General features: G+C 64.9%; 54 protein-coding genes and 2 pseudogenes (1 of these 56 running past the window's edge). 25 read left to right on the top strand and 31 right to left on the bottom strand.

Annotated features, from left to right (window positions below):
• The 4 genes in view from IIB36_11220 to IIB36_11205 are tightly spaced (at most 34 nt apart) and all read right to left on the bottom strand, a layout consistent with a single transcriptional unit that may run on beyond the window.
• Positions 1 to 303 carry the 5' portion of an insulinase family protein gene (locus IIB36_11220; GenBank protein MCH7532310.1) on the bottom strand. It extends 1,059 nt beyond the left edge of the window, so the window shows 303 of its 1,362 coding nt (coding positions 1-303); the start codon lies at positions 301 to 303; the stop codon falls past the left edge of the window.
• On the bottom strand, positions 300 to 1,577 hold the full coding sequence (locus IIB36_11215; GenBank protein MCH7532309.1) for an insulinase family protein: 1,278 nt from the start codon (positions 1,575 to 1,577) through the stop codon (positions 300 to 302). Before IIB36_11215 ends, IIB36_11220 begins: the two co-directional genes overlap by 4 nt.
• Positions 1,578 to 1,611: 34 nt before the next feature.
• A complete protein-coding gene (locus IIB36_11210; protein ID MCH7532308.1) occupies positions 1,612 to 2,451 on the bottom strand; it encodes a hypothetical protein in 840 nt (279 codons plus the stop codon).
• The gene (locus IIB36_11205) at positions 2,451 to 4,004 is read right to left on the bottom strand and encodes a 2,3-bisphosphoglycerate-independent phosphoglycerate mutase (GenBank protein ID MCH7532307.1); all 1,554 of its coding nucleotides are present in this window, start codon (positions 4,002 to 4,004) and stop codon (positions 2,451 to 2,453) included. The genes IIB36_11210 and IIB36_11205 overlap by 1 nt, the downstream gene beginning before the upstream one ends.
• A 117-nt stretch (positions 4,005 to 4,121) precedes the next feature.
• On the opposite strand from IIB36_11205, the gene IIB36_11200 reads away from it, so the two are divergent.
• The 6 genes from IIB36_11200 to IIB36_11175 all read left to right on the top strand — a co-directional run bounded on the left by IIB36_11200 (position 4,122) and on the right by IIB36_11175 (position 8,676).
• Entirely contained in the window at positions 4,122 to 5,240 is a 1,119-nt protein-coding gene (locus IIB36_11200) for an aminotransferase class I/II-fold pyridoxal phosphate-dependent enzyme (GenBank protein MCH7532306.1), read from the top strand.
• Positions 5,241 to 5,302: 62 nt separating this feature from the next.
• On the top strand, positions 5,303 to 5,554 hold the full coding sequence (locus IIB36_11195) for an antitoxin (protein MCH7532305.1): 252 nt from the start codon (positions 5,303 to 5,305) through the stop codon (positions 5,552 to 5,554).
• Positions 5,551 to 5,946, top strand: a complete 396-nt coding sequence (locus IIB36_11190) for a type II toxin-antitoxin system VapC family toxin (GenBank protein ID MCH7532304.1) — start codon at positions 5,551 to 5,553, stop codon at positions 5,944 to 5,946. Before IIB36_11195 ends, IIB36_11190 begins: the two co-directional genes overlap by 4 nt.
• 615 nt (positions 5,947 to 6,561) lie before the next feature.
• Positions 6,562 to 6,738 carry a DUF3387 domain-containing protein gene (locus tag IIB36_11185; GenBank protein ID MCH7532303.1) on the top strand — a complete coding sequence of 59 codons (177 nt, stop codon included), beginning with the start codon at positions 6,562 to 6,564 and terminating at the stop codon, positions 6,736 to 6,738.
• Positions 6,739 to 7,030: 292 nt separating this feature from the next.
• On the top strand, positions 7,031 to 8,419 hold the full coding sequence (locus IIB36_11180) for a DUF222 domain-containing protein (GenBank protein MCH7532302.1): 1,389 nt from the start codon (positions 7,031 to 7,033) through the stop codon (positions 8,417 to 8,419).
• Between the two features lie 38 nt (positions 8,420 to 8,457).
• Positions 8,458 to 8,676: an addiction module antitoxin gene (locus tag IIB36_11175; protein ID MCH7532301.1), complete on the top strand. Its 219-nt coding sequence runs from the start codon at positions 8,458 to 8,460 to the stop codon at positions 8,674 to 8,676.
• Between the two features lie 158 nt (positions 8,677 to 8,834).
• Here IIB36_11175 and IIB36_11170 read toward each other — a convergent pair whose 3' ends face one another.
• From IIB36_11170 to IIB36_11160, 3 genes are read right to left on the bottom strand one after another with little or no spacing between them, the layout of a single operon-like run.
• On the bottom strand, positions 8,835 to 11,264 hold the full coding sequence (locus IIB36_11170; protein MCH7532300.1) for an ABC transporter permease: 2,430 nt from the start codon (positions 11,262 to 11,264) through the stop codon (positions 8,835 to 8,837).
• A gap of 35 nt (positions 11,265 to 11,299) precedes the next feature.
• Positions 11,300 to 11,536 carry a hypothetical protein gene (locus IIB36_11165; protein MCH7532299.1) on the bottom strand — a complete coding sequence of 79 codons (237 nt, stop codon included), beginning with the start codon at positions 11,534 to 11,536 and terminating at the stop codon, positions 11,300 to 11,302.
• 2 nt (positions 11,537 to 11,538) lie between these two features.
• Positions 11,539 to 11,865, bottom strand: coding sequence for a helix-turn-helix transcriptional regulator (locus IIB36_11160; protein MCH7532298.1), 327 nt, complete (start codon positions 11,863 to 11,865; stop codon positions 11,539 to 11,541).
• Positions 11,866 to 12,015: 150 nt separating this feature from the next.
• On the opposite strand from IIB36_11160, the gene IIB36_11155 reads away from it, so the two are divergent.
• The 3 genes from IIB36_11155 to IIB36_11145 are packed head-to-tail and all read left to right on the top strand — an operon-like array spanning position 12,016 to position 14,433.
• Positions 12,016 to 13,140 (top strand): amidohydrolase family protein, encoded by a 1,125-nt coding sequence (locus IIB36_11155; protein ID MCH7532297.1) that lies wholly within the window; start codon positions 12,016 to 12,018, stop codon positions 13,138 to 13,140.
• On the top strand, positions 13,125 to 13,643 hold the full coding sequence (locus IIB36_11150) for an amidohydrolase family protein (protein ID MCH7532296.1): 519 nt from the start codon (positions 13,125 to 13,127) through the stop codon (positions 13,641 to 13,643). Before IIB36_11155 ends, IIB36_11150 begins: the two co-directional genes overlap by 16 nt.
• A gap of 4 nt (positions 13,644 to 13,647) precedes the next feature.
• A complete protein-coding gene (locus tag IIB36_11145) occupies positions 13,648 to 14,433 on the top strand; it encodes a hypothetical protein (protein MCH7532295.1) in 786 nt (261 codons plus the stop codon).
• A 43-nt stretch (positions 14,434 to 14,476) separates the two neighbouring features.
• On the opposite strand, the gene IIB36_11140 is transcribed toward IIB36_11145, so the two are convergent.
• From IIB36_11140 to IIB36_11130, 3 genes are read right to left on the bottom strand one after another with little or no spacing between them, the layout of a single operon-like run.
• On the bottom strand, positions 14,477 to 15,136 hold the full coding sequence (locus IIB36_11140; protein MCH7532294.1) for an SOS response-associated peptidase: 660 nt from the start codon (positions 15,134 to 15,136) through the stop codon (positions 14,477 to 14,479).
• A gap of 32 nt (positions 15,137 to 15,168) precedes the next feature.
• Positions 15,169 to 15,840, bottom strand: coding sequence for a nitroreductase family protein (locus IIB36_11135; protein ID MCH7532293.1), 672 nt, complete (start codon positions 15,838 to 15,840; stop codon positions 15,169 to 15,171).
• Between the two features lie 15 nt (positions 15,841 to 15,855).
• Positions 15,856 to 16,395: a hypothetical protein gene (locus IIB36_11130; GenBank protein MCH7532292.1), complete on the bottom strand. Its 540-nt coding sequence runs from the start codon at positions 16,393 to 16,395 to the stop codon at positions 15,856 to 15,858.
• 216 nt (positions 16,396 to 16,611) lie between these two features.
• Here IIB36_11130 and IIB36_11125 point away from each other — a divergent pair, with 216 nt between their 5' ends.
• Positions 16,612 to 16,908, top strand: a complete 297-nt coding sequence (locus tag IIB36_11125) for a hypothetical protein (protein MCH7532291.1) — start codon at positions 16,612 to 16,614, stop codon at positions 16,906 to 16,908.
• 41 nt (positions 16,909 to 16,949) lie between these two features.
• Here IIB36_11125 and IIB36_11120 read toward each other — a convergent pair whose 3' ends face one another.
• From IIB36_11120 to IIB36_11100, 5 genes are read right to left on the bottom strand one after another with little or no spacing between them, the layout of a single operon-like run.
• On the bottom strand, positions 16,950 to 18,023 hold the full coding sequence (locus IIB36_11120; GenBank protein ID MCH7532290.1) for a hypothetical protein: 1,074 nt from the start codon (positions 18,021 to 18,023) through the stop codon (positions 16,950 to 16,952).
• 23 nt (positions 18,024 to 18,046) lie between these two features.
• Positions 18,047 to 19,564, bottom strand: a complete 1,518-nt coding sequence (locus IIB36_11115) for a M28 family peptidase (protein ID MCH7532289.1) — start codon at positions 19,562 to 19,564, stop codon at positions 18,047 to 18,049.
• A 40-nt stretch (positions 19,565 to 19,604) separates the two neighbouring features.
• Positions 19,605 to 20,768: a zf-HC2 domain-containing protein gene (locus IIB36_11110; protein MCH7532288.1), complete on the bottom strand. Its 1,164-nt coding sequence runs from the start codon at positions 20,766 to 20,768 to the stop codon at positions 19,605 to 19,607.
• Entirely contained in the window at positions 20,755 to 21,261 is a 507-nt protein-coding gene (locus tag IIB36_11105) for a sigma-70 family RNA polymerase sigma factor (protein ID MCH7532287.1), read from the bottom strand. The genes IIB36_11110 and IIB36_11105 overlap by 14 nt, the downstream gene beginning before the upstream one ends.
• On the bottom strand, positions 21,258 to 23,519 hold the full coding sequence (locus IIB36_11100) for a VWA domain-containing protein (protein ID MCH7532286.1): 2,262 nt from the start codon (positions 23,517 to 23,519) through the stop codon (positions 21,258 to 21,260). Before IIB36_11100 ends, IIB36_11105 begins: the two co-directional genes overlap by 4 nt.
• Before the next feature lie 413 nt (positions 23,520 to 23,932).
• On the opposite strand from IIB36_11100, the gene IIB36_11095 reads away from it, so the two are divergent.
• Positions 23,933 to 25,132 (top strand): saccharopine dehydrogenase NADP-binding domain-containing protein, encoded by a 1,200-nt coding sequence (locus tag IIB36_11095; protein MCH7532285.1) that lies wholly within the window; start codon positions 23,933 to 23,935, stop codon positions 25,130 to 25,132.
• 18 nt (positions 25,133 to 25,150) lie between these two features.
• On the opposite strand, the gene IIB36_11090 is transcribed toward IIB36_11095, so the two are convergent.
• Positions 25,151 to 26,737: a M14 family metallopeptidase gene (locus tag IIB36_11090; protein MCH7532284.1), complete on the bottom strand. Its 1,587-nt coding sequence runs from the start codon at positions 26,735 to 26,737 to the stop codon at positions 25,151 to 25,153.
• A gap of 457 nt (positions 26,738 to 27,194) precedes the next feature.
• Between IIB36_11090 and IIB36_11085 the strand changes: the two genes are divergently transcribed.
• On the top strand, positions 27,195 to 28,799 hold the full coding sequence (locus IIB36_11085; GenBank protein MCH7532283.1) for a hypothetical protein: 1,605 nt from the start codon (positions 27,195 to 27,197) through the stop codon (positions 28,797 to 28,799).
• A 221-nt stretch (positions 28,800 to 29,020) separates the two neighbouring features.
• Complete coding sequence (locus IIB36_11080; protein ID MCH7532282.1) at positions 29,021 to 29,563, top strand: hypothetical protein; 543 nt, start codon at positions 29,021 to 29,023, stop codon at positions 29,561 to 29,563.
• Positions 29,564 to 29,957: 394 nt separating this feature from the next.
• On the opposite strand, the gene IIB36_11075 is transcribed toward IIB36_11080, so the two are convergent.
• From IIB36_11075 to IIB36_11050, 6 genes are all read right to left on the bottom strand, one after another.
• Positions 29,958 to 30,269, bottom strand: coding sequence for a HigA family addiction module antidote protein (locus IIB36_11075; GenBank protein ID MCH7532281.1), 312 nt, complete (start codon positions 30,267 to 30,269; stop codon positions 29,958 to 29,960).
• A gap of 59 nt (positions 30,270 to 30,328) precedes the next feature.
• Positions 30,329 to 30,625 (bottom strand): type II toxin-antitoxin system RelE/ParE family toxin, encoded by a 297-nt coding sequence (locus IIB36_11070; protein ID MCH7532280.1) that lies wholly within the window; start codon positions 30,623 to 30,625, stop codon positions 30,329 to 30,331.
• Between the two features lie 332 nt (positions 30,626 to 30,957).
• Positions 30,958 to 31,662 carry an ABC transporter ATP-binding protein gene (locus IIB36_11065; protein ID MCH7532279.1) on the bottom strand — a complete coding sequence of 235 codons (705 nt, stop codon included), beginning with the start codon at positions 31,660 to 31,662 and terminating at the stop codon, positions 30,958 to 30,960.
• Between the two features lie 218 nt (positions 31,663 to 31,880).
• Positions 31,881 to 32,360, bottom strand: a complete 480-nt coding sequence (locus IIB36_11060) for a MarR family transcriptional regulator (protein ID MCH7532278.1) — start codon at positions 32,358 to 32,360, stop codon at positions 31,881 to 31,883.
• A gap of 167 nt (positions 32,361 to 32,527) precedes the next feature.
• A complete protein-coding gene (locus tag IIB36_11055) occupies positions 32,528 to 34,966 on the bottom strand; it encodes an ABC transporter permease (protein ID MCH7532277.1) in 2,439 nt (812 codons plus the stop codon).
• A complete protein-coding gene (locus IIB36_11050; GenBank protein ID MCH7532276.1) occupies positions 34,966 to 37,419 on the bottom strand; it encodes an ABC transporter permease in 2,454 nt (817 codons plus the stop codon). Before IIB36_11050 ends, IIB36_11055 begins: the two co-directional genes overlap by 1 nt.
• A gap of 146 nt (positions 37,420 to 37,565) precedes the next feature.
• Between IIB36_11050 and IIB36_11045 the strand changes: the two genes are divergently transcribed.
• A complete protein-coding gene (locus IIB36_11045) occupies positions 37,566 to 38,324 on the top strand; it encodes a TerC family protein (GenBank protein MCH7532275.1) in 759 nt (252 codons plus the stop codon).
• Positions 38,325 to 38,359: 35 nt separating this feature from the next.
• Here IIB36_11045 and IIB36_11040 read toward each other — a convergent pair whose 3' ends face one another.
• The 3 genes and pseudogenes from IIB36_11040 to IIB36_11030 form a co-directional block, all read right to left on the bottom strand.
• A complete protein-coding gene (locus IIB36_11040; protein ID MCH7532274.1) occupies positions 38,360 to 38,956 on the bottom strand; it encodes a hypothetical protein in 597 nt (198 codons plus the stop codon).
• A 419-nt stretch (positions 38,957 to 39,375) separates the two neighbouring features.
• Positions 39,376 to 40,661 (bottom strand): annotated as a pseudogene (locus tag IIB36_11035) (amidohydrolase family protein).
• A 68-nt stretch (positions 40,662 to 40,729) separates the two neighbouring features.
• Positions 40,730 to 41,215, bottom strand: coding sequence for a DinB family protein (locus IIB36_11030; GenBank protein ID MCH7532273.1), 486 nt, complete (start codon positions 41,213 to 41,215; stop codon positions 40,730 to 40,732).
• Between the two features lie 22 nt (positions 41,216 to 41,237).
• On the opposite strand from IIB36_11030, the gene IIB36_11025 reads away from it, so the two are divergent.
• Positions 41,238 to 42,170 carry a creatininase family protein gene (locus IIB36_11025; GenBank protein MCH7532272.1) on the top strand — a complete coding sequence of 311 codons (933 nt, stop codon included), beginning with the start codon at positions 41,238 to 41,240 and terminating at the stop codon, positions 42,168 to 42,170.
• 24 nt (positions 42,171 to 42,194) lie between these two features.
• Here the strand turns inward: IIB36_11025 and IIB36_11020 are convergent, their stop codons facing one another.
• On the bottom strand, positions 42,195 to 42,686 hold the full coding sequence (locus IIB36_11020; protein ID MCH7532271.1) for a DUF456 domain-containing protein: 492 nt from the start codon (positions 42,684 to 42,686) through the stop codon (positions 42,195 to 42,197).
• Between the two features lie 158 nt (positions 42,687 to 42,844).
• Here IIB36_11020 and IIB36_11015 point away from each other — a divergent pair, with 158 nt between their 5' ends.
• From IIB36_11015 to IIB36_10995, 5 genes and pseudogenes are all read left to right on the top strand, one after another.
• Positions 42,845 to 43,951 (top strand): serine hydrolase, encoded by a 1,107-nt coding sequence (locus IIB36_11015; GenBank protein ID MCH7532270.1) that lies wholly within the window; start codon positions 42,845 to 42,847, stop codon positions 43,949 to 43,951.
• 40 nt (positions 43,952 to 43,991) lie between these two features.
• On the top strand, positions 43,992 to 44,837 hold the full coding sequence (locus tag IIB36_11010) for a TauD/TfdA family dioxygenase (protein MCH7532269.1): 846 nt from the start codon (positions 43,992 to 43,994) through the stop codon (positions 44,835 to 44,837).
• Between the two features lie 19 nt (positions 44,838 to 44,856).
• The gene (locus tag IIB36_11005) at positions 44,857 to 46,056 is read left to right on the top strand and encodes an FAD-dependent oxidoreductase (protein MCH7532268.1); all 1,200 of its coding nucleotides are present in this window, start codon (positions 44,857 to 44,859) and stop codon (positions 46,054 to 46,056) included.
• Between the two features lie 14 nt (positions 46,057 to 46,070).
• Complete coding sequence (locus IIB36_11000) at positions 46,071 to 46,262, top strand: DUF2061 domain-containing protein (protein MCH7532267.1); 192 nt, start codon at positions 46,071 to 46,073, stop codon at positions 46,260 to 46,262.
• Between the two features lie 21 nt (positions 46,263 to 46,283).
• Positions 46,284 to 46,484, top strand: a pseudogene (locus IIB36_10995) (transposase).
• Here the strand turns inward: IIB36_10995 and IIB36_10990 are convergent.
• Positions 46,401 to 47,645, bottom strand: coding sequence for a nucleotidyltransferase family protein (locus IIB36_10990; GenBank protein ID MCH7532266.1), 1,245 nt, complete (start codon positions 47,643 to 47,645; stop codon positions 46,401 to 46,403). The pseudogene IIB36_10995 and the gene IIB36_10990 sit on opposite strands and share 84 nt — an antisense overlap.
• Position 47,646: 1 nt before the next feature.
• On the bottom strand, positions 47,647 to 48,621 hold the full coding sequence (locus tag IIB36_10985; GenBank protein MCH7532265.1) for a hypothetical protein: 975 nt from the start codon (positions 48,619 to 48,621) through the stop codon (positions 47,647 to 47,649).
• Between the two features lie 271 nt (positions 48,622 to 48,892).
• Here IIB36_10985 and IIB36_10980 point away from each other — a divergent pair, with 271 nt between their 5' ends.
• On the top strand, positions 48,893 to 49,705 hold the full coding sequence (locus IIB36_10980; protein MCH7532264.1) for a hypothetical protein: 813 nt from the start codon (positions 48,893 to 48,895) through the stop codon (positions 49,703 to 49,705).
• A gap of 13 nt (positions 49,706 to 49,718) precedes the next feature.
• Here IIB36_10980 and IIB36_10975 read toward each other — a convergent pair whose 3' ends face one another.
• The 3 genes from IIB36_10975 to IIB36_10965 all read right to left on the bottom strand — a co-directional run bounded on the left by IIB36_10975 (position 49,719) and on the right by IIB36_10965 (position 51,980).
• On the bottom strand, positions 49,719 to 50,111 hold the full coding sequence (locus IIB36_10975) for a PqqD family protein (protein MCH7532263.1): 393 nt from the start codon (positions 50,109 to 50,111) through the stop codon (positions 49,719 to 49,721).
• A 412-nt stretch (positions 50,112 to 50,523) separates the two neighbouring features.
• Positions 50,524 to 51,327, bottom strand: coding sequence for an iron export ABC transporter permease subunit FetB (gene fetB, locus IIB36_10970; protein ID MCH7532262.1), 804 nt, complete (start codon positions 51,325 to 51,327; stop codon positions 50,524 to 50,526).
• Positions 51,324 to 51,980, bottom strand: a complete 657-nt coding sequence (locus tag IIB36_10965; protein MCH7532261.1) for an ATP-binding cassette domain-containing protein — start codon at positions 51,978 to 51,980, stop codon at positions 51,324 to 51,326. Before IIB36_10965 ends, fetB begins: the two co-directional genes overlap by 4 nt.
• Before the next feature lie 115 nt (positions 51,981 to 52,095).
• Between IIB36_10965 and IIB36_10960 the strand changes: the two genes are divergently transcribed.
• From IIB36_10960 to IIB36_10945, 4 genes are all read left to right on the top strand, one after another.
• On the top strand, positions 52,096 to 54,351 hold the full coding sequence (locus IIB36_10960; protein MCH7532260.1) for a carbohydrate binding family 9 domain-containing protein: 2,256 nt from the start codon (positions 52,096 to 52,098) through the stop codon (positions 54,349 to 54,351).
• A gap of 611 nt (positions 54,352 to 54,962) precedes the next feature.
• Positions 54,963 to 56,570, top strand: a complete 1,608-nt coding sequence (locus tag IIB36_10955) for an IS21 family transposase (GenBank protein MCH7532259.1) — start codon at positions 54,963 to 54,965, stop codon at positions 56,568 to 56,570.
• Positions 56,567 to 57,343, top strand: coding sequence for an ATP-binding protein (locus IIB36_10950; GenBank protein MCH7532258.1), 777 nt, complete (start codon positions 56,567 to 56,569; stop codon positions 57,341 to 57,343). Before IIB36_10955 ends, IIB36_10950 begins: the two co-directional genes overlap by 4 nt.
• 118 nt (positions 57,344 to 57,461) lie before the next feature.
• On the top strand, positions 57,462 to 57,671 hold a 210-nt coding region (locus IIB36_10945), incomplete at its 3' end, for a hypothetical protein (GenBank protein ID MCH7532257.1).

Genomic DNA, 57,671 nt, shown 5'->3' with positions numbered 1-57,671 from the left:
CCCGGTCGAAACGCCGAGTCGAGCGCCGATCCGCTCCAGCGCCTCCGCGAGCTCTGTGCCGCTGCGCTTTCGGGTCCCACCCTCGAGCGCATCGCCAGTCAGAACAGCGAGGCCCGCACGCGACTCCACGAGCTGACCTTCACCGGCTCGGAAGAAGAGGTTGGTACTCACGACCGGCAGGCGAGACAGCTTACACACCCTGAGGTCGAGCCCGTTCGACAGCGTGCAGCGCTCGACGTCGGGGAAGTCGAAGTTGCGGATCGAGCCGCTCGTCGGTGGCCGGGTACGATCGAGCGCGCTCATGCCGGCGCCTTCGGCTCATAGGTCAGCACCGCGCGGTTGTCGGGGCCGAGTCGCTCTTTCGCAAACGCTCGGATCTCGTCCACGGTGACGGCGCGCAGTCTGTCCAACTCCCGGTTGAGCCGGTCCGGGTCGTCGAAGTACAGCTCGAACATCGAGAGCAAGTCGGCGCGCTCGCTCACGCGTTCGAGCCCACGCACGAGATCGGTCTCGGTCAACGCGATCGCGCGCTCAACCTCGTGATCCTCGGCTTCGGCGAGTCCCTCGATCTCCTCAGCCAGCGCCGCCTCCAACTCTTCGGGGGAAGCCCCCGGGTATCCGGTCGCCCACGCGAGCAGCATCGACGCACCGGTGAGCAGCGGGAACGCGAAGGTCACCACACTCTTCGCGACGCGCCGCTCGCGCACCAGCCGCCTGTACAGTCGGGACGCGCGTCCCATGCCGAGCAGCCCTCTCGACACCTCCGCCACGGCGAAGTCGGCGGAGGAGTACGGCGGGATCCGGAACGCCATGATCACGCGCGGAAGCGGCACGTCGGCCAGAACGTGCTCGCGGACCGTTTCGCCGATCAGCGGATCGATGAGCGGGTCGCCGGGCAGGGGTGGAATCGGCTCCCCGGGCTCGATTTCGCCGAAATACCCGTTCAGGAGCTCGAGCACGCCATTGCGGTCGAAGTCGCCCGCGATCGTGATCACGGCGTTGTTCGGCACGTAGAACGTCCGAAAAAATGAAGCCACGTCGTCGAGCGTCGCGGCGTCGATGTCCTCCATCGACCCGATGACCGGGTGGTGATAAGGGTGCGACTCGGGGTACACCAACGCCTGCAGCCGCTCGTCCCAATCGCCGTACGGCTGATTGTCGTAGCGCTGGCGCTTCTCGTTCTTCACCACGTCGCGCTGGTTGTCGAGCTTCTCCTGATCCATGGCCTGGACCATCCAGCCCATGCGATCCGACTCGAGCCAGAGCGCGAGCTCCAGGTCGTGCGACGGCACGGTCTCGAAGTAGTTCGTGCGGTCGAACCACGTCGAAGCATTCAGGGTGCCCCCGGCGCGCTCGATCAACTCGAAGTGCTTGTTCTTGGGCACGTGGGCCGAGCCCTGGAACATCATGTGCTCGAAGAGGTGGGCGAAGCCGGTCTTGCCCGTTGTTTCGTTCCGGGAACCGACCCCGTACCAAAGGTTTACGGCGACGACCGGCACGGTGCGATCCTGCGAAAGCACGATCTTGAGGCCGTTGTCCAAGTTGTGGCGTTCGACCGGAATCGTGAGTCTGCTCACGGACGGACTCCTTTGCGGCGCTCGATTGGCACCATTAGGGACGCTCCTTCAGACGTACACGGAGTGCTTCGCTTTGCATGTCGTCCTCGAGGAAGCTCGCGGCAGCTTCCGGACCGGCGTCGATCTGCTGCTCGGCCGAGTCCACCAGCTCGGCGTCACCCTCCACGGCGTGCACGCGACCCCGCTCCAGCATCTCGTACGCGATCCCGTCCAATCCAGTTGCACCAGCGGCCAATGCGGCCAGCAGTTGCCCTTCGACATCCTCTGGTCTGAGTCGGGCACCCTCCAGCAACTCGCCGGCCGCCTCGTCGAGTCGGTCGTCCTCGAGCAATACCAGTCCGTACACGACCCTCGTCCATCCGTCGAGGGGGTCGAGCCGCACGGCTTCGCCGAGTGAGTCGGCGGCTCGGCCCATCTGCCCGGCGAGCGCGAACGCGACGCCGAGCTCATACGCGATCTGGGAATCGGTCGGGTCGAGTCGACGCGCTGCCTCGAGCTGCTCGAGCGCCCAATCGTGGAACCCCTCCCTGGCCAAATACGCGCCATACAGCATTCGAGTGAGTGGCAGGTCCGGAGCCAACACGGCCGCACTCTTCAACGCCTCCAGCGCGGCCGGATCGTCGAACGCGGCGACACCGTTGCCTGCAGTGGCGAGCACCGCCGGATCCTCCGGCTGGAGCCCCAGAGCCTTCTTGAAGCACTCGTACGCGATGCCGTCGTTACCCAACTCGCGCTCGGCGACGCCGAGTGCGCAGTGCACGGACGCCTCGTCCGCAAAGTCGGCGAGCTGTTCGCGCAGTACCTCGGCCGCCCTCACCCAATCGCCGTCGTCGGCCAGGGAGAGGGCACGCTCCATGAGCGTTTCGAGATCCATCAGCCGGTATCCTCCCCGCCCCGTTCGGCGACCAGGCTGACTCCCGTCATCTCCGCCGGCGCGGCGATGCCCATCAGATCCAGGACGGTCGGCGCCACGTCCGCCAGCCTTCCCGGTCCACCGATATGGCGGCCGGAACTCCGCGGATCGACAATGACGAAGTCGACGGGCTCTGTCGTGTGGGCGGTGTGCACGTTGCCCTCCTCGTCCAGCATCATCTCACAGTTGCCGTGGTCCGCCGTGACGAGCGCCACCCACTCCGGGCTCTCGTGGATCGCGTCGAGCAGATCCCCGAGGCAAGCATCCACCGCCTCCACCGCGGCCGAGGCCGCGCGGATCCGGCCCGTATGACCGACCATGTCGGGGTTGGCGAAGTTCACGAGGATGAAGTCGTACGTGCATGCTCGCATGCCTTCGAGCACGGCGTCTGCGACGCCGCGGGCGCTCATTTCCGGCTGGAGGTCGTACGTCGCGACCTTGGGCGAGGGAATGAGCGTGCGGTATTCGCCGTCGAACGGTGCCTCTTCCCCGCCGTTGAAGAAGTAGGTGACGTGCGCGTACTTCTCGGTCTCCGCGACCTTGAGCTGAGGACGGCCCGCGTCGGCTAACACCTCTGCTAGACACAGCTTCACGTGCTCGCGTGGAAACGCGACCGCCACGGGCAATGCCGCTTCATACTCGGTCAAAGTCACGACATCGACGGGCCGACCGCGGGCCCGCTCGAAGGCGTCGAAGTCGGGGCGCGTGAGCGCAGCGGTGAGCTGCCGCATGCGATCCCCTCGGAAATTGAGAAGCAGCACGGCGTCGCGTTCCTCGACCCCCATCTCTGCCACGCCCCGGATCCCGGTCGGCTCGACGAACTCGTCCGTGACACCGGCCTCGTAGCTCAGTCGCAATAACTCGAAGCCGTCGGCCCACGCGTCCGCCTGGCCTCCCACGATGAGATCGAACGCCCGTCGAGTCCGTTCCCAGCGCTTGTCCCGGTCCATCGCCCAGTATCTCCCGATCACCGAAGCGATCGCCCACTCGTCGCTGCGGGCGCAAAGCCGATCGATCCGTCCTACGAACTCGATGCCCCCGGTCGGCGACGTGTCGCGGCCGTCCGTGATGCAGTGCACGCGCACCGGAAGATCCTCCGGCAGCAACTCCATGACCGCAGCGAAGTGCCGCAGGTGACTGTGCACACCACCGTCCGAGACGAGCCCCGCGATGTGGAGGGCACCCCCTCGTTCGCGGAGCCCGGCGACGAGGGCGTCGAGCCCCAATCGCTCCTTCAGAGAGCCGTCTTCGATCGCGCGATCGACCCGCGCGATGGCCTGATACACGATGCGGCCCGCGCCGAGGTTGAGATGTCCGACCTCGCTGTTGCCCATCTGGCCGGCGGGCAAGCCGACGTCCTCGCCGGAGCAGGTGAGCCTGGTGCGCGGACGGCACTCGTACATCGAACGAAACCGCGGAACACCAGCGAGCTCGATCGCGTTGCCCTCGCTCGCAGCGCCTTCGAAGTCGGAATGGCCCCAGCCGTCGAGAATAACCAAGAGCACTTTTCTCATGCGGGAATCTAAGCGCAGGTAGCCTCTCAGTGACCCGCCAGCGCCTGCCCGTTTACCCCGCGCCTTGTCATGAATAGTCTGGTATCTGCTCGCGACCCCAGTCAGGAGAAATCTGCCGTGCGCTACACCCCCTTCCGCATGGAGCGGTACCAATCGACGTACGAGCACCGAGTCCGCTACAACCTTTCCGAGAGCGGCGTGCACCCGCTGACGGTCGGCGAGCTGCTCGAGATCGCCGGGAGCGACGTCTCGGTCGCCGACATCCGTCTAGGGTACGGCCAGTCCAACGGGTCGGACGGCTTGCGTGAGCTCATCGCCAATCAGTATCAGGGCGCGACCGCGGCATCCGTGCTCGTCACAGTCGGGGGAGCCGAGGCGAACTTCACGTGCTTCTGGCACCTCTTCGAGACCGAAGGCAGCGCAGCGATCGTCCTGCCCACGTACGGTCAGGTCCCCGGGCTACTGGAGTCCTTCGGAAGCCGGCTGTCGGCGGTCAACCTTGTCGAGGAGAAGGGCTGGCAGCCCGACCTCGACGCCCTCGAGCACGCGCTGGCGGACGGAGCACGCTTCGTACTGGTGACGAACCCGAACAACCCGACCGGCGTTGCGTTGACGCGTGAGTCGATGGACGCGATCGCCGCGCTGACTCTGAAGCACGGCGCGTGGATCATGGCCGACGAGGTATACGCAGGTGCCGAGACCGGCGACGAGGAGACCCCCTCGTTCTGGGGATGCCACGACCGCGTCTTGATCACCAACTCGCTTTCGAAGGCGTACGGGCTTCCGGGGCTCAGGCTCGGCTGGATCGTCGGCCCCCCGGACCAGATCGGCGAGCTGTGGGGCCGGACCGACTACACCACGATCGCGCCGGCCAATGTCTCCGATGCCCTCGCGTGCGTCGCGCTCGAGCCACGCACGCGGGCTCGCATCCTGGAGAGGACGCGCGGAATCGTGCGAGCCAACCTGGGCCTGCTGGAGTCTTGGATGGCGGAGCAGAACGGGCGCTTCAGCTACCAACCGCCCGATGCGGGCGCGATCTGCTACACGCGCTACGATGCGCCGATCAACTCCACGGACTTCGCCGAAAAACTGCGCACCGAGAAAGACGTGCTCGTCGTGCCGGGTGACCACTTCGGTATGGACCACTACCTGCGCATCGGTTTCGGTAACCCGGAGCACGAGCTGCTCGAGGCGCTCGGTCTGGTGCGTGAGGCCTTCGACGAGGTCAGCGCCTGATCTTCAGGCCAGGTGATGCCGAAGCACATTGCCTCATCCGATGAGTGATCTATACTGATGGCATGAGTAAAAGACTACAGGTGATCCTGGACGACGCCGAATACCGCGAGGTGAGTCTGGCTGCCCGGCAGAAGGGACTGAGTTTGTCGGAATGGGTGCGCCGCTCTCTTCGCGACACCCGGTCAGCGGAGCCGGCATCGGACCGGGGCAAGAAGCTGGCGGTGGTCCGGGCGGCGACACGGCACGACTTCCCCACGGCCGATATCGCTCAGATGCTCCGTGAGATCGAGCAGGGCTACGTGACCGAGTCGTGATCTTTATCGATTCGAACGTTCCCATGTACCTCGTCGGGGCCGCTCACCCCCACAAGACCGACGCCCAGCACCTGCTTGAACGGGCCATCGCGGCAAACGAGCGCCTGGTCACGAGCGCGCAGGTCCTCCAGGAGATCCTCCATCGGTACGTCGCGATCGAGCGCAGGGACGCCATCCAGCCGGCCTTCGACGCACTTCTCGGCGTGGTCGACGAGGTGTACCCCATCGAGCAGACGGACGTGGAGCGGGCGCGCATCGTGCTGGACGGGGGCATCGCGACTTCGCCCCGCAACGCCCTCCACGTGGCCGTCATGGAGCACCACGGCGTTGCCCGCATCCTGAGTTTCGATCGGGGCTTCGACGCGCTTCCGGGGGTAGACCGGGTGAGTTGAAGGATAAGGATAAGGTCTGATCTGACGAGAACGTGTTGCGGACCGGACGAATCATCCGCGTGTCGATTGCACCAGTTCCCGCGCTCTCCACAACAAATACCCCGGCAACGAAAGAAGCCGATAGCGGGAGCGCTGGCCCTGGATGTAAAAACGGTTCCTCAGCAGAATCTGTGGGTAAAATCGACAAGCCGAGAGGTGGTCGTAGCGCCGGGAGTTGCAAACAGGGGGAACCCGTCGGGAGAAGCCACCTACTGGCCGCCAAGTGGGGTAACGACAGGAACTTGTGGGTCATCTGACCGCAACGAGCGCCCTTTCGCGGGCCCAGCATCGGGCAGGATCCCTGCCCCCGGATTTGGGTCCGTTTCTCACCTCTTGAAAGTGACTACCGGAAACGTAGACGCTGTCGAGGCCCGTAAAACCACTGAGTATCAAGACATTCCGAATTCCGCCCACCAGGAATCACCCACAGATTCTGCGGAAGAACCGTAAAAACAATGGATATCCAACGAAACAACGCGTTGTTATTGGAGGGTGCGGAGCTCTAACTCGCGTAAAGTGTCTCCTTCGCAAGTTGCATCGACGCAAGCTCACTGGACCAAGCCGCACCGGGAATCTGTGAAGGCGGGCGTGCGATTGGCTGTGAAGCGCGTGCTCCGGCGGAATGAGGTCCCGACGGAGCATCCGGAGAACGTCGTCGAAGTGATCCTGGAGCAGGCGGAGGCGCTGTATCGGGATTGGCCGAACGCAGCGTGGCGCAAAGGGTGGGTCACCAGCGTCCTCTGCAGACCTTGAGTAGCCCCCCCCAACGACACATGCGAAAGTCCCGCCCACCCCTTGACGGATTTCGGGACCGAAGCGGGGCGAGGTGCGGGACCGCCATCCAGGGCTCTGCCTCGAGCTGATACAGGCCGCCTGCCTACGTTCGTCGCCTTCTCCTGCCATTCGAAGCCTCCGAGCCCTCCGTCGTGACTCCAGCAGCGAGCCTGAGCCCCAAAAAGTGGGCCGTTAGATTTCGGGGTCTATTCGGTATCGATTCCCTGAGGGACCGCTCCCGACTCTCGCTAGGCCAGAGGAAGCCCGCGCCATGATCCAGTTTGCCTCGACGTACAGCGTCGCAGACACCGAACGCCTCGGCGACGAGATCGCGCGTCTCGCCGCGCACCTCCACGCCGCCACGTACCGGCTGCTCGTCCTCATCCGCGAGTTCGACGAGCGGGAGGGATGGTCGGATGGCTTCCGCACCTGCGGGCACTGGCTGAGCTGGCGCACGGGCATCGCGCCAGGCGCCGCACGGGAGAAGGTCCGCGTCGCGCGAGCGCTCGGCTCGCTCCCCCTCATCTCAGCGGTCATGGAGCGCGGAGCGCTCTCCTTCTCGAAGGTTCGCGCGATGACGCGCGTGGCGTCGCCCCAGAACGAGTCCGAGCTCGTGGAGCTCGCGGCGCACGCGACCGCGGCGCACATGGAGCGGATCGTGCGGGCGTGGCGTAGGGTCGATCGACTGGGGGACGCCGAGGCCGAGACGGAACGGCACCAGAGCCGCTACCTCCGTATCTATCGGGACGACGACGGGATGTTCGTCGTCAGCGCGCGGCTGGAGCCCGAGGTCGGTGCTGTGTTCGAGAAAGCGCTCGAATGGGCGGAGGATCAGCTCTACAGGCAGGCGTCGGTGGAGGAACGGGTTGAGGTCAACGTTGGGCAGCGGCGCGCCGACGCGCTGGGGCTGCTCGCGGAGCAGGCGCTGGCGGGGGCGGAGGTCGCCGAGGACGGGGTGGTGGAGGCGGATCCGGACGGGCCGACTACCCCGGACCTGGCCACCACCGCCGACCGGGCCACCACGGCCAGCCGGCCCCTCCGCCGCGCGGACCGCTTCCAGGTAGTGTTGCACGTGGGAGGTGACGCTCGCCACGAAGGCGGCCTAAACGTTTCCGCGGAGACGTCGCGGCGGCTCGCCTGCGACGCGGGGCTGGTCGTGATGAGCTACGACACCCGGGGCCGAGTGCTAGACGTGGGCCGGAAGCAGCGGACGGTCCCGGTCGGTCTACGCCGGGCACTCGAGGCGCGGGACCGCGGCTGTGCGTTTCCTGGCTGTGATGTTCGGCACACGGACGTCCACCACATCACACATTGGGCCGAGGGCGGACATACGAGGCTCGATAATGTTGTGCTCGCGTGCCGCCGGCATCATAGGGCGGTACATGAAGGGGGCTGGACGGTCCGCCTGAACGAAGACGGCCGCGCGGTCTTCTATCGCCCGGACGGCAGGCGACTGCCCAACGTACCGCCGAGTCCGGCAATACCGCAGGCCCCGGTGGCCGCCCTCGAAGCGGCGAACCACCGCCTCGGGGTCGATCCAGATGCCTGGACCGCGACCTCCGACTGGCTCGGTGAGTCACTGGATCTCGGGCTCACGATCGACATGCTGGGGGAAGAGAACCGGGGCCGGGGCCGGCCACCGGTGAGCGAGACAGCTTAGGACTCCTACCGGGAGACGGTGACGCCCATGCAAAAAAGCTGACCATTACGATCGACGAAGACGTGTATCGCGGACTGTATGAACGCGTCGGAACGGGGAAGATATCTCGGTTCATCGAAAAGCTCGTTCGACCCCACGTCTTGCCGAAGGAGCTCGACGATACGTACGCGGCAATGGCTCGGGACGAGGTCCGTGAGGCCGCGGCGTCGCAGTGGGTCGAAGGTCTGATGGGGGATGCACTGGATGACCCGCGGTGAAGTGTGGTGGGTGCGCCGGCCATCGATCGGATCATGGCCCTCCAACTCGCTCTCGTGCTTCGGAATCCAGCCAGCTAGACAGAGTCTCGACGCCATCCTTCCGCCGAATCGTGAGCGAATCGGGCAGCTCACACGAGGGCGCCCTTCCTATCCGCTCATCACTCCGCGCGCAGCGCCTCCTGGGGGTCGATCGTCACCGCCCGTCTCGCCGGAACCCACGCAGCGAGCGAGCCGACGGCGCCGAGGACCACCACCGCGACGACGTGGCTCAACGGGTCCCACGACTGCACCCCGAACAGGAGTCCGGACAGAATCGATTTCGCGGCAAGAGCCCCGATCACCCCGACCGCCAGTCCCAACGCGATCAGCCGGGTCGAGTGGCCCATCACCATGGAGACGAGTTGACTGCCGCTCGCGCCGAGCGCGGAGCGGATCCCGAGCTCGCGCGTCCGAACCTGAACCGTGTAGCTGAGCACCCCGTAGATCCCCGCAGCCGCGACGAGGAGCGCGATGAGCGCGATGGTCAGACCGATGAGCGAGGCGGCGCGGGGTCTCACGACGGTCTCCGCCATGAGAGCGTCGAGCATGCGCAGGTCGGCTGCCGGAATGTCCGGATCTCTGCGCGTTACGGTTTGGCGCAGCTGGGCCATGAGCTCGCCAGGGTCTCCTGAGGCGCGCACGAGGTACGACATCCGGCGATTGGGCATGGAGCCATAGGGCACGAAAAACGCCGGGTCGGGGTCCGCGTCGAACCCGTCGTCGCGGATGTTGGCTACCACGCCCACGACCCGTAACGGAATCGTGTCCGACCAATCGAGGAAGAACGAGGCCCCCACCGGGTCGCGGTCCGGCCACACCGTACGTGCCATCTCCTCGTTGACGAGCACTGAGGTCTCGGCTGAGGACTCCCAGCCATCCGGCATCGCACCGGATAGGAGCGGGATGTCGAGCACGGAGAAGTATTCGGGTAGGAACTGGTGATACTCCGCCGACGGCGGGTCGGTGGCGTCGTAGGGGAGGCCTTCCACCCGGAACGTCGTGCTCCGGTTCTCACCCGTGAACATCAGGTCGGACACGAGGCCGACCTTCTGGACTCCCGCAAGGGCCTGCACGTCGGCGACCAGCTCCCGGTGGTATTGCACGACCTGCGCGGTGGTCTGGTAGCTCGCGCTCGGAGCCGAGACCGTGAAGGTGATGACGCCATCCGGGTTGAAGCCCGGCGGCATGTTGACCAGCTCACCGAAGGAGCGGGACAGCAGGGCGGCGACCACGAGCAGCGTCGTCGCCATGCCCACTTGGCCAACGATCAAGAGGTCGCGCGTCGGGCCCGCCCCCACCCGACCGCCCGCACGGTGTCCACCCTCGGCGAGCGCTGCTCGCAACTCGGGGTTCGACGCCGAGCGCGCCAGCGGGAGCCCGAACAGCAGACCCGAGCCGACCGCGACCGCCGTCGTGAACGCCACGACGCGCCAGTCGACTGCCACGTCGATCAGCCCTGAAAAAAAGCGCTGTTGGACGCCTTGCAGCACGCCCTGCCCACCCAGCACGAACAGAGTGCCCGCCGCGGCACCGAGCAGAGCGAGCACGACCGACTCGACGACGATCTGGCGCAGCAGACGACCCCTTCCGGATCCGAGCGCGGCGCGTAGCGCGAACTCCTGCCGTCGCTCTTCGCCGCGCGCGAGAATCAAGTTGGCGACGTTGGCGCAAACGATGAGCAGCACCGCGGCGCCGGCGTACAACAACATCATGAGCGTGGGACGGGCGTCACCGAGCAGGTACTCGTCCAGCGTGCGCACGAGCACGCCCCTGCCCGCATTGGCCTCCGGGAACGCTCGCTCGAGACGCTGGCCGAGCAGCGTCATCTCTTCCCTCGCTTGTTCGACCGACACGTCGGGCTTTCGTCGAGCGACCGTGCGCAGGTAGCGGGAGCGGTGGTCGTCGCGCTCGGCGTCGAGAAGCATCGGACGCCATAACTCGGTCGTCTGGTAACTCAGCGAGCGCTCCAGCTGCCGGAACTCCGGCGGCATCACGCCCACGACCGTGTGAGGCCGACCGTCGATGCGGATGTCCGTGCCGACGACTCCCGGGTCGCCGCCGTACCGCCTCGTCCACAGAGAGTGACTCAAGATGACGAGGCGTGCGTCGGCCTCCCGCGCGCGCTGCTCGTCGAACCCGCTTCCCAGAGCCGGTCGCGCACCCAGGAGGTCGAAGAAGTGCGGCGTCACGACACTCGCCGTGACCCGCTCAGCCGCTCCGCCCTCACCCGACAGCGTGGCGAAGTCCACATTGTACGCCGCGATATCGACGAAGGAGGTCGACTGCTCCCGCCAGTCGAAGTAGTTGCCCGGGGCGACGGTCGTGACCTCCCGGGTGCCGCGCCCCGTCTCCCACACGAGCGCGAGCTCGGCGGGCCGTTCGTACGGGAGCGGGGCCAGGAAATGGGCACTCACCAGCGTGAAGATCGCCGAGTTCGCGCCGATGCCGAGCGCCAACGTGCCGACCGCTACAGCCGTGAACGTGGGCCGCCTCCGGAGCCCACGGAGCGCGAGCCTCACGTCTGCGAGCATGTCGGCAAAGACGTTCATTCCCTTCCCCTCCCGTTCCCGTCCCAGTTCCCGTCCTAGGCTCCGGACCGGAGCACGAATCCCAGCACTTGTCTGCGGTACCAGCGCCTCGCCGCGGGCCCGCCGTCACGCGCGGCCCTGCGCACGAAGTGCTCGAGCAGCTCGGCATCCACCACATCGCGATCCTCGGGCGGCACGACCCATTGGATCATCTGCCGGACGAGACCCGGCGCTCGCTCTCCCGTCGCCTTGTCCGCCTTCGAGTCCACCTCTGGGTCCACTTCGGGTTCCACGATCAGTCGTCCAGCACGGGCTCGAGCCCTTCCCAGAGGCTCAGCATCGCGCGGCGCGCCGTCTTGAGCGGCTCCAGCGAGGCTTCCGTCAGCGCGAAGTAGCGACGCGGATACGGTTCGCCACTCTGCTCGGGCGACTCGAGCCGTGAAGTGAGCAAGCCCTTCTTCTCGAGGCGACGGAGCGCGATGTAGACCGCGGAAGTCGCTACCTCACGGCCTGTGCGCCGCTCGATCTCCGACACGATCGGGACGGAGTACGCCTCCCGTCCCAGTCTCAGAATCACCAAGAGCACCTGCTGCTCGAACCCACCAAGCCCTGTTCGTCCCATCGGCCATCTCCACTTGATCCAATCCATTGGATAGCAATGCTATACTATAGCGCCGCTATACTATAGACAAGGAGACGGCGTGAAGGGTTGGAATGACATCTCCAAGCCACTACCCTCGCCGTGTGCAACCCCCGTTCCGCAAGGTCCGACATGTTCCGACGCGTCTTCTTGGCGACACTCACCGCGCTCCTTCCCGCAATCGTCTCGGCCCAGGACCGCGGGCCGTTCGATCTGCTGATTCAGGGCGGCCGCATTCTGGACGGAACCGGGAACCGGTGGTTCCAGGCCGACATCGGGGTGCGCGACGGGCGCATTGTCGCGCTCGGCCGCCTGCAAGGCACGCGCGCCGACCGAATCGTGGACGCGAGCGGACTGTACGTCTCGCCGGGCTTCATCGACATCCACTCTCACGCCGACGACGGCAACGCACGCATTGGCGGTGCCACCATCCGCACGGACGAAGTCGAGCGGAAGGCCGCACCCAACGTGGTGTCTCAGGGCGTGACGACGGTGGTCGTGAACCAGGACGGGCGGTCGCCCTGGCCGATCAGCGCTCAGCGCTCGCTTCTGGAAGCTCAGGGAGTCGGGCCGAATGTCATGATGATGGTCGGCCACGGCACGGTCCGCCGCAGGGTGATGGGCGACGACTTCCGACGCCCCGCCACCGCCGAAGAAGTCTTGCAGATGCGGTCTCTGGTCCGCCGGGCGCTGGAAGAGGGCGCGGTCGGCATGTCGGCCGGACTCGAGTACGTGCCTGGGCGGTGGAGCACGACCGACCAGCTCGTCGCCCTGGCCCAGGAGCTCGTCGCCTACGACGCGGTCTACATCTCACACGAGCGCTCTGAGGGTGCCGACCCCATGTGGTACTGGCCGAGCCAGGACGAGCCGGGGCCACCGACCCTGCAAGACGCGATCATGGAGACGATCGAGATCGGTCGGCGGAGCGGCGCGCGCGTCGTCGCCTCGCACATCAAAGCCAAGGGCGCCCACTTCTGGGGCTCGAGCGGTTCCGCCATACAACTCATCCAACGGGCACGCGACGAAGGAGTGCGGATCTTCGCCGATCAGTACCCCTACGCAACGAGCGGCTCCGACGGGAACACCGTTCTGATCCCGCGCTGGGCGCTTACCGACCCCGGCGGCGGCCGGGGCGCCGGTGCAGGTTCGGATGACGACAATCGGCGTCCGCCCGCGGAGGTCCTCCGGGACAACCTCGCCGACGCGGAGAAGAACGCGATGATCCGCCGGGACATCGCGACATGGTGCAGATGGTGATCGATCTCCAGATGGAAGGTGACCCCGACCGGCGCGGCGGCGGCCGCATGCGCGGCTTCTCGATGTCCGAGATCGATGTCGAGGCCCACGCCGCCCAGCTTTGGGTGGCGACCGCGTCGGATGGCGGCATCGCCGTGGCGGAAGACGGGTCCGTGCATCCGCGCTTCTACGGCACCTTCCCGCGCAAGATCAGGCAATACGCGCTGAGGGCCGGAGCACTCTCCGTGGAAGCCGCGATCCGCTCGCAGAAGTCGCTGCCCGCACGTATCATGGGTCTCAACGATCGTGGCGAGATCCGCGAGGGGTACTGGGCAGACCTGGTCGTCTTCGACATGGAGACGATCGCCGACCGGGCGACGGTCTTCGAGCCCCACCAGCACGCAGCGGGGATCCACCAAGTCATCGTGAACGGCGAGTTCGTCGTCGACGGCGGCGAGATCCTGTACTCGCTGCCGGGCAAAGTCATCACCTCGCGCCGAGATGGCGCGCCGATCTCGGAGTAGAGACATGAACGACTCGAAGCTGGATGCCACGCGCCTCGTCTCAACCGCGGTCCTACGGACGTGGGGCACAGCTCTCGTTGTGGCGCTCGCCGCCTGCGCAGCTCCGGAGACGGATGGGGCGAGCGAAGCTCAGGTCGAACTGCAGCCGGGCGCGCGCTACCAACCCGGCACGGACATGGGGATCTACACCCCCGAGCAGCACGCTGACTACGACGGTCGCTTCATCGTAAGTGGCTCTCGGGTCCATCAGGTCGGCACGCTCGACGACGAGTCACCCTGGGACCACATGGGTGACGACGCGAGCAATGTGCGCGCTGTCGGGGGCACCATCGAGTTCGACATCGATGAGCGCGCGAACACGGGCACATTCCGCGCCCAGCTCGAGCTCCCCGAGGGCACCTACGTCGTGGAGCTCGATCGCTTCGAGGAGTTCTCGCCGTGTCACGACGGCGGCATCGCCGCGTTCCTGTACGAGCACGGCAACGCCGGCTGCGGTGACGCCAACTGGCCGAAGAGCCTGCTCTATGTGGCCGCGTGGGGCTGGGGGAGCGCAACGTTGAACGGCGAGCCGTTGCACGACGAATACCAGATCCACTTCATGGTCACGCAGGGCATGCGAGATCGTGAAACGCTCGTGGTACGGGGTGGAGCAGGCGCAGAGGCCGGCGCCGTGAACCCCGCGCAGATGCAGCTCGACTTCTACATCCGGAGTCCAGAGGCGAATGAAGCGAACCACCCGACCAGGGAGGTGTTCGACCACTTCTTCGCCATGGATGTCACCTGGCGGTGAGTGACGTCTAGATACGCCAAATCCCGCATGCCGAAGGACGCCCTCAACGACATCGAGCGATCAGCCCCGGGTCGTCCTCGCTCACCCGGTTCACCCGGGTCGAAACCGCGTGCGCTGCGAAGGTCCCCGTGGGCGCCGGCCGGAGCAGGGAGAGCAGAGTGCTCTCATCCGTGGCGCGAGACAGCCACGAGTCACGGTCCGGTGCCGCGACCACGACCGGCATGCGGTCGTGCACCGGCGCGGTATCCTCGTTCGCTTCCGTCGTCAGGATCGCGAACGTAAACCGAGGATCAGAACCCGGGCGTGACCACGACTCCCAGATCCCGGCGAACGAGAGCACGCCGCCGTCCGGCGGATGGAACCAGTGAGGCACCTTCCCCGCCGCGGTGCGCTGCCACTCGTAGAAGCCGTCCGCGGGGACGAGGCAACGTCGCCTTTGAAAGGCCTCTTGGAACGACGGCTTACTCGCCACGGACTCGGAGCGCGCGTTGATCAACCCCGACTTGGGCTCATCCACCCACGACGGCACGAGCCCCCACGTGAGCAGACCGATCCGACGGCCGTGCCGATCCTCGGCCACGATCGGGGCTTGCTGGCCGGGCGCGATGTTGTATCTGGGGACCAGGTCGAAGGTCAGTGACGAGACGTCGAAGGCCTCGATGAGGGCCTCTTCATCAGTCCCGAGCGTGTACCGACCGCACACGTGCTACCGCGGGTCCTGAGGCGTGACCACAGTTACTCCACGAATATCGCAATATCCTCGATCGGCTTCTTGGTGATCTCGGGTACGGTCGCGCTCTCGTCCGGATAGCCGCACACTAGAATCAGGAAGGCCCGTTCGTTGTCCGGGCGATCCAGTAGTTTGTTGAGGAACTTCATCGGAGACGGCGTGTGCGTGAGCGTAACGAGGCCGGCGTGATGTAGAGCCGTAATCAGTATGCCCGTTGCGATCCCGACCGACTCGGTCACGTAGTAGTTCTTCGCCTTTGTCCCGTCGCCCATCAACTGGTAGCTCTCGGAGAAGATCACGATCAGCCAGGGCGCTCGCTCCAGGAACGGCTTGTGCTCGTCCGTGCCCAGGTGCTCCAGCGCGTCCAGCCATTCCTTCGGAGCCTTGCTGCTGTAGAACTCGCGCTCCTCCTCCTCGGCTGCCTCGCGAATCCGCGACTTGATGTCGGGGTCACCGACGACGACAAAACGCCACGGCTGGCGGTTCGCACCGTTCGGCGCCGTGCCGGCGGCAAGCAGACACTGCTCGATCACGTCCCGAGGCACCGAGCGGTCGGAGAATTCCCGTACCGTGCGTCGACGACGCATCGTCGCGAGGAAAGCAGCAGCCTCGCGACGCATGTCATCGACCGAAAGCTCTTCGTAGGTGGAGAGAGGCACGAAGCGGGCGCGCGCCATGAACACTCCTTTCTGCTATCGGATCAACTCGCCGTATAGCTGCACGAACGAGTCCGTGGAGCCCGCTCGCGAAAGAACCTCCGCGGGCGATACGCCCAGAGTCTGCGAGAGCAAGCGCAAGTTGACCAGAGCCACGATGTCCTCCGGGGCGAGCTGGATCTCTCTCCAGCGGCTGGTGGGAAGGTCGCGAAAGCTCTGGTAGACCGAGGTCAGCGGACCCGTCGCCGCCTGGTCGGGGACAGGAACGTGGAGCTCCGGAGCGCCGACACCGTACCGCTCCGCCAGGCGGGCCCAACTCTCCCCCGAGCGGCGCAGGGCGACCAAAGCCTCGGGGACCACGCCGGCGCGGTCCGCGATGAACAGGATCACGGGGATCTCGTCGGGGGGCAGGCTCCAGTCGCGCAGGATCTCGAGCTCGAACGAAGGCACGTCGAAGAACTCTGCGACCGCTCGGAAGTACGCCTCCTGAGCTGCGTCAGGCTCCTGTGCCTCAGCCCCGGCGGCGACCAGCGCCAGAGCAAGCCACACCACCGCGGTACGTCGGATCGTGCCCACACCATCCTCCCACGAAAATCTAGGCTCCGTCTCAATCATGGGTCCGCTACACGAATCGGGCCAGAGGGACGCATCGCGCCATCGCGATGTCCCGGTGACCGCCGCAAGATTATGTCACGGTGACGGAACCGAATTCCTCCTTCGTGGCACGAATCTTGATATACAGGCTAGCGCAGCCTCGGTGGACGAGGGGTGAGAATCTAACGGGAGGCAGCCATGAGACAGGACGAGAAGGACAAGAGAGACGGGAGCGGCCAGCCGAGAGTGGCGGAAGAGCGTCTACAAACCCGGCAGGAGGTACACAACGCAGGTGACGACATCGTCTTCGACTTTACCGGGCTCCGCAAGCCCGATCTAGCGGATCTCGCCCTCATTCTCACGGCACGCCTTATAACCCCACTCCACGAGAGCGTTTGGGTGCGGGCGATCGACCCAACGACCGCCCGCGTGCTGCGGGCCCTGGGCCTGGACCATCTCTTCCGGGTCTATCCGAGTTCGGGCGAAATGAACTAGTGTCCTCGACAGAGGACGAATTGCGGCTGGGAATGCCGGGATCAGCCCGTCTTCTTGGCGTTCTGCAAGACTCGGTGGACACGCCGCTCTGCGGCTTTCAGGGGCGATTCCCCTGCAGCGTCAGCCTCGGCGAAGATCTCGTCCAGAGCATCGCCGATGCCCCGCACTCGGCGATCCAGCTCGGCGACGTTGCGCTCCCCCTGATGGATGAGCGTGAACGCCAACGCACCGCCCCCGTTCACGACGTAGTCCGGGGCGTACAGAATCCCGCGCTCGGCAAGCGCGTCCGCGTCGGCGTCCGATTCGAGTTGGTTGTTGGCCGAGCCCACGACCATATCACAGCGTAGGCGGGGTATGGTGTCAGGGTTGAGCGTCGCACCGACCGCGCACGGCGCGTACACGTCGCACGCGGTCCGGTAGACGTCGTCCTGAGTCACCACCTTGCCACCGATCTCCACGGAAATCGCGAACGCCAGCTCCTGGTCGAGATCGCACACGAGCACCGAACCGCCCGCCTTGGAGATCATGCGCGCCAGCGGGCCACCAACGTCCCCGACTCCCTGGACGAGCACCGTGCGATCGCTCAGTGCGTCACTGCCATGCCGGTGGCGGAGCGCCGATCGAATGCCGACGAAGACGCCTTGGGCCGTGAACGGCCCGGGATCCGACGGCGCGCCATGGATGCCGTGAATGCCGACCACGTGCTCGGAGACGCTCGCCACCACGCGCATGTCCTCCGGTGTGGTGCCGAGATCCTCACCGGTGCCGTAGGCCCCGTCGAGCACGTTCAGGAGTTCCCCGAATCGGCGGAGCAGGCCCCGTCGGTCTCCGTCGCTGAGCGGCCCCGGGATCGCGAGCACCGACTTGCCACCCCCACACGGGAGGTCCAGCGCAGCCCACTTGTGGGTCATGCCCCGTGCGAGACGCATCGCGTCGTGAAGTCCGTCCTCAGGGCGCGCATATTTTTTCATCCGGCACCCACCGACCGGGGGACCGAGGGTGTCGTCGTGCAGCGCAATGAAGATCCAGGTGCCGGTGGGCTCGTCGTACCGGACCACGACGCCGACGCCGTCCCACGCCTCGATCAGCTCGAGGAAGCTCTTTTCGTCGGCCACAGTCGTACGCCCGTGCCTTCTGATCAGCGGTCAGAGACGATCCTGGCGTAGCTCTCCGGATTCCACTTCGGTCGCTCCGCCGCGTTCCCTATGTCGACCCCGAGGTAGAAGACCAGCCTCGCGATCCTGGCCGCTTTCTCGGCGTCGATGCGATCGGGCTCGTCGTCCCGACCGTGGTAGTCGTCGTGGGTGCCGTTGAAAAAGAACAGGATAGGCACGCCTTTGCGCGCGAAGTTGTAGTGGTCGGATCGAAAAAAGAAACGCTGCTCGGGCCAAATATCATCGATGGCCGTCATGCGTAGCTCCGGGTGCTCGCGGTTCACTCGGTCGAGGCTCTCACCCAGGTCCGAGTGCTCCTTGCCGATCGCCACGATCGTGTCCGTCCACCTCCGGCCGACCATGTCCGTATTGAGATTCGCCACGAGCTGCTCGATCGGTACCGTGGGGTTGTCCGCGAACCACTCGCTGCCCCAGAGGCCCTTCTCTTCGCCGCTCACCAAGAGGAACACCATGGAACGCTTCGGCGGCAACGGTAGCGCGACCATCGCCTCCGCGATCTCGACTACTGCGATCGTGCCGGACGCATCGTCATCCGCGCCGTTGAAGATGGAGTCCCCGTTCTCATCGGGGCTGCCCATGCCGATGTGATCCATGTGCCCGGAGAAGACCACGTACTCGTCCTTCAGTACGGGGTCACTTCCGTCCAGGATGCCCACGACGTTCGGAGCGGTGATCATCTCGTCGCTCAAATTGATGGTGAGCGTGATCTCGAGCCCGGCGATAGCGTCGACCCTCACGTCGGCGCCCCCACGCGCCCGCAGCGAAGCTAGATCCACGCCATGAGCCTCGACGAGACGTGCCAAAGACGACTGGCGGATCTGCAGGCTCGGAGCCGACGTCCCGCCGCTGCCTTGCTCACCCCAGCCCTTACGGACGGAGGGGCGCAGCGCACGGACGACCGCTGCATCCCAATCCTGATCCCCCGCATCAGTCACGGTCATGATCGAGAGCACTCCCGCGCTCCGGAAAGCGGCGATCCCCGCCCGACTCAGGCCCGGGGAGTTCTCCGGCAGCACCATCACCGCATGTTTCCCCTGGACCGCCCCTCCTCCGATAGCGGCCTGGAGGTTGAGCGCGCCGGACACGATCGCGAGACCGCCGCTGGCCTCACCGTCCGGCATGCGGCGGCCAGGCAGCAGGTCCTCCCCAAAAGCGAGGCGGATTCCGCCTCCCGTAAGCATCGAGGTGCCGGCGTCGACCACGACCTGCCGAAGCGGATACTTCTGAATGAAGCCACCGTCCTCGGCTCCACCACGGAGGCCCATGCGCCGGAACTCTGACGCAATCCACTCCGCGGTCTTGTCCAGACCGGGACTCGGCGTATCGCGGCCCTGCATGGAGTCGTGCGCGATCACTCCGATACGCCACGCGTAGTCCTCCGGTGTGATCGTGGCGGCAGCTTGCTCTACGCCCTGCTGCTGGGCGGGTAGCGCCATGGGGACCACGAGCGCGAAGAAGGCACGGCGGAGATTCTGCGTCATGGTGTCGCCAGAAGGACGTCGTCGAACGAGACCGCGAAAGTTATCGGTTCGCGTCCAGACGCTCCAACAACACCTCGAGTTCCTGTACAGAACGGCGAGCCCGCATGACCAGCCACAACCCGTCTCTCAGTACGACGAGCTCCGCGACGCCGGCCTCATCGAGCGCGGCCAGCTCGGCAGGCTCCACGCCTTCCGGCAGATGCAGGAGCTCCAACGTGTCTAGCGGCGTGAGCCACTGGAGCGCACGCGTGCCTCCCGCGGCCGGACCCTCCTCGATGGCTTCAATGCCGATCACCTCGAACCCCGGGACCACCAACTGACCCTCGTCCCCGCCTCTCCGCCCCGAGTCGCTTCGGCCACGTCGTCGCTCCGATGCGTCGCCGGTCGAGAACGGGGCTCCGGCCGCCGAGCGGATCGCGCTCGTCACGACGGTCCGTCCGCGCCGCGCCGCGCGCTCCTCCCCGGCATCGGCGCTCGCCGCGCGAACGGCCACCGGGCGGGGAGCGGAGAGCACACCCTCGAGCCGACTCACGGTAGCCGCACTCGAACGGAGGAGGTCCACCAGCCCGCTCGCCTCGAGCGGCGGCAGCGCCGGCGCGCTTCCGAGCCGATCCTGGAGCGTCACCACGTCTATGGCCGCGAGCTCCTGAAAGAGCACTGGTCGGCCAGGCTCCATGACCAACGGATCGCCGCTGTCGGCTTCGGCGACGAGCGACTCGTCGGGATCGGCACCCCGGTCGCTCCCGTCCAGGGCCTGGGTCAGCAGGTCACGGGCGGACGCGTCCAGGTCTGGTACAGTGGGAGCCGCCTCGAGCTGCGGCAGCCGACTCGGGCCGTCGATGAGATCCATCGTGCCCAAAGGCACCGCCTGACCACCTCGTAGCGTCCAGCCCGCGCCGATCGCCAGAATGACCGACGCTGCCCACCCCATCCGGTGGAAGCGCCTGCCACGGGAAGCCTTCGGCGGGCTCGTCGCCTCCGCGCGCAACCGCAGCTCCTCGAGCGGGGGCAGCTCGACCTGCGGCAGCGGGCTGGAGAGGATCGCCATGGCCTGCTCTCGAATCCGCCTCTCTTCCTCCAGACGCGCCGCACATTCGGGACACGTCGCGACGTGCTCACGGATCGCTCGCCCGCGGCCCGACGGCAACTCGTCGAGCGCGCCGTCCAGATAGGCGTGCAGAGCGCCTTCGTCAACGTGCGACATCGACATGCTCCTTCCGGCTGTACGCTTCAGCCAAGCGACGACGTGCACGCGCGAGGGTCGTGCCCACCGCGCCTACGGAAAGTCGCGCCTGCTGAGCTATCTCGGTGTAACTCTGTCCCGCGTCCCAGAGGAGCAGGACTTCACGATCTCGTTCGCTGAGCGCGTCGAGCGCGTCCCGGACCTGGCCCATGCGCTCACGCTCCGCCAAGTCACGCGCCGGGTCCGGCGCGGATTTTTGTCGATCTTCAGTCTCACTCTTCAGGAGGGTGAGGTGGCGTTTCCGCCGGATCGCCGTCCGGGCCTCGTCACGGGCGAGGTTGGACGCGACCTGGAAGAGCCACGCGCGCGGCTTCTTCGGCTCATGGCGGAGCGCCCGGACGAATGCTTCCTGAGCCAGATCCTGGGCTCGCTCCAGGTCCCACACCTTGCGGTGTAGGAACCGGACCAGGTCCGGGAACGTGCTGCGATACACCTCTGTCCAGTCTGCGCTCACGGCGTGCCCCCTCCGACCCGGAACCGTTGCACGAGCTCTTCCAGCGTCGTGTCGGTCAGTTCCTCTATCCCGTCGTCAGCTACGCGGAGGCTCACGGCGGCCCCCGCGATCAATACATGGTTGAGCTCTTTCAGCACCTCTCGGATCTCCGGCAACGCCGCAACCAGTTGGAAGTAGACAGCGCTGAACGCCTTCACCTCGATCACAGTCTGGTCTTCGCTGTGGGCCTCGTCCGTCCACACGCCGTCGTCTAGCATGAAGACTCTACCCGCCAAGACGCGTGTGTTCTCCCGCCGTTCCCGGAGTGAAGCGTCCAGTTCCATTTCCATCGCCCGCATTTCGTTCACCGACGTGAGCAAGCGACGGGCGCGCGCGACAACCGCTTGGCGCACTGCAGCCTGGCCGCTGGCGCGCGCCGCCGCATCTGCCGCCCGCAACGCGGGTCGCACCCGCGAGGCCGCGGCACCCTGGACCTGTGGCAGCTTCAGCGTGAACGGAGTGGCGACGACCGGCTCTTGTACGAGGTACGATGTGTAGCGACTCGGGAGTCCGTATCGCAGCGCGAGGTCACGGATCTGTTTGATCAGCTCCGCCGTCTCACCCTCGGTCCAGAGTTGCCGTTCTAGGTGACCGAGCTTGCGCGACGCCCACAGCCGCGGGATGTACGAGTTGGCCGTGCTCGCCTGAGGGAATCGTAGCTCGGTGGTGAACTCGAGTGCCGTGCCGGCACGCATGCCATCGACTGATATCTGCCCCAAGCCTTCACCCGTGAAGCGCCCGAAGAGCACGAGCTCTTGCCCGGCGAACACGTCGGGGAGACGCGTGGGATACACCTCGATCAAGCGGTTCGGCCCCCCGTCCAGCTCGAGGTCCGTCAGAATGGGATACCGGATCTTGGCGGCGAGTAGTCCGACTACGCGCTCGACGCTCTCGCCAGGCTGGATGTAGTCGGTGCTGCCACGACCCGCCTCACCGAGCCGATCGAGCAGGTGCGTGTTTACGTCGTGCCCCACGCCGAAAGCGAAGACCCGCGCTCGGTGCGCTTCCCGCTCCGCCTGGTCCGCGAGCCGCTCCGGAGACCGCTCACCTACGGACGGCAGCCCGTCGGTCATGAAAACGACGATCGGGAGGCGTTCCGCGGGACTCCGCAAGCGAAACGCCTCGCTCAACGCGGCTCCGATGTCGGTGCCGCCGTTCGCAACGAGCTCGTCGATCCACTCGCGGCCGCGTGCGAGTTCGTACCCGGTCGCGTCACGCCAGCCCTCGCTGTGCATGCTCACGGCGTCCGAGAACGAGATCAGTCGGAATCGATCGTCCCGGTCGAGCGAAGCCAGCAGTTGGTAGACCGCCTGTTTGGCCTGGTGGATCTTGTCGCCCGACATCGAACCCGAGACGTCGAGCACGACGGTCACATCCCGGGGTGCGGCTTCGCCCCTGACCCGCCCCGGAGACAGCGTGAGCATGAAATAGCCGTCTTCCCCGACAGGCCGATGGGTCGCAACGGAGAGCCCCAGGTCGTTGTCGGCAAACGGCAAGAAGACCGAGAAACGCCCGAGGACTTCCTCTTCCATCGTCACGACCATGGCGTCGCCATGCCGTTTGACGTCAATCTCGTGTGTGGGCGAGAACGGTTCCAGGAACCGCGAGGCATCGGCGACATCGATCTCGAAGGACATGTCGACGAGAGCGGGCAGAGGACGCGCGCCCCGTGACTCGTCGCCCACGCGTCCGTTCATCCTCTGAACAGCACCGGCGTACACCAGTTGCAGAGCGTTACCCGCGCGCGGCAGGACCTGTGTGTAACGCAGGGTGACCTTTCGCTCTTGTCCGGGCTGGATCGGGAAGATACGGGCGCGTAGCAGCCCGTGCCCGACGAGCTCGATGAGCGCGGGGTCCCCACGCCGACGAACGATGCTCTCATAGATCTCGCGAGCCTCATCGGCATCCATGATCTCTCCGCGCAGCTCCGTATCGCCCTGGAAGAGCGAGAAGCCTTGGAAGACGGACTCTCCCGGCAGTGGGTAGAGATAGTCACCCTCTGCGATTCCCTCGCCATCGTTTCGGAACCACTCCGAGACCTCGACGACCGCGACCCGCCCCTCGACACGAATGCGTACATCGCTGCGCGTCTTGTCGACCGAGAACCCGCCCCGGAGGATGCGAGGTTCGATCCAGCCCTGCGCCGCAAGAGACGACGCACTGAACAGAAGCACGGCGAGTACGCCCATCCCCGTTCGTTCCCAGTACCTCACCCGCATCGCGCACCTCCCCGTCCGTTTGCTTCCTTCGCCCTGTTTGACGCACGAAGCATGCCCCCTTGCACACACCAAGTCGTCTGGCCTCATTCCGGGTCGGCACATCGGCATCTAGCAGCCCGTGGTAGAAGTACAGTGGGCCGCCACCCGCAAGCGGGTCCCGGGGGTCTCGCGAGTTCAATAGTAGGAACGACGACGAGTCGTAGTTGTTCGGGCACCGCCGCCGAAGGCGGTGGTCCGAGGAGGAGAGACGACCTATTGGGCCGCGACCGGGCACCGCCGCGAAGCGGTGGTCGCGCCCGACACCGAGTGTGACGATACTTACCGGTTCGTGGGTTACGGTGGCACGGCCCCATCTCCGTCGTTGGAGCTCCTCGACGTAGCGACGGCTATGCCTTCGAAGCTCCGCCTAGGATCTGGGGCCGTGGCACCGTAACGCGGCCCGCTGTACTTCTACCACGGGCTGCCGTGGAGGAACGACCGTGAAGATCGTGGTACTGGGCGGCGGACGAGTCGGAAACGCGATCGTGCGTGATCTGGCCGCAGAAGAAGACTTTTCGGTACTCGTCGTCGATGTCGACCCGGTCGCGGTCGAACGCCTGACGGAGTACGGGGCCGACGGTGTCGTCGCGGACCTGTCGGACCCGAAAACGGTGTCGCAGGCGGTCGCGGACGCCGACCTCGTCGTGAGTGCGGTGCCCGGCTTCATGGGCTATGCGACGGTCGAGCGTGTCCTTCAGGAAGGACACCCTGTAGTGGATATCTCCTTCTTCCGAGAAGACGCATTCGGCCTGGACGATCTCGCGAAGGAGGCAGGCGTCCCGTGCCTCGTGGACTGCGGTGTCGCACCCGGGCTGAGCAACATGATCTTGGGCCGACTCGAAGAGCACCTCGACGAGACCTACAGCTACCGCTGTCTCGTCGGGGGACTCCCCGTCGAGCGGGCGTGGCCGTGGGAGTACAAGGCCCCGTTCAGCCCCGGGGACGTGATTCAGATCTACACGCGGCCCGCCCGCCTGCGTCGCCAAGGGGTCGAGATCACGTTACCCGCGCTCTCTGAGGTCGAGCTGGTGGAATTCCCGGGGCTCGGCACGCTGGAAGCCTTCAACACGGACGGTTTGCGCTCGTTGCTCAAGACGTGCAAAACGCCCGAGATGGTCGAGAAGACCATGCGATACCCGGGCCACGCCGAAAAAATGCAGATGCTTCGCCAGGCCGGATTCTTCTCCACCGAGAATATCCTCGTCGCATCCGGCGAAGCGAGGCCGCGCGATGTGACGGAAGCCCTGCTCATCGGCGCGTGGCAATACGAAGAGGGCGAGCCCGACCTGACCGTGATGCGCATCGTGATCGAGGGCGCGAAGGACGACCACGCCCTTCGACACACGTACAACCTGCTCGACTACTACAATACGGACACGGAAACGTCGTCGATGGCGCGCACCACCGGATACACGTGTACCGGCATGGTGCGCCTCGTCGCCCGACGGCTGTGGACCGAACCCGGTGTGGCTCCGCCGGAGGTCGTCGGTCGCAACGCCGAGTGCTTCGACTCCGTGATCAAGCACCTCGAGGACCGCAACGTCCAGATCTTCCAGAGAGTGGACGAGCTGTAGCAGGCTGAGCCTTCCAGGCTACATCCCCGGAGCCGCCACCCTCAGGACAGGGAACAGTCCCTGCTCGATCTGCTGATCGAGGATCGCCCACGCGACGAAACCGTCGTCCGAGCGCGGCTCGAGTAATGTGAACGCCAAGCGGCCCAGAGGCTGATCGACTGAGACGTACGCGGTACCCGCCGGAAGCGTCTCCACCGTCGGGACCCACTCTCCGTAGATGGTGCGCTCGGTCCGGCCCTGGAACTCGCGGCCCGCAACCGTTGTCGAGTCGATTCGGAACCGCTCGACGGGCAACTCGCGCTCGGTCGCGTAGCGCACCACCGTGATGCCGTGAGCCTCTAGACGCTCGATCGCGGCCTCCGCGTCCGGTAGAACGTAGTAGGCCTCGGGCGCGATCGATGTCTCGGTGGGCGTGAACGTACCGTACTCGTACATGCGCGTCGGATTCACGACATCTCTGCGCAGCAGGATGACCCGGCCGGTGTACGGATGGCGCTGCTCCTCGACCTCGCCCATGAGGATCGTCACTTCCTCCGCAGACCGTTCCGCCTCCGCACGAGTCGCGAGCTCGATGCCCACGACGCGCAGACGGTCCGCGGCCTCCACGATCTGGCGAATCTCGGAAGCGTTCTGCTCGGCATAGTCGAGGATCTCCTCGACGAACCAGAGCGTGCCGCGAACCCGGTCCTCGAAGCTCGCATACGCGTACGCCTCACTGAGGATCGCGATGCGGTTCCTGAGCCCGACATAGTTGTTGTTGAAGCGTGGTCGGTGGTCGAAGGTACGCCAAGCGGCGCCACCACCACCACGTCCCCCGGTGTTGCCGTAGTAGTAGTAGTCCCAGCCGTGCTTCTCCTTGATGCGGCGGGTCAACTCGGGCAACCAACGATCGCGGAGCAAAGCGTCGATCGACGCGGGCGTGTTCGGGTGCAAGGGGGGCGAGTACGTCAGATAGTACGCGTGCCGAGTCCCGTTGGTGGTATGCAGGTCCACCACGACATGAGGGTCGTACGCGTTCAACATCGCGACGAAAGAGCGGGCCTCGGGAGAATCGAGCTTCGTGTGGTCGCGATTGAGGTCGAGACCTTGCGCGTTGGGGCGCTGTCCCATGCCGCCGATCGGACCGTGCTGGCGCGGACGGTTGTTCAGCGAAACGCGCTCGTTCCCGTCCGCGTTGTAGATCGGGGCAACGAGCAGGACCAGTTCATCGGTCCACGTCGGGTAGTCGCCCGTCGCGAACCGCCGGAGCAGCATGAGAAGAGCTTCTTTGCCACACGCCTCGCCGCCATGGATGTTGCCCTGCAGATAGACCCGAGTCTTGCCCGTCGCGAGCACCGCTTCCGGGCTGGCGTCCGAGGCCCCGAGGACCAGCAGCGGCAAAGACCGGCCCTCGTTGGTATATCCGAAGGAGGTGAGATGCATGTCGGGGGACAGATCAGCGAGCCGCTCGGACAGCTCCATGACCTCGTCGTACGAGCTCGTCTCCCGGAACTCGGTGCGTTCCGCGCGGGTGAGCAGGTCGCTGAACGCCTGCCCCGACAGGGGAGGTGCGACGACGAGAGACACGAGAACGAAATGCGCAAGGGTGTTCCGAACGGCGAACATGTGGACTCTCCCGGCGCGTGGAATCCGTCTGGGGAAGGGCCAAGCTATCTCGACCCTCGTCAGCTGGCCACGCCCCCGAGGGAAGCCGCGGAGGAAGGGGCTCGGAGTTCCACTTCGTGGGCGTGATCTTCGCCGTCGCTCAACACGGAGCCTCCTCAGGCTCAGACCGGCGCCGAATCCATGGAGGCACTCCCGGAGGGTTGTGCCCCGCAGGCCCAGCCCTTACCGTGCACGCATCCCCCCGCAGAAGCGACACGATAGTCCGGCGCGCGTCGCGGGTTTCCCTCCCAAGCCGGCCAGTCGGCCAGCGGCACCGGCATCGGTGCCCAGGAGAATCGGGAATCCTCTGGACGGCCATGCAATCCGCTGGGTCCGTCCCTACCACAGCCCCATTCAACTCGATGAGCGTTGGGACTGTCCCGTCCAACAGGAACGGCGGCGGCTTCCCTGAAGCACCATGAACGAAAAGCCCCTGTACGAGAAACCGATGGCCATGGACCATATGAAGCCCGCGGCATCCGGTTTGAGGCACCTCTCGCCCGGACAGGCCGTGTTGTTGCCGGGCGCGTTCATCGCCGGGCTCCTCGCACTCGGTCTTCTCCTGCGACCGGTGGGGGTCGTGAGTCAATCGATGCTGGGTGCGGGGGGCTTGCTTCTGGTGTGGGCAGTCATGCTCTACGTGGCGGCGAGACGCTCGGGTCGGACGCTGTTACTGGAGGTCACGCTGTTCAAGCACCACTGGGTGCAGGCGTGCACACAGGTGGTGATCTACGCCTTCTGGGCATGGTACGTCCCCGAGATCCGCGTCTACTGGCCTTTGCTCCTCGCCCAACTACTCTTCGCGTACGGGTTCCATATTCTGCTGACCTGGTCCCGGCGCGACCACTACGGGCTGGGTTTGGGGCCCGTCCCGATCACGGGTAGCTTCAACCTCTTCATTCTGTTCAGACCGGAGTGGTTTTACTGGCAGTTCGGGATCGTCGCGCTCGCGTTCCTCGGCAAGGAGCTGATTCGATGGGAGAAGGACGGGCGCTCGGCGCACATCTTCAACCCGTCCTCGTTCGGCCTCGTCGTCTTTTCGGCGGTGCTGATCCTGACCGGGACGACGGATCGAACGCTGGGTGTGGACATCGCTTCGTGGTTGGTTTACGCCCCCAATGTGTACACGGTACTCTTTCTGGTCTCGATACCGGTTCAGCTCCTCTTCGGCGTCGCGACGATGACGATAGCGGCGTTCGTCACGACGTACGTATACGGCCTCGCATACTTCGGCGTGACCGGCACCTACCTCTTCTTCGACGCGTACATCCCGGTCGCCGTCTTCGTCGGCATGCTCTTGCTGATCACCGATCCGGCCACCTCCCCACGCACCGAGTCGGGCCGAATCGTCTTCGGCGTCCTGTACGGACTCGGTATCATGGCGACGTTCGCGCTTCTGCGTATGGCGGACTTACCGGCCTTCTACGACAAGCTGCTGCCCGTGCCCATCCTGAACCTGCTGGTCCAGGTCATCGATCGTGCCGCGGTGGCGGGAAAATTCAAGCTTGTGGACTTCTCGAAGCTCGGCCAGAAGCTCAGCGCGGCACAACGGCGCGCTGCCATCGTGGGGATCTGGGCCTGCGCGTTCGTCGCGATCAGCGCCGCCAAGGGCGTCGGTGACGAGCACCGGGGTCAATGGGTGCCCTTCTGGCAAGAGACCTGCGAGGAGGGGTCCACCCGCGCGTGTGACCACCTGGCGGTGCTCGAGCAGAATCTCTGCCTGGCTGCGGATTCGGGTTGGGCCTGTAACGAGCTGGGCATCCTGCTCGCGACGCTCGATTACGACCGATCCGAGATCGGGGGTGCGTTCAACCGCGGGTGCACGTTGGAGTTCTCCACGGCGTGCGAGAACCTGGAGCGGATGACGACCGGCACCGAGACGTTCGTGAGCGCCCGCCCCCTCCCTGGAGATCTGCCGCTCATATTGAGAGGCAGCAAGGGACCGCTACGCGAGCAAGACTCGGACGCATTGTACGCGCTCGCCTGCGAGCGAGGGTTTCGGAGCACTTGCGGAATGCCCTAGTTTTAGGACAGGACTAGGCTTCGCAGCCGCGTTGAATCGGGCGTTGATCTGGGTCTCGGTTGGTAGGGAGCAGGTTCGGCGCTACGAGATGGCAGGTCGGATGACGGAGGTCGCGCCTGGTCACGCGATCCGTTATCAACCTGAGCATCCGTCCGCTCGGCTTCGACGGCGCGGACATCCTCACGGTTCAGATCACGCTGCCTGACGCGGGCCACGAGGAGGTGGACGCGCGTCTGCAATTCTTCACTCTGGCTCGGGAAGCCGTTTCCGGACTTCCAGGACTTGGTGCCACCGAGCCGACGAACGTACTGCCGCGCGCCGGCATCGGCGCGCGGCGATCCATCGAGATCGAAGGGGTGGAGCAGCCGGTAGGCCGAGCCGCGCGCATGGCGGAGTTATCCAACTACTGGGGCGGAGAGGCTTTTTCCGAGGTGGAAACGCGATCGTTGCGCGATTTTATCGCGGATCACCCCACTATCGGACTATTCGTCGATTTTCACACAGGATCGGGTGGCTTCGTTCAGGGTGTGACGGGTTGCTGGACACCGGACGATCCCGTAGAAGACGTGATGGCTGTGCTCAAGGAACACGCTCCGTTCGTCCTGAAGCCCTTTCTGCCGGATGAAATTCCCCCCATCAGTGGCATGTCCACCGACTACGTATCCGTCCGAAGACGACGAAGAGCGAGGCAACGAGGAAGGGGAGGGTCCGTGAACTCCAACGCGCACAGCCGATGGGTCGAACGCCCAGCGAACCCTCGGTAGATCAAGTCTCCGGGCTAGAGCGGGCTAGAGCGAAGGGCCAGGATGGGTCGCCCGGTGAAAGCACTAACCGATCCCCCACCTTGGCGCCGATCCAGGGGGTCGCCGGTTCGGAATCCGGCCGTCCCGACTGAGGCTTCGCAGCTTTCTGCTGTGGGACCTCTTCGTCTTAAAGGAGGTTCACTCACGCCAGGCGACCATGCGGCGGGTCGCACCTCCGGGGATGCGGTAGACGCGCCCATATTTGCACGGGCTCGGCCAGCAACGTAGAGGAAGGGCGCCTCGCCCGCTCGACCATGGCAGCGGGACATCTACGCCAGCGTGATGACGTGACGGACGAGCCGGAGCAGCCGGGGCCGAAGTGAAGCCCTACGTCATCGAGCGTGACCGCGTCGTCCTAGGTCGCCACAGCGACCGTCGTGATCTTCTCCAGCGCCCGCTTCACCTTCATGTCCCGGCCCGTTTCCCAGAGGTCCTGAGCCTGCTGGATGTTCAGCCAGAACTCGGGCTCGATGTTGAACAACTTGCCAAGCCGTAGGGCGGTGTCCGGCGTCACACCCCGCTTTCCCTTCACCAGCTCATTGACCCTCACCCTCGACACACCTATCAGGTCGGCGAGCTCCGCCTGCTTCATCCCGAGCGGCTTCAGGAAGTCCTCGAGAAGGATCTCCCCTGCAGGTGTCGGGCGTATCTTTCGTACCCAGGCCATCTTCGTTCCCCCTTTCTGCGGCCCCCCTTGGGGAGGCCCTTTCGAATGTCGTGCCCCGATCAGTCGTGGTAATCGACCACCTCCACGTCGGCAGGACCGGCGTCGGTCCAACGGAAGCAACTCCGGTACTGACTGTTGATCCTGATGCTGTGCTGGCCCTTCCGATTGCCGTGCAGCTTTTCCAGGCGGTTGGACAGAACCTTCGCCAGCGAGCCGAGCGTAGGCGCGAAGTCCAAGATGTTGACCTTGCGGCAAGCGATCCTGTGCAGCTCGACCGGCAGTACCTTGCGGGAAGTCTTGGTATTCTCGCCGTCTGCGATTTCCCGAGTAGCCTTCTTTTTGAACGAGACGAGCATCTTGTCAATCTCCCTGACTAACGTTAACGATATACGTTAATCGTGTCATGGGATGAACCTAGCCGTCTTTGGGGCCTACCCGCTCGTCGCCACCCCAAGTGCGTGCGCGCGCCCAACAGCAGTCCGTTGCAAAGCTGCGCGCGCTCAAGGAAGCTCCTGGAACGCAATCATGAGGGGACTTCAGGAAATCGCTCCCGCACTGACCCGCGCCTGGGTGGAGTGGTACACGAACGGCATGCCAGCGGAGCTTCGCGACGTGCGGCGGGCCGAGGTTGATTCGGACCTGTGGGAGCGCTGCATCCAGTGCCACACGCTCGTGTCTGACCTGCCACCTAGGCGATGTCGAAGCCTGCCTCTTCCAGGGCATGCTTCTGAGCCCGGTCCTCGCTGACGACCTGCCCATCGAACAGATGGACGGACCGGTCGGCCATGTGTGCGTAGCGCGGATCGTGCGTCACCATGCAGATCGTCGCTCCCTCGGCATGGAGCTCCAGCATCAGCTCCATGACCGCGTTCCCGTTCTTCGAGTCCAGGTTACCCGTCGGCTCGTCCGCCAGTAAGATAAGCGGCTTGCCCACGATCGCTCTCGCAACAGCCACACGCTGTTGCTGACCACCCGACAGCTGGCTCGGGTAGTGGCCCATCCGGTGCGCCATGCCCACGCGCTCCAGAGACGTCTGCACCCGCTCCTTGCGTTCCGCCCCCGGCATGCCGCGGTACGTCAACGGCAGCTCCACGTTCTCGTATACCGTCAGGTCACCGATCAGGTTGAACGCCTGGAAGATGAACCCGATCGCCTGGTTGCGGATCTTCGCCCGCTGGCTCGACGTCAGCTCCTCCACCGGCGTGTTGTCCAGCAGGTAATTGCCGCTCGTCGGGCTGTCCAACAGCCCCAGAATCGACAGCAGCGTCGTCTTGCCGCAGCCCGAAGGCCCGGCAATCGATACGAACTCACCCGTCGCGATCGACAGGTTGATGTTCGACAGCGCGTGCGTCTCCACTTCCTCCGTGTAGAAGACCTTGCTCAGGCCCTCCATGTAAATCAGCGGATGATCTCCAGCCATCGTCGTATCTCCCGTCCTGTGTGCCTCGATCACCGAGGTCGGCGACGCCGCGCCCCGTGAGGTCAAGTGTGTGAGTCATAGACGGGATTCACCCTCGAATAGTTGCAGGTCCGCCATCCCTTCGATCCCGCTCGACTGCCAAAGTTGGGATGGCGGGACGCCAGCCGGGAGCGGCACGTACCCGGCCATTGTCACAGTTCCCCTCCTTCAACTGTAGCCTCGAGGTAGGCCCGGCCCCGGCGGATGACCGAATCGGCTGCTTGAGAGAGCAGCACCAGGCCCTGAAGAGCTTTACGGCGGGTCCCCGGAGCCATCTCGAGCAGCATGCGGTCAACGCGCTCGGGATCGAGCAGCGTCCCCGCCGAACGAAGCCGCTCGCCGGACTCGGTGAGTCGCACGTTCATCACCCGGCGGTCGGTCGGGTCGGGCTCCCGCGTGACATACCCCGCTTTCTCGAGGCGCGTCAGGTTGAGCGACATCGTCGAAGCCGTGACGCCGAGGTGATCGGCGAGCTCCCCCACCATCGTGGGATCGGCCGAGTCCAACTGGCTCAAGATGCTCGCCTGGTGCGCGCTCACGACCCCTCCGTCCACCGGATCCTGCACGTACCGCGTGCGACAGGCGAAACGGATGCGCCGATAGGCGCTGAGCACGGTTTGCACATCCGACATGGGCACTCCTGAGGGATTCAGCCACGCGGGGCAGTCGAATTGGATTTGGCTCGATCATAATTACTTTGATTCGTCAAATCAATATATATGGACATTGGAATGGATCGAAATCGCGATTCTCAGGGCGTCGGGAGACCTCTGCCGTCCTGGACCGACTTCAACCGCCCTCAGTCGTAGCGCAACGCGGTCTGCGGGCTGACGGTGCTCGCCCGGCGGGCGGGGAGGTAGCACGCGAACGCCGCCACCACCGCAAGAACACCCGTGACTGCCACGTAGGTCGCAGGATCACGGGGGCTGACGCCGTACAGAAGACTCGACAGGACCTCGGCGGTGGCCAGCGCGCCGATGACTCCCACAGCGATCGACACGAAGACCAATACCATCCCCTGACCCACGACCAGCTTCAGGATCGTCCCCTGGTCTGCGCCCAACGCCATGCGGATCCCGATTTCCTGGGTGCGTTGCGCCACGGAGTACGAGAGGACGCCGTAGATGCCGATGACCGCGAGCGCGAGCGCTACGGCGGCGAAAACGAGTTGCAAGAACATTGAGAAGCGCTCGGTGGCCGTCGAGCGCGCTACGTGATTCTCCATCGTCGTGACCTCGTAGACCGGCAGGTTGGAATCCATACGGGCCACGACCTGCCGAACCGACGAGACCAGACCGAGCGGCTCCACGTCGGTGCGCAGTAGCACCGTCATGTCCCGCACGGCGAACCACGTGGCTGGACTCTGCGCGTGCACCAGGTACAAGTGAGCGCGCGGCTCGATGTCCAGGGACTCCTGATGTACTCCACCTACCACGCCCACGATCGTCGACCACGCGGACCCAGTTTGCCGGATTCGACGACCGGTTGGATCCTCGCCGGGGAAGAAGCGCCGGGCGAGCACCTCGTCGATCACCGCAACGATCTCACCGTCCAGCTGATCGCGGTCCTCGAAGACACGACCCTGCAAGAGCGGGATACCCAGCGTTGCGAAGTAACCGGGCGTGACGAGCTGAACGTCCGCGTTCGTCGGGATACCGTCTTGTGGCTGTACGTAGTTCTCGATCTGGATGTCGTTCGGGGGCAGGCTACCCGCGAGCGGTGGTGTGCGCACGGCCCCGACCGACGTGACGCCCGGGATCGCCGCAATTTGAGGCATGAGGTCACGGTAGAAGCCGGTCACGTCCGACGAGTCGGGGTACGACGCAGGCGGCGGGCTTACGCTGAACGCGAGCACGTTCTCCGACCGGAAACCCGGGTCGACACTCTGGAGCCGCCAGAAGCTCTGCATGAGCAGCCCTGCGGCGATGAGCAATACGACCGCGAGCGCCATCTCAGAAACGACGAGTATTTGGCGGAGGCGGAATCGACCCTTGCTCGCCGTGCCTCCCCGGCCCTCCTCACGCAGCGCGGCCTGAATGTTCAGCCGCGCGGCCTGAAGAGCCGGTGCGAGGCCGAACAGGAGACCTGCGACCAGGGCCACGGCAGCGGAGAAGCCGAGCACGGTCCCGTTGAGCCCAACGGTCTCCACGCGGGGCAGCGTGTCCGGTGCAATGGCCAGAAGCACCTTCAGGCCTCCGAACGCCAGCGCGATGCCGAGCGCGCCCCCGATGAAGGCCGTGACCAAGCTCTCCGTCACGAGCTGCCGGACGATCCGTCCTTGCCCGGCACCCACCGAGGCTCGGATCGACATCTCGCGCTGGCGAGCCTCGCCCCTCACGAGCAGCAGGTTCGCGACGTTGGCGCATGCGATCAGAAGAACGAAGCCGACCGCACCGAGCAGGACGAACAGCGACGCCTCGACGTCGCCGACCACCTGTTGATGGAGCGGCCGGAGGAACGCGGGGTGGCCCGGACGGCGCCAAGTGTGGCCGATCGACTCATCCTCTTCCCAACGCGTCAGGATGGACCTCAGATCCTCCTGCGCGCGCTCGAAGGTCACACCCGCCTGGAGACGTCCCACGATCGAGGCGAAGTGGTTCGCGCGCCCGGGCGGGTTGCCGGGATCGATACCCATCGGCTGCCAGGCTTCACCCTCGGCGTTGACATCGAACTCGAAGGACTCAGGCATGACGCCGAGCACGACTGTGGTCCGTCCGTTCAGCTCGATGGTCTGGCCGACCACACCCGCATCGGAACCGAAGCGGCGCTGCCACAGCCCGTGGCTGAGCACCACGACGTCGTCACTGCCGTCGATGTCCTCTTCTTCGGTGAAGACCCGTCCGAATAGCGGATCCACCCCGAGCACGTCCCACATGGTCCAGGTGAAAGACGTCACGGCCAGCCGTTCAGGCGCGTCACCTCCGGTGATGGTCCGCTCGCCGCCGATCCACGCGCCGACCTCCTCGAAAGCGCGGTTCTGCTCTCTGAATTCGGAGTACTCCGGCCAGGACGCCGGGAACTCGTTCAGCTCCATGGTCGGGAACTGAGTCCACACGACCACGAGTCGATCGGCCTCCGGATACGGGAGCGGCCGCAAGAGCACGCCGTGCACGACGCTGAAAACAGCCGTGTTCGCGCCCACGCCGAGCGCGAGCGTCAATACCAAGACCGCCGCGAAGCCCGGCTTTCGGGCCAACTGTCGAACGCTATAGCTGAGATCCTGGATGAGCTCGTCCATCAGTCTTTCAGGGCAGCCACCGGCGCTACGCCACTCGCACGGCGCGCAGGAATGAGCGTGGCCGCCACGGCCACCACGAGCAGCGCGCCCGACAGAGCCAGCGGGTACGCGAAGCCCATCTCGGCATTGAACAGGTTCAGCATGTTGAGCGTGCCTCGGAACATCAGGAACGCGAGCGGCAACCCAGCCACGAGGCCCGCTCCGACCAGGGTCAGACCGTCACGCGCAACCATGCTGACGACCGTTCCGCGTCCCGCACCGAGCGCCATGCGGATCCCGATCTCACGCTGCTGCTGGGTGACCGCGTGTGCCATCACGCCATAGATGCCCATGGCGGCGAGCACCAGCGCGATGCCGCCCATGACCATCAGGAACATCGAAATGGCTTTCGGGCCGGCGAGAGACTCATCCATGTGTGCCTGCAACGTCCTTAGCTGCGCGATCGGCTGGTCCGCTTCGACCGACCAGATCGCCTGTCTGACGTCCGCCGCGAGCTCGCCAGGGTCACCCGCGGTGCGTAACGCGAATCTCGGCGTTCGCAACGGGAACTGCGCCAGCGGCAAATAAATCTGCTCGCCGTTGCGTCCCGCGAGCGCCATCCGGTCCTGCAGGATGTCGCCCACCACGCCTACGATCCGACGCGACTCGCCACGAACGGTGATCTGTTTCCCGATCACTTCCTCGTCGGCAAACTCGCGCCTTACGAAGGCCTCGCTCACGACCGCGACCATCGGCGCGTCGGCGCGGTCCGACGCCTCGAGGTAGCGGCCCTTCCGGATGGGGATCTCCATCGTCTCGAAGTACGCGCGATTGACGACCTGAAAGCCGGCGACCGGCTGTTCCGTCGGTTCCGGAATTGGTCCGCCGTCGACGGTATAACGCGTCTGCGGGTTGCCGCGACCGCGCGGCAGACTCGACATGACCGCGACCCCCTCGACGCCAGCGATCTGATCGAGCGCGCGGATCATCTCCTCCTCGTAGCGCGCGACCTCATCGTCCTCCGTGTAGCGATCCTCCAGGACGCTCACCTGGAAAGTCAGGAGGCCTTTCGGATCGAAGCCTGGGTCGTCGTTCACGAGCCGGTCGAATGCCTGGATCATGAAGCCAGAGCCACTGAGCAGCGCCAGCGCCACGGCGAATTCACCGATCACGAAGACGTTGCGCAGGCGCTTCTTCGTGCGGCTCGCGGTACCGCCTCGAGTACCCGAAGCGAGCGCCTCCCGGAGATTGGCGCCAACCGCGTGGAGGGCTGGTGCCACTCCGAACGCCACGCCGGCGAGTATCGCGACCAACATCGTCGCGACGAGTACCTCAAGGTCGAGCTCCGGTGTGAACGCCGCCGGCAACTCCGGTGGCATCGCAGTCTGCAGCCAGCGCACCGTCCATATGGACATGACGACGCCAAGCAGGCCGGCACCGACGCCCATCAGTACACTCTCGGTCAGCAATTGCTTGAGGATGCGTTTCCGACCGGCGCCCATCGCAATCCGCACGGCGACCTCCTTCTGCCTCTCCTCGGCGCGTCCGAGCAGCACATTCGCAACGTTCGCGCACGCGATCAGCAGGCCGAAGAGCGTGACAGCCGTGAGGATCTTGAGCAACTGCGTGTCGGTCGGTCCCGGGAACCACTCCCGGAGAGGCACCATGCGAATCTGCCATCCGCGATTAGAGTCGGGAAACTCGGTCGCGAGCCGTAGCGCGACGCCGGCCACTTCGAGTTCGGCCTGCTGCGCCGTGGCGCCGGGACGGAGCCGTCCGAACGCAATGTATCCGCGATCTGCGCGGCTCTCCCGCTGATCTGCGAAGTCCGAGGGGCGAAACGCCTGGACGTTCGCCGGGATCATGTCGAACGCCTCCGGCATGACTCCGATGATGGTGTAAGCGGTACCGTCGAGCGTCACCGTACGCCCCAGGACGTCTCGATCCCCCAGGAAACGCGCCTGCCAGTAGTCGTGCTCCAAGACGAGTACGTTGCCGGCGCCCTCGGGCCCCTCCTCAGTGCGGAAGCCACGCCCGATCGCCGGCTGAGCGCCAAAGACATCGAAGAGATTGGGAGTGCCGACCACCACCTGCAGCTGCTCGGGCACATCGAGCCCGGTCAGATTCGCAGGCTCCACGGTATACACCGTCGAGCTTTCGAGGCTTTTAGCCGCCTCCGAATAGTCGAGATAGTTCGGGATCGAGACACCCGCCGACATCTCGATGCTCTCGCCCTCGCGCACCTCCCGGAGGAGAACGAGCTCTTCCTGGTCCTCGTAGGGCAGCGGCTCGAACAGAAACGAGTTTAGCAGGGAGAACATCGTGGCGTTTGCCGCGATGCCGAGAGAGAGGGACAGCACCGCGACCGCCGTGACGAGCGGGCTCTTCGCCATCATCCGTACACCGAACCTCAGATCCTGGAACAGCGCCTGCATCCCGACCTCCCGGCCCTCGATTCCCTGAGCGTCGGGCAACCCTACGCGCGGGGGGGAAGCGCTGTTTCGCCGGCATGGCCTTCCCGACGACGAGAACTGTTTTGGCGTGACCCCGTACACGGGGTAGCTTGTCCAGCCCGGCTCTTTGGCCGGCCTCCGCCGTTAACTCCCTCCGACACGCCTACATGGACTGGATCAACAGCCCCGAGGCTTGGATCGCTCTGCTCACGCTCACGGCGCTCGAGATCGTCCTGGGCATCGACAACATCATCTTCATCGCGATCCTGGCAGAGCGAGTGAAGAAGGAGTCGCGAGCGAAGGCCCGTCAGGTCGGCCTGACGATCGCGATCGGAGTGCGCGTCCTCCTGCTCTTCTCGATCGTCTGGATCATGGGGCTCACCGCGCCGCTCTTCTCGCTCATGGGGCACGAGTTCTCCGGCCGCGATCTGATCCTGATCGGTGGTGGCATCTTCTTACTCTTCAAGGCCACGCGTGAGATCCACGACAAGCTCGAGGGCGACGAGGAAGACCAGGACGGCACCGTAAAAAGCGCGTCCTTCTCCTCAGTCATCGTGCAGATCGCGCTGCTCGACATCGTGTTCTCGCTCGATTCGGTGATCACCGCTGTCGGAGTGGCCGAGCACCTCGCGGTCATGGTCATCGCGGTGATCATCGCCGGCGCCTTCATGGTCGTCGCCGCCAACAGCGTAAGCCGCTTCGTGAACGCTCACCCGACGCTCAAGATGCTCGCGCTCTCCTTCCTGTTACTCATCGGCATGGCGCTGGTCGCCGAAGGCATGGGACAGGAGATAGAGAAGGGGTACATCTACTTCGCGATGGGCTTCTCCGTATTCGTGGAGATGCTCAACCTGCGGATCAAAGCGAAGAAGGCGCCCGTGCACCTGCGCGGTCCCACCCTACCGGACTCCGAGGAAGCTACGTAGCGCGCGTAGCTTCCTCGGCATCCGTCGGAGCTCTTCTAGGCTCCCTGGACTCCGACCGAGCCGTCGCTCGAGACGTTGAAGAAGAGCCACATGCCGGTCAAGGAGTGACCAGCGATGTAACAGACGAGCGAGTAGTTGCCGGCGGTCTCGGCGACGAAAGTGACGGTCTCGGTCTCACCCGGCATGGTCCCGTCGATCATCGACCCGGGGTTCTCGGTGATCGCCCCGTCGAACACCGCGACCGGCTCGATGACTCCACTGAAGTTCGAGGTCTCCGCCGAGATCCCCAAGCTGTGTGCCATGATGGGGTCATCGTTGACGAGGTCGATCGTGACGGTATATCCCTCCGGAACCGTGATCGCCATACTGCCTTTGATGGCGCCGTTGTAGTTCCAGTGGTTGTTGTCGGGCGTCGAGCCCGAAGTGAGGGTCATATGGACCGTTTGCGCATCGGCATCGACGTCAAACCAGTCCGGAATGGTCAGCGGGCCAGAGGGGGCCACCGGTGCCGAGCTCGTGGCGGCGGTAGACGGTGCGGAAGGAGTGGCGTCGGCACCACCATCAGCCGGCTCGCCACCACCGCACGCGGCGACCGCGAAGGCCAAGGCCGGGAGCATCGCAAAACGCTTCATCGTTTCGTATAGTCCTGTCGGAGTTCGGATCCTTGGGCAGACCCCAGGAATCACAACAGCGGACAAAGGTACACAGATCAACCGACCGGGGAATCCGGTGAAACACCCACGATGGCACGCGCACGAAGGCCCGACCGCCGTTGGCGGCCGGGCCTCGTCATGTAAAGGCTTCGGCGCTCGAACTACTCGGAGTAGCTCCCGTCTACCGGTCGACTACTGAGGCCAGAGCACGCTCCATTGGGCGCAACTCCTCGGCCATTCGACGGAAGAGATCTGCGACCCGAAGATCGCCCCCTCCCTCTGCACGGAGGGCTGTCCGTAGCAGAAATCGAATCCTTTCGTCCACACTCATCACCCACATCCCCTCCTCGAGCCCGAAGCTCCACCGCGTCACCACCCCACACATCACTACCTACGGACTACGCATGGCGCTGTTTCAATCTCCTCCAGCCCGGGCCACGTACCGGTCGGCCCGGCAGCGCACCCGTATGCTGCCCGTTCGTGACGACCGGAACCCCATTCACGAACACTTGGTGCACGCCGGTCGACAGTTGGTGCGGCTCTTCATACGTAGCGTTGTCGCCGACGGTCTCCGGGTCGAAAACGACGACATCGGCGAAGAATCCTTCCTTGAGCAAGCCGCGGTTCTTGATGTGGAGCCGTGTCGCGACCGCCGACGACATTTTGCGCACGGCCTCTTCGAGTGTGGTCGCCCCCTGCTCGCGCGCACGTACCTGCCAAGAACGCGTGTGAACGTCCCGTACGCGCGGGGATGCGTCAGGCCCCGAGCCTCAAACCGGGTCGACGCCGCCCGCGTCTGTGCCGAACTTGATCCACGGCTGAGCGATCTGAAGGGCGACGTTCTCCTCGCTCATCATGAAGAAGATCGTGCCAATTCTCCCGCTCTCGGCGAGCACCAGGTCGAACGCGGCATCGATCCAATTCTTGCCCTGGTCTTCGGCGATGTCGTCCAGGTACCAGCCACGGTACTTCCGATTCTCAACCGTACTGAATCCGAGGAGGAGGGTGCCCTCGGGCGTCGAGAGCGTGCAGAGATTCTCCCAGTCTGTGGTCTGGTTTTCGATCTCGTCGCGGATCCGCTCGCGTGTTTCGGGATCCGCGAGGTTGTCGAGAAGCAGGCCATCTGCCGACGCCCATGGCGGGAAGCATGCCGTGAGCTCGCTCCGTGCGCCTGCATGGCGTCCATCCACTCGCCGAACGTCTCGAAGACCGTGCGTCCGGCGGCACCGGCGGCCGCAGCCAACATCGCTGGACTCGCCGGCCCATTGGTGGCCGACTCGCCCATGATCTCTGTCGTGACACCCATGGTGGTCTTGGAGACGACTCGTCCATCCCCATCGCCCAAGAAGGCGGAACGGGAATGACTCTGGATGTCGATAAAGCCCGGTGATACGACCATTCCCGTAGCGTCCACTCGGCTGCGTGCCGGCGAACCAGCGAGCATCCCGGGCGGAGTGATGGCAGCGATACGGTCCCCTCGGATTCCCACGTCGCCCGGGAACCACGGGTTGCCCGTTCCGTCGACGATCCGGCCGCCTTCGATCACGACGTCGTAGCTGGTATCGTCCGAAGTCGGCGGGGATTCGAGAACCGTCTCTGGAGCCGCAGGTGCGGGTGCGGGTACACTGCCGCCACACGCGGCGAGCAAGGAGACAAGCAGGATCGAGCTGGGGGACAAGCGCATAAGGAAGCCTCCGTGGCAGGAGATCGTCAGAGCGACTAATACTTCATGGAGGGTTCAGCCGTGGTGCGCTAGATGCTACTCCGGGCCTTCACCTCCGGCTCGGTGAGCCCATAGAGCGGCGGGGTCTCGACCCCCATCTCGCCGAGCACCGCGTAGAGCTGACCACGGTGGTGGATCTGGTGTTCGATCATGAGGCGCAGCCACTCCCACACGCGCATTTCGACGCCGCCGACCGTGGCGACCTTCGACTCGAGCTGATCGCTGCTGAGGCCCGCGACGATCCGAGCGGTCGCGTCCTGCATGGAGTCGAGATACTCCAGGACGGCCGGCCTCCCCTCGGCCAGGTCGCTCCCATGTCCCGGATATCGGGAAGGAAGGCCCAGCACGTTCTCCCCCCACATCCAGCGCTCGGTGGCCGCGATGTGGCGCCCGAGGTCGCCGGGACTAAAGCGCCCATCGCCCGGCGAAAGAAGCGCTGTCTCGGATCTCCACGGTCGCTCTCCGGGAAATGGCCACGCCGGACAGTATACCGTACGATCGGCCAGGCAACGCACACACCTGGACGGAGAAGCACGAATGAAGCGCCTCGCCCTGCTACTGATGATCACCTCGCTCTTCGCCCCGCCGCTGGCGGCACAGAACACGGAACTGCCGCGGATCGAAAAGGTGAAGAATTACCTGCCGCACATGACGCGGCCCGAAGTGGATGATCTGCTCACGATAAGCGACATGGTCATCATCCCCGTCGCCTCGCTGGAGCAGCACGGCACGCACCTGCCGATCGGCACGGACTATCTGAACGGAGTGGAGCGCGCGAAACTCATCGCGCAGCGTGCGGACGTGCTCGTCGCGCCGATACTCCTGCCCGGGCAGTCGCCGTATCACATGGGATTCGCCGGCACGGTGTCACTGCCGGCCTCGCTCATCCAGGAGGTCTACGTCGAGGCCGCCAAAAGTCTGATGCACCACGGGTTCAAGCGGTTCCTCATCCTGAACGCCCACGGCGGCAACCGGGCGATCACGACCTTCATCGTCGATCGCATCAACCAAGAAACCGAGGGGATCGCCGTTGATCTCGGCGCGGTCGTGGTCCCGTTTACGGACCGCACAGCGTCGCGCGCGCTGCCCGGTCCCACCGAGCCCGTGTTCGACCGCCACGGCGGCACCGGGGAGACGTCCAACTCGCTCTACTTGATTCCAGAGCTGGTGGATCTCGACGCCGCTTACCCTGCCGAACTGACGCTCCCTCCGCATATGGAGGAGATGCTGCCCGACGTCTTGGCCGGTGACCCGACTGCGCTCACAGTCTTCCTGGCCGAGGGGCTGAAAGACGAAGCGACGGGAAAGGGCACGTCGGCCGCGCAGATGTCAACGACCGGGGTCTGGGGTGTGCGGGACCCCGCGGAGGCGACGTTGGAGCGTGGCCGCACCAGCGCCGAGAGCTTCGTCGACGCGGCCGTGGCGTTCATCGGGCGCTGGAACGAGCTCAGGCCGCCCGGCATCGGGTGAGTCGGCGCCTACCCAGGCCGTACCCTAAAGTAGGAGCGCGACGCCCACCGCCGCGATGACCGCCACGGATACCGCGATCTTGAGCGCCACGGCAGCGGTGCGGGCGAACAACATGCCCCACCCGACCTTGGCCGACGTCTTGAGCGAGAGCGTTTCGACGTACGTCACGAGCCCGGCGCCGATGAAGGTGCCCAGGAACGCCGTGATCATCGGTCCGATGATCGGGACGGGGACGCCGACGAAGAGACCGGCCATGCCGCCCAGCACGGCTCCCCAAAAGGCCTTCCTGGAGCCTCCGTACGCGTCGCCGAACTTCTTCAGCACACCGAACTCGGCGATCTCGGTGATGAGCGCCACCCCCGCGACGATGAGCCCGAAGGTCCAGGACAGGCTGCCGAGCAGCACGAGCCCTATCGTGATGACGACGATGAGCCACAGCCCCGGTAGGCCCAGCGGGATCAGGACCAGGCAGGCGAGCATGGCCAGAACGACCACGATGGAAAGAAGAATGCTCATGTGGCAGACCGTGAAAGAGGCAGGCACTGCTACTGAATACTACCCGCTCGGGGAGCGCGAGGATTCGCTTTCGTTGGGCCGGGAACAGACGTGGCGTCTGGAAGGTCCGCGATGTAGAGCCTACCTTCACCCCTTGCCGAGACCTTTGGAGTCGAGCCATGACCCGTCGCGCTACCTTGCTCTCCACGCTCTTCCTCTCGCTCGTTCTTTACGCGCCGGCGGCGGCCCAATGCCCCGATTGCGTCTTCCCCGGCGAGGAGTGGGAGACGGTCAGACCGCAGCAGTTGGCGCAGTACGGTTGGGACCGACAGGCGCTACGCGACGTTACCGAGCACCTGCGCGACAACTCGAATTCGACCGGCGTGGTGGTCGTCGACAAGGGCCGAGTGGTCTACCGCTTCGGGGACACCGAAGAGCTCTCGTACCTGGCCTCGGTTCGTAAGAGCATCTTGGCCATGCTGTACGGCTACTGGGTCGAAAACGGCACGATCGATCTCGACGCGACGCTGGAGGACCTGGGCGTGGACGACGTCGGCGGCCTGCTTCCCATCGAGCGACAGGCCAAGGTGCGGCACCTGATTACCGCGCGCTCCGGGGTATACCACCCGGCCTCGAACGGCGGCGACAACCTCGCCGAGGCGCCCGAGCGCGGCTCTCAGGAGCCCGGCACGTACATGCTGTACAGCAACTGGGACTTCAACGCGGCCGGTGCGGTCTTCGAGCAACTGACCGGGCGGGATATCTACGATGAGATGCAGTCGCAGATCACGATCCCCATCGAATTCGAGGACTGGGACCGCTCCGTGCACGAGAAGAGCGGCAATCTCGATATCTCCCGGAACCCCGCCTACCATTTCCATCTGTCCACACGGGACATGGCACGCGTCGGGCACCTCATGCTGAACGAGGGGAACTGGAACGGCCGCCAGATCATCCCTCGTGACTGGGCACGCCAAATTCGCAGCGTCGTGACTCCACTCGAGCAGATGAACCCGGTGCGCCGGCGCGACGGGTACTTCGGGTACGGCTACATGTGGTGGGTTTGGGACGGGCCCAGCGCGATCGGACCTTTCGAGGGCGCCTACACGGGTCGTGGCGCGGTCGGCCAGTGGATCACGGTTTTTCCAGCGATCGATCTCGTAGTCGCCCACAAAACCAACTCGGTGTACGGGCGCACGACCAGCTGGGAGTCGTGGCACCGGATGATCGAGCTGCTCTTCGAGGCGAGGGGCGTAGAGATGCCGGGGCCATATCCCTGGGGTTAGCCGCGAGGTACCTTCGGCCGCGTCCCTCCAAACGGCGACCATGAGCGACACAGTGGCACAACGAGCCGGCATCACCATTCAACCGGTCACCCCCACGATCGGCGCTGAGGTATCCGGCGTCGATCTGGGCCGACCTCTGGATGACGCGACGTTCGATGCGATCCATGGGGCCCTGATCGAGCACCAGGTGATCTTCTTCAGGGACCAAGAGATCTCCGTCGAAGCTCACAAGGCGTTCGGGGCGCGTTTCGGGGAGCTCGACATCCATCCCAACGATCCTGGGCTCGAGGGCCATCCGGAAGTCATGGTCATCCACGCGGACGAGGACTCGAAGCGGATCGCGGGAGCGATGTGGCACTCCGACGTGTCGTGTTCGCCGGAGCCTCCTATGGGATCGATCCTGAGGATGTTCGCCGTGCCGCCGAACGGCGGTGACACCCTCTTCGCGAGCATGTACGCGGCCTACGAGGCACTCTCCGATCGCATGAAGGAGATGCTCGACGGACTGACGGCGATCCACGACGGGGCTCCCTACTATGAAGAGGTGAACCGCATTATTGGTCGGGATGGCGGCGGAAAGGCTTACCCGCAATGCGAGCACCCGGTGGTGCGCGTGCATCCGGACAGCGGACGAAAGTGCCTCTATGTGAACCGCATGTTCACGACACGACTCGTCGGTCTACCCCAAGCGGAGAGCGACGCACTGCTCGCTTTTCTCTTCGAGCACGTGCGCAATCCAGAGCTGCACATGCGTTTCCGCTGGGCGCCGCATTCGATCGCATTCTGGGACAACCGTTGCACGCAACACTTCGCCGTGTGGGACTACTTTCCGCAGCTGCGCTCGGGCTATCGTGTCACCGTGAAGGGGACGCGCCCCACGGGCTGACCTCGAGCGAGGGAGAGACATGGATCGACGGACACTGCTCAAGACCGGTGGCATGGGCCTGCTCGGTCTGGGCCTCGGAGCTTGTTCACGCGCGTCGGGGCTCTCCCTCCCGTCCCCGCGACTCCGTCTCGCACCGGTCAGGGCGTCTTGGGATCGCGTGATCAGAACGACAGTCGGACTGCGACCGTACCGACCGTCCGGCTTCGTGCTCAGAGCCGAGCGCCTCGACGACAAGACGCTGATCCACAACTACGGCCACGGAGGCTCAGGGATGTCGCTGTCGTGGGGCACTGGCTCGATGGCGGCAGACATCGCCGTAGAGCGGGACGAGCGGCGGGCCGCAGTGATCGGGTGCGGAGTGGTCGGCCTGACGACGGCACGGCAGCTACAGCGGCGCGGCTTCGACGTGACCATCTACGCCATGAGCGTCCCTCCTGACACGACCTCGAACATGTCGCTCGCCGCATGGACCCCCACGTCCGGACTCGTCGACCGGCGTCGCCGCACCACAGCGTGGGACACTCAGCTCCGGCAGGCAGCAAGAATCGCCTATCGGCAACTACAACTGCTCATCGGGCCCGAGTACGGAGTTTCCTGGATCGACTCGTACGCGCTGAGAGACTCGGCACCCACGGGCGGAGGCCGAAGCGCGGACCCGGACCCGTTGTTGCCCCCTGAGCTCCGGACCGGATCCACGCTGCTCGGTCCTGGTGAGCACCCGTTCCCTACTCGGTACGCCAGCCAGAGCACCACGCTGCGGATCGAGCCGTCCACCTACCTGGACGCTCTGGTCCGTGACTTCCTCCGCTTCGAGGGTCGCATCGTCATCCGGAAGTTCGATACCCCGCGCGACCTGATGGCCCTCGAAGAGCCGATCGTCGTGAACTGCACCGGACTGGGATCGCACGATCTCTTCGGCGACCGCGAGCTCACTCCGTTGAAGGGTCAACTCACCGTGCTGGTGCCCCAGCAGGACGTGAACTACGCAACGTTCGGTGGGCTTCCCGGCGCCGGCGGCTTCATCCACATGCAGCCGAGAAGCGACGGCATCGCCTTGGGAGGGACGTCCGAGGAGGGCGAGTGGTCGCTCGAACCGAACGAGGAAGCGCGCAGGCGCATCGTGGGGGCGCACATGCGGCTCTTCGACGCGATGCGTGGGGCACCGGTCGCCCTTTCGCTCGCGGCGCTCGTACTCCCGAGCGCACTGTCCGCCCGCTAGGGACGTAGCAGCCGATGAGTGATTCCAGAGGCCGCAGCATCCTCAAGTCATTGAGCTGGCGTATCGTCGCCACCGCCACCACGATTCTCATCGTCCTGGCGTTCACCGGAGAAATCGAGCTCGCGGTGACGATCGGGGGGGTCGAGATCGTCGCCAAGCTGCTCATCTTCTACGTGCACGAACGCACGTGGCAGCGGGTCAGGTGAGGGGGCGAGTAGCCCGTCGGGCATCGCTTCGGCTCCGCTCTCAAGACCCACTGCCACTTCCACCTCGTCGTGCTCGATGGCGTGTTCTCACGCGCCGCCGACGGGGCAGGTCCCCTTCTTGGTGGTTCGCGGACGCCTTCAGAAGGATGCCTTCCCTTGCGCCCATGCCCGGATCATGCGCCGGTGCCGCTCCTTCTCCCGCGCGGGCTTCGAGCGAGGTGATCTGATGAGGAAGCCGAGGACTTTACGCCCCCGTCGAAGAAGGAGATCCAAAGGCCGGACAACGTAATAGAGGAACTGGAGCTTGGTTCCAGGTCTGAGGCGATAGATGCGTCGCAGCGTCTGCGGTGGCGGGAAGAGTCCCCGCCATAGCGTCTTGAGCTTGTCACTCGCCGTCATGACCTCTCCCATGGACCTGAGCGTGGTAGGCAACGTTTCGGCAGTGCTCAGCACGTAGACGACAACCGCCTCCAACACCTCGTCGTCGGCCTGGTCGTGGTCGAGTGAAGCGACCACATTCTCCGAGATCGTAGTTTCGAGCAGCACCTGAGCTAGACGGAGAGCCGCATACACGAAGTGAGAGCGGCCATCCGAGTTAGCGGTCTGAATGAGTCGTTCCCAGTCCAACTGGTGGCCCAGCCTGTGAACCACTGCGTCGATGTCACACACCACCGCCAGCCCCAGCCGAAACTCATCGTTGTAGGCCGCATGGGTGCACACATGAAGCAGGAGGTCATCAGGCGCCGGATGAGGAAGGTCGAGATCGCCAACCCGCGTGCGGGTCGATCTACCCCATAGGCCGACGATGTCGTGCACGAAAGGTGCCCCCGTAGGCGCCAAGTCGTGGTGCACCTCGACGTTGACCGAATCCACCCTAGATACCGGTCTCAGATGGTGGAGTCCGGAGTAGTCGATGGCCTCGGTCCCTGCGGCGTAGCGATAGCCGAGGGTCTTGAGGAGGCGCTGTACCCTTTCGGCGTCGTGGGCCGGCGCCAACAGATCGATATCGCCCGTCGGTCGTAGGGCCGCCTCTTCGTAGACGCAATGCGCAAGGTAGGCACCCTTGAGGAACAGAACCGAACAGCCCGCCCCGGTCGTCTCCCGAACGATCTCCGAGAGCTGCTCCAGGATCACCCGGTTCATCAGGAGACAGTGGACGTAGAGATCGCGAAGCCGTGCGAACTGCTCCGGTGGGATCACAAGATTCTCAATGAGTCCGAGTCTGTGGTAGAGCAGTGGAGCCACGCCATGCCACGCCGCTCGATCGACCAGCTCACGCCATGTCTCGACATTGATCCCGCGAAGCTTGGAGTGAAGGCCCACGTCTGGCCCACGCCGGAGACACTGCGTCAAGAGGTACGAGTCGAGATGTTGGGCACCCACCTCAGGTCTCCTCGGCCTCTGAGAGATCGGATCGAGCCCGTAAAGCTAGGGCGGGGTGCTCCGAGGCGTCCAAGCGTGAGAAGGCCGCCACCGATAGGCGAAGGACCATGTGGTCGAGGTGCAAGTCGTCTTCCTCCACGGTGAGAAGCCACTCAACGAGCTCGGAGGGCGCGAGGTCGGCGCCCGGCATCGCCGTCCAATAGCCGGGCTCGCCGTCGAGAAGCTCGAAGAGCAAGCGAGACGCTTCCTCCTCCAAGAATTGAGCGTTGGCGTGTTGTGCGAATCTGGTACCTCCGCCCCATTGTTCGAAGATCTTTCCAAGCATGTGGAAGTTGACGGTGCACGCGACGTAGTCGGAAAGGACGAGGGGCGGCTCCCGCTCGAACTCGGGTGTCGTGTACGCGAGGTCCCCGGCGAGCATGAGGAAGGGGAAGTCGGAGCGCAGAAAGTTCTCGAGAAACGCGATGGTTTCGAGGGGCACGGGAATGCACGCTTCTCGAGGGAGTTCGCGGTAGCCATCGAGTACCTCGTTCACCCCCGCATGCCCTGTATAGGGCTGGAGAAGCTCCTGTGACTCGAACCGGGGCTTCAGCCCTCGGAAATCATCGGCGTCCTCGTGCTGTCGGTCCTCGCTCTCGAGCGCGATCAGCTCCTGGAAGACGCTGCCATCACGGACTCGAATCATCTCACAGGGCACGGAGTCCAGCACATAGTTGGCGATGAGAACAACGGGCCGGGCGGTGAGGTCCAGTTCTGTCTCGTTCGTGGACGAGGACCTCTCTACCGCGATCTCTCCACCAATCTTCAGAACGCCCAGATCGAGAGGCCCGACCTCCACCAGGTGCTGGAGCCGGGGGATCGCGCTCCAAGCTTGCACGTTGCTGGCCGCCGCATCCGTAAGTAGGTAGTCGAAGTCGGGAATCTCCTCGCCTGAAGGCTGATGTCGCGTCGCATAAGACGATTCAAGAAGAGCCACGCAACCAGACCGCTACCGCCGCCGACCTCGAGGATCAGGGAGGTTTCTTTCCCCCCGCCCCGAGACCAGTCTCGGAGGAACGCGGCGGCGACGGACGCATAGACGTCAGCCAGGTAGCCGTTGGATGTTATTCGTTGGGGAACTCTTCCGCTTCGCCATGCATCCGGGCTGTCACTCGCGATAGAAATCGACCAGCAGATCCCAAAGCCCGGATTCTGACTGGCGCAAAGTCGATGAGTGCCCGGAAGCCGTCTGAGATAGATTCCAAGGTATGACACCGTCGCACAACGCCATCGCCTTCGAGGCTTTCGGGGCTCGGATCACGATTCGGGCAGCCGAGTCATTCGCATCCGACCTACGGCCTCGGCTCCCTCCTCGAGCGCGGCCGATCACGACTGAAGATTCCGACACGGTCTACTCGGTCGAGAGCGTTCCACCTCGGTCCGTCTCCGACCACACCAAGTACCGACTCACGCGGGACGGAGTCGGCATAGGATCGTGTCGCAGCCTCTCCCAGGTCTGTCGCGAGCTCGAATCGGACATGCACTTCCAGGTCGCGCTCGCTGCGCGAGACTTCCTGTTCGTTCACGCGGGGGTGGTGCAATGGAAAGGACAAGCGGTCGTAGTTCCGGGGCGAACCGAGACCGGAAAGAGTTCACTGGTCATGGCCCTGGTCAACGCCGGCGGTGAGTACTTTTCGGACGAATATGCGGTCCTGGATCGCGAGGGCCGAGTTCACGCGTATCCCAAACCTCTGTCCCAACGACGCGAGGGCGGGCCCCCTCGCCTACACACTGCGGAGGCACTCGGTGGTCAGCAGGAGGCGCCCGCCGTGCCGATGGGTCTTACCGTAATCACGAGGTTTCGCGACGGTGCTACGTGGAATCCTCAGCGAATCACGAAAGCGCGGGCCATGATGGCCCTGTTCGAAAACACGGTAGTGGCGCGGAGTAGACCGGAGTTCGCGCTCAGCGTGCTTGCCAAGGCGGTCACGGGCACCGGAGGTCTGGAAGGCGATCGCGGAGAGGCCAGTGAAACGGCTTCGGCCCTCCTCGATGCACTAAAAGCCCTCCCCGCAATTTGATGCAAGATCCTTCTCAAAAAGTACAGGGTGCGTCGCATATCGCCCCGTCCGACTCCGCCTCCGCAGCCAACGGAGCCGGAATGGACGCCACAACAGGTAGCAGGACTCCGACAGCCGCCGCGCTCGCAACTCTGCGTAGGGCCGAACGCCTCGAGACCGAAAGGGGCTCGCTGGATTCCAGCAGTTGGGCGTTCGCTAGGTCATCGACCGCTAGGGCGACGACGCTTTCGTCGACTTCGAGTTCGCCAGCGATCTCGTTCACCGACCGCTCCCCGTCCAGCAGACTCCACACCTTCGCAACGGCTTCGTTGAGCCGGTGAGCCCGTTTCTGGGTCCGATCGTAGACCACCATTTCGTCCTCGACCTGGTGGACGAGAAGATGGCTATCGCGTGCCTTCGGATTCATGGGACCGGCCTCCTGGTCGTGGGTCGACGGGTCGTGGGTCGACGGGCGCACGCGCCCTAGCCATGGGTCGTATCGTGCTGAAAGCTTCCTGCAAGATCCACTATCCGTGCAATTTCCGCACCGTCGCCAGCAGTCTCGCACGGGACGAAGTGAAGGGACAAGGCGGAACTATTCGAACGCGATCCTATCCAAACTTCAAAGGTCTTGAATTCACAGCCGTCACTCGAATTCATCGACGGAAATGCCAGGCGCGCGCGGACGCGCCATTGCAACGCTCGCCAAGAAACATGCCGTTTGAGGGACTGTGGCGCGCTGCCCACAGATGAAGTGGGTGCGCCACATTCGTTGGCGTCCGCCGGACGAGAGGCGCCGGGAAATCGGGCCTCCACAGCTACCAACGACGCATATTACGCTAGCCCAGCTCTATCCCCAACTCGCTGGCACTCCTCAGCCGATGGTCCGACGTGAAGATCCGGCCATACGCGAGCATCGTCACGCCGAACGTCGCCGTCGACACGGTCGCCGCGATCATGAAGACGATCATGATCTGATATCGGACCGCATCCGCTGGGGCCGCGCCGGCAAGCATCTGCCCGGTCATCATCCCGGGCAGGCTGACGATCCCCATCACGAGCATCGAGTTCACGGTGGGGATCAAGCCTACTCGTAGCGCCTCGCGCACCGAGTCCCGTGCCGCTTCCCATCGTGTGGCGCCCAGCGCGAGGAAGCCCTCCACCTGTGTCCGATCTGCCAGCACCCCGGTGAGGAAGCGATCGAGCCCCAATGAGATGCCGGTGAGGGCATTGCCGAGCAACATCCCCAATAGCGGGATCACGTATTGGGGATCCCACACCGGGGTCGGCCGGAGGATCCCCAGCACGGAGACGCCCGTGACCAGGAACGCCGTCGTTGTGATGACGACTACGGAGTCCAGGTAGGCCGCGGGGAACCTGATCGAGGTCCGGCGAACGGCCGTGACGCCCGCCACTACACTCATCAGGAGGCCCAATGCCAGGACCGCAGGCCCGTTGGCGGACTCGAACACCCACTCGAGCACCAGGCCCAACAGGAAGAGCTGCACGACCATGCGTGTGCCGGCCACGAGCAACCGCCTGCCCATACCCAGCCGTAGCACCGCGGAGAGCACCAGATTCGCGATGAGGAGGGAAGCCGCGATGAGTAGGGACGGCCAGGTAACATCGATGTATGCGTTCACGACGCGCTTCCCAACTCGATGGCGGGTCCGCGGCGCACACGATCGACCTGCGCGCGGTCGTGGCTCGTCCAGAGCACAGCTCGGTCTCCGGCATCCACCCACTCGAGGACCACCTCCTCCACGCGCTCGGTGGCTTCGGCGTCGAGGTGGGCGGTGGGCTCGTCGAGAAGCAGAACTTCCGGCTCCAAAAGAAGAGCCCGCACGAGGGCGACGATCTGGCCCTCGCCCCCGGACAGAACCGACGCCCGTTGATCCAAGAACCCGACAGACTTCCCTAGCTGCGAGAGCAATGCCGCAGCCCTGCCGTCCCGCGTGCCTCGCCCGGCGTTGACCTGGAAGCGCAGCGGGAGCTCGAGGTTATCGAGTACGGTGCCGGGAATCAGAACGGGCTGCTGCTGCACGTACACAACCCGCGCCCGAAACCGCGGAAGCTCATGGCCGGTCACGAGCTCCCCGCGATGGTGAACATGTCCCTCGTCAGGACGATCGATGCCGCATAACGTGCGGAGCAGTAGCGACTTACCTGTACCCGACCGGCCTGTCAGAACCGCACGCTCTCCGGCGGCGAGCCTCAGGTCCAGCCCACGCCAGATCCAGCCGTTCTCGAGGCGGCGCCCGAGGCTCTCAGCGGTCAGAATGGGCGTTCGGTCCACGGGAGGTGTCACATACACTCCGACGAAGGGTGATCGCACCGTCGACTACAACCACTCATTGTAACCGACATCGTACCGATTATTCTCGGACCTGCTCCGCTATACTCTTCGACCCATGCGACACTCCATCCCCCTCGGCGTAGCGGCTCTTTCCATTCTCATGGCCGGCACCGCCGCAGGGCAGACCTCCCCGGGTGCACGTGCCGACTACCCGATCGATCCGGTCTCGGTGCCGCGTCCTGCGCTCGCAGCGCTCAGGATCAGCGAGCCGATCACCATCGACGGTGTGCTCGATGAAGCCGTGTGGAGCCAAGCGGACACCTCCACCGGTACGTGGATTCAAGTGACGCCCGCTCCGGGCATGCCTGCGACCGAACCGACGTCGGTGAGGATTCTGTATGACGAGAGCAACCTGTACATCGGAGCGCGCCTATACGACTCCGACACCGAGCACCTGTACGTACCGGGTCTGGAGCCGGACTACGACACGCCTAGCTCCGACCTGTTCAGCGTCGCGTTCGACTCTTACCACGATGGTCAAAGCGGCTTCGTCTTCGCCGTGAACCCGGCGGGCGCGCTCTACGACGCACAGACCTTCAACGATGGGCGCGACGTCATCGCGGCGTGGGAGGGCATCGCCGACATCCGCACGACCGTGAGCGAGGATAGCTGGTTCGTCGAGATGGCGATCCCGTTCGCGACGCTTCGATTCAACCCCGTCGAGGGAAGCCAGGTCTGGGGCCTCAACTTCTTCCGGAGAATCCGGCGCAACAACGAGGACGTGATGTGGGCCCCGGTTCCGCTTCAATACCGGGTCTACAAGTTCTCGATGGCCGGAACCCTGGAGGGGCTCGCTGGCCTCCCACGAGCTCGAAAGTTGTGGTTGAAGCCGTACGCGCTCGGGAGCCGCCTCGAAGGGTCCCGCCAGGCGGTGACGAAAACGACGCGAGACGTCGGACTCGACGTGAAATGGGGGATCACACCGCGCATGACGCTCGACCTGACCGCAAATACCGACTTCAGTCAGGTGGAAGTCGATGCCGAGCAGGTCAACCTGACCCGCTTCAGCCTGTTCTTCCCGGAAAAGCGTGACTTCTTCCTGGAGAACGAAGGCACCTTCGCGTTTCAGGACGTGTCGATTCGGAATTTCCGCACCGGCTCGTCCTCGAGGAACTTCCGGCTCTTCCATTCCCGCCGGATCGGTCTTTCGTCCACCCGCGAAGTGCTGCCGATCCTGGGAGGCGCCCGCCTCACGGGTCGCATCGGCGAGCGGTTCGAAGTCGGCTTCCTGGAGATGCAAACACGGGAGCTCGCAGGGCCGGATGGCGGCAGCGTGTCCGCTGCCGAGAACTTCGCTGTCGGTCGCGTGAAGGCACACCTGTCGGGAGGCTCATCCGTCGGAGTGATGTTCGTGAGCCGTCAGGAGACGGGTACGGGCGGGACCGCAGCCAACTACAACCGCGCCTATGGCGTGGACGGGACGTTCAACCTCTTCCAGAACCTGGTGCTCTCGGCCTATGTCGCGGGTACCGACGAGCGCTCACCGGTGGGGGATCAGACGAGCGCGACGATGCTCCAGGCCGCGTGGCGAAGTGACATCGTGAACGTGTCCGGCCTCTACAAGAACGTGGGAGACGGGTTCAACCCGGGCGTCGGCTTCGTCGACCGGAGGGGGGTGCACCGGTACTTCGGAACCGCCGGCGTCCACCCCCAGCTCCGACGCAGGGGAGTGCTCGAGATCAACCCGGTCGTCGACGTCGATTTTTTCACGACCCTGGAAGGCTCCGTCGAGTCGCGCTCGATCACCCCCCGGTTCAACGTCAGATTCATGAACGGCGGGTCGCTGAGCTTCAACTACGCCGATCGCTACGAGCGCCTCTTCGAGGCCACCTCGATCGCGGGCGCGGCGGTTTCGGCAGGGACGTATGAGTGGCGCGAGTCCTCGATCCGTTATTCCGCACCGGCGAGCGAGGTGCTCTCGGGATCGGTCTCCGTGAGCGGCGGCGACTTCTACGACGGGCGGCGGACGTCGGTCTCGGGGCGCATGAAGTTCCGACCGAACGAGCACTTTTCCCTCGACCTCGCGGCACAACACAACGACTTGGATCTGGCGGGGCGCGCCTTCACGGCCGACCTGTTCAGCGCGCGACTCCGCTACGCGCGTGATACTCGGACCTTCGTGATGGGCTTCGTGCAGTACAACGAAGCGACCGAAGAACTGATCACCAACGTCCGCTTCAACCTCATCCACGCACCGCTCTCGGATTTCTTCCTCGTCCTCACGGAGAGGCGATCGCTGGCCGACGGTGTCACCGCGGCCGTACTGGAGCGCGGCATCACGCTAAAGGGGACGAAGCTGCTGGCGTTCTGAGCGGCATTCGCTGTCGAGCCCCTACGGACTGCCAGGCGCCGCTCGCCGCCTCGGGCGCGACGGACCAGAACACCACTGCGATCCAAGATCGACCTACGAATAGTTCGCATCAGCAGTCTCGTGATTTGCGACCCCGGTAGCGGATTTGTGCGCATCCGGCCCGCTCGGGACGGCCAGGCGCGACCCGTCCGGTACTCCGTTCTCGGAAGTTCGATGGCGGATTCCTATGCAGCAAATGGGAGCGCGGCGGTCGCGGGGCTGGGGACCGCGCGCAATGAGACGGTCGATCGTTCATTCTCTGAAGCGGATCAGCGCCTCCCGCTCTCAGCGATTCCCGCGGAAACTGGTGCCACGATCAGATAGGTGTGGCACCCGCCGGAGTGCCTCGTTGGTGATGGTGTCATTTCCCACGAGCATGCCCCACCCATTCTCATGAGCATGCCCCACCCTGGAGGGTGAGTTTCTCATGAGCATGCCCCAGGTAATGGGCGTTATTCTCATGAGCATGCCCCACCTTTTGGGCGTTTTTCTCACGAGCATGCCCCACCCCCCGCAGACGCCTTCACCGGTCATCATCGACGCACTGAACCCAATCGAGGGAGGTGTGCGAGATGGCCTATCGGGAGGTGGACATGTGGGAGATCCTCAACGTGCTACGACGGCTCGGTCGAGGGGAGAGCCAGGCGACGGTCGCCCGTCATACGGAGCACTGCAGGAAGACGATTCGACGGTACGTAACGACGGCAGCGGAGCTGGGCTGGAGCCCCGGTGGCGAGGAGCCGACAGAAGAGCTGGCGGCAACGATCTACCGGCGACTGCGTCCGTCCGGCGACGGTAGTCCGGGGGAAGTCGAGCAACGACTGCTGCCGCACCGGGAGCAGATCCGGGAGTGGTTGAAGGCCCCGCCGGGCAAGAAGCGCGGACTGCAGCTAACCAAAGTGCATGGGCTACTCCGCCGCCGCTCGGGCGTGGATGTCCCCTACAGTTCGCTGCACCGCTTCGCGATCAAGCACTGCGGATTCCGTGAGCGCCGGCGGGTCACCCTCCGTAGGGCTGAGTGTGATCCGGGCGAGCTCGCCGAGGTCGATTTCGGCAAGCTCGGCCTGATCCCACACCCCGAGACGGACCGCCGACGCACCGCCTGGGCACTGGTCGTGGTCTTGCCCAGCAGCCGACACCAGTACGTTCACGTCACTCACTCACAGAAGTTTCCAGACCTTATCAGCGGCCTCGAGGACGCCTGGATCTTCTTCGGTGGAGTTAGTCAGCGCGTCGTCCTCGACAACCTTAAGGCAGCCGTCACCAAGGCCGACCTCTACGACCCGATCTTCGCCCGCAGCTTCGAGGATTACGCGCGCTACCGCGGGTTCGTAATAGACGCCGCCGCTTCCCGTCACCCCACGGGAAAACCTGTCGCCGAACGTGGTGTGCCCTACGTCCGCGAGAACCTCTTCCGCGGCGAGGACTGGCGTCACATCGAGCACCTGCAAAACCACGCCACCCGGTGGTGCCTCGAGACCGCCGGCACCCGCATCCACGGTACCACCCGACAACGGCCCCTGGACGTCTTTGAGGAGATCGAGCGCGACCAGCTCCTGCCCCTCACGCGGGAGCGCTACGACCCCCCGTCCTGGGGCCAGTGCAAGGTCCACCCCGACCACCACATCAGCTTCGACAAGGCACTGTATTCCGTGCCCACCCGTTACATCGGCAAGTCCGTATGGGTCGAGGCGAACAGCAAGATCGTGCGCGTTTACTCAGGCGGTGAGCGCATCAAGACCCATCCCAGGCAAGTCCCGGGCGGGCGCGCCACCGACTACGACGACTACCCGAGCGAGCTCACCTCCTACGCGCTACGCGACCCCAAACGCCTGATCCGTCATGCTGAGGAGCATGGCCCGCAGGTGGGTCGCTTCATGACCGAGCTCCTCGCCGGACCGTTCCCCTGGGCCAAGCTCCGCCAGGGCCAGAAACTGCTCCGGCTCGGCCAAAAATACGGTAGCCGTCGCATCGACCTCGCCTGCCAGCGCGCCCTCGCCTTCGAGCTCCTCAATGTCCGCCGCGTCGAGTCCATCCTACGCCAGGACCTCGAGCAGATCAGCCTGCCCTTCCTTGTGCCCTCGGACTGCGAGGTCCGCCCAATCCTCCCCGCTCGCTTTGCCCGCGAGCCTGGAAGCTTCGCCCACACGAACTCACCCACACAGGAGATCGACCCATGATCGAAGTGAAACCCTCGCTCAAGGCCGTCCTCAAGCGCCTCAAGCTGTCCGGGCTCGTCCCCCTCTTGCCTGACCGCGCCGCCTACGCCAACAAGACCAGCCTCGCTCCCCTCGACTTCTTCGAGCTCGTCCTCTCCGACGAGATCGAGCGCCGTGAGCACAAGAACCTCTCCACTCGCCTCGACCGCGCCGGCTTCGACGAACCCCAGACCTTCGAGGACTTCGACTGGGACGCGCCCGTCACCTTCGACCGCGACTGCGTCCGTGACCTCTTCAGCCTCTCGTTCATCGAGCGCCGTGAGGATGTCCTCTTCTTCGGACCCGTCGGTGTCGGTAAGACCTTCCTCGCGTGCGCCCTCGGTCACAGCGCGTGCCGCGCCGGACACCGCGTGCTCTTCCTGCGCTCAGACCAGATGCTCAAACTTCTGCATCAGTCCCGGGCCGATAACTCCACCGAAAAGGCGCTGCGTAGTCTGCTCGCACCTGATCTGCTCATCATCGATGACTTCGCGCTCCGCAGACTAGACGCCCGGCAGTCTAGCGACTTCTACGAGGTCATCATTGAGCGCCACCGGCGCAGCTCCACCATCGTCACCTCCAACCGCAGTATCGAGGAGTGGATCCCGCTCTTCGATGACCCCATCCTCGCTCAGAGTGCACTCGATCGCCTCGCCCACAACGCCTACCAGGTCGTCATTGAGGGCGACAGCTATCGCACCAAACAGAGGCCCGGTCTCCGGACCGCTCCGCTCCCCAGTCGCCCTAGGAGGTAGCGTATTTCGCGCCCAGCACGTAATAAGTCAGGAAGTCAGATCCTAGAAACCCAGGTTGTCTGATGGGGGGTGGGGCATGCTCGTGAGAAACCTGGGGCATCCTAGTGAGAAGTGACAATTGGGAAGAGGCTTCGCCAACTTCCGCGGAAACCGCGGTCGAGTGCAGGTTGTGGACGTGCGACTTCTGGACGGACGGCTCGCGGACGGACGGCTCGTGGCCGGACGGTTCGTGGCCGGACGACCTGCGGCTGAGCGGCTCCCGGAGGGACGGCTCGCGGACGGACGGCTCGTGGCAGGACGGCTCGTCCCAGAGGTCGATCGCTTCCAT

It is taken from the genome of Gemmatimonadota bacterium (genome assembly GCA_022560615.1).
Lineage (GTDB): Bacteria > Gemmatimonadota > Gemmatimonadetes > Longimicrobiales > Gaopeijiaceae > UBA1138.
Note: the sequence above shows the minus strand (reverse complement) of the source record. Positions and strands in the feature narration are given on the sequence as shown.

Excerpts from the sequence above, each read along its gene's own strand:
- IIB36_10955 (MCH7532259.1), top strand. The coding sequence starts at position 54,963 with ATGGCCTATCGGGAGGTGGACATGTGGGAGATCCTCAACGTGCTACGA.
- IIB36_11170 (MCH7532300.1), bottom strand. The coding sequence starts at position 11,264 with ATGAACGTCTTTGCCGACATGCTCGCAGACGTGAGGCTCGCGCTCCGT.
- IIB36_11060 (MCH7532278.1), bottom strand. The coding sequence starts at position 32,360 with ATGTCGGATGTGCAAACCGTGCTCAGCGCCTATCGGCGCATCCGTTTC.
- IIB36_11160 (MCH7532298.1), bottom strand. The coding sequence starts at position 11,865 with ATGGGACGAACAGGGCTTGGTGGGTTCGAGCAGCAGGTGCTCTTGGTG.
- IIB36_11110 (MCH7532288.1), bottom strand. The coding sequence starts at position 20,768 with ATGTCGCACGTTGACGAAGGCGCTCTGCACGCCTATCTGGACGGCGCG.
- IIB36_11045 (MCH7532275.1), top strand. The coding sequence starts at position 37,566 with ATGGACTGGATCAACAGCCCCGAGGCTTGGATCGCTCTGCTCACGCTC.
- IIB36_11010 (MCH7532269.1), top strand. The coding sequence starts at position 43,992 with ATGAGCGACACAGTGGCACAACGAGCCGGCATCACCATTCAACCGGTC.
- IIB36_11205 (MCH7532307.1), bottom strand. The coding sequence starts at position 4,004 with ATGAGAAAAGTGCTCTTGGTTATTCTCGACGGCTGGGGCCATTCCGAC.
- IIB36_11115 (MCH7532289.1), bottom strand. The coding sequence starts at position 19,564 with ATGACGCAGAATCTCCGCCGTGCCTTCTTCGCGCTCGTGGTCCCCATG.
- IIB36_11100 (MCH7532286.1), bottom strand. The coding sequence starts at position 23,519 with ATGCGGGTGAGGTACTGGGAACGAACGGGGATGGGCGTACTCGCCGTG.
- IIB36_11025 (MCH7532272.1), top strand. The coding sequence starts at position 41,238 with ATGAAGCGCCTCGCCCTGCTACTGATGATCACCTCGCTCTTCGCCCCG.
- IIB36_10975 (MCH7532263.1), bottom strand. The coding sequence starts at position 50,111 with ATGAATCCGAAGGCACGCGATAGCCATCTTCTCGTCCACCAGGTCGAG.
- IIB36_11135 (MCH7532293.1), bottom strand. The coding sequence starts at position 15,840 with ATGGCGCGCGCCCGCTTCGTGCCTCTCTCCACCTACGAAGAGCTTTCG.
- IIB36_11155 (MCH7532297.1), top strand. The coding sequence starts at position 12,016 with ATGTTCCGACGCGTCTTCTTGGCGACACTCACCGCGCTCCTTCCCGCA.
- IIB36_11040 (MCH7532274.1), bottom strand. The coding sequence starts at position 38,956 with ATGAAGCGTTTTGCGATGCTCCCGGCCTTGGCCTTCGCGGTCGCCGCG.
- IIB36_11020 (MCH7532271.1), bottom strand. The coding sequence starts at position 42,686 with ATGAGCATTCTTCTTTCCATCGTGGTCGTTCTGGCCATGCTCGCCTGC.
- IIB36_11125 (MCH7532291.1), top strand. The coding sequence starts at position 16,612 with ATGAGACAGGACGAGAAGGACAAGAGAGACGGGAGCGGCCAGCCGAGA.
- IIB36_11055 (MCH7532277.1), bottom strand. The coding sequence starts at position 34,966 with ATGGACGAGCTCATCCAGGATCTCAGCTATAGCGTTCGACAGTTGGCC.
- IIB36_11145 (MCH7532295.1), top strand. The coding sequence starts at position 13,648 with ATGAACGACTCGAAGCTGGATGCCACGCGCCTCGTCTCAACCGCGGTC.
- IIB36_11150 (MCH7532296.1), top strand. The coding sequence starts at position 13,125 with ATGGTGCAGATGGTGATCGATCTCCAGATGGAAGGTGACCCCGACCGG.
- IIB36_11065 (MCH7532279.1), bottom strand. The coding sequence starts at position 31,662 with ATGGAGGGCCTGAGCAAGGTCTTCTACACGGAGGAAGTGGAGACGCAC.
- IIB36_11015 (MCH7532270.1), top strand. The coding sequence starts at position 42,845 with ATGACCCGTCGCGCTACCTTGCTCTCCACGCTCTTCCTCTCGCTCGTT.
- IIB36_10960 (MCH7532260.1), top strand. The coding sequence starts at position 52,096 with ATGCGACACTCCATCCCCCTCGGCGTAGCGGCTCTTTCCATTCTCATG.
- IIB36_11195 (MCH7532305.1), top strand. The coding sequence starts at position 5,303 with ATGAGTAAAAGACTACAGGTGATCCTGGACGACGCCGAATACCGCGAG.
- IIB36_10950 (MCH7532258.1), top strand. The coding sequence starts at position 56,567 with ATGATCGAAGTGAAACCCTCGCTCAAGGCCGTCCTCAAGCGCCTCAAG.
- IIB36_11075 (MCH7532281.1), bottom strand. The coding sequence starts at position 30,269 with ATGGCCTGGGTACGAAAGATACGCCCGACACCTGCAGGGGAGATCCTT.
- IIB36_10980 (MCH7532264.1), top strand. The coding sequence starts at position 48,893 with ATGACACCGTCGCACAACGCCATCGCCTTCGAGGCTTTCGGGGCTCGG.
- IIB36_11070 (MCH7532280.1), bottom strand. The coding sequence starts at position 30,625 with ATGCTCGTCTCGTTCAAAAAGAAGGCTACTCGGGAAATCGCAGACGGC.
- IIB36_11000 (MCH7532267.1), top strand. The coding sequence starts at position 46,071 with ATGAGTGATTCCAGAGGCCGCAGCATCCTCAAGTCATTGAGCTGGCGT.
- IIB36_11085 (MCH7532283.1), top strand. The coding sequence starts at position 27,195 with ATGAACGAAAAGCCCCTGTACGAGAAACCGATGGCCATGGACCATATG.
- IIB36_11180 (MCH7532302.1), top strand. The coding sequence starts at position 7,031 with ATGATCCAGTTTGCCTCGACGTACAGCGTCGCAGACACCGAACGCCTC.
- IIB36_11090 (MCH7532284.1), bottom strand. The coding sequence starts at position 26,737 with ATGTTCGCCGTTCGGAACACCCTTGCGCATTTCGTTCTCGTGTCTCTC.
- IIB36_11210 (MCH7532308.1), bottom strand. The coding sequence starts at position 2,451 with ATGGATCTCGAAACGCTCATGGAGCGTGCCCTCTCCCTGGCCGACGAC.
- IIB36_11005 (MCH7532268.1), top strand. The coding sequence starts at position 44,857 with ATGGATCGACGGACACTGCTCAAGACCGGTGGCATGGGCCTGCTCGGT.